This is a genomic window from Nonomuraea sp. NPDC048892 (assembly GCF_040649735.1).
Lineage (GTDB): Bacteria > Actinomycetota > Actinomycetes > Streptosporangiales > Streptosporangiaceae > Nonomuraea > Nonomuraea maheshkhaliensis.
Map to the genome: position 1 here is coordinate 1 of NZ_JBEZFZ010000028.1, position 56,203 is coordinate 56,203.

The following is a 56,203-nucleotide window of genomic DNA, read 5'->3' on the forward strand; positions in this document are numbered from 1 at the left end:
CGCCGTGCAGGAGGCCGTCATCGACGGCTACGGCAGCGTGATGAAGCACGACGGGTTCGCCGCCGCGCTGGTCCTGCGCAGTCTGTGCCTGGTGGCCGCCGGCCCGCGCGCCGGGCGCGTCGGCTAGCAGGCCGAGTGCCCTGCGCTCCAGCCGTACGACCGCCGCGGCCGCCCCCGCCGCCCTCGGATGAGCGAGGGACGAGACGAGCTCCCACGGGAACCCGGCGCTGCGGACGACCACGGCCGGCAGCAGGGTCCAGTCGTGTTCGATGTCCATATGAGACAACTCCCTTTCGTGGCCCGAATTCCCGCACCCCGCCGTAACTCAGATATTTACAAGATCGTTATTCCCTGTCAATGAGTTTCCCGATGAGAAGAAAATGAGAGCCCACCAGCCCGGGAGAAAATTCACCTTCAATCCCCACAAGACTCGCCATAAAGGACAGCGCCGCTCACCTTCTGTAGCCAAGAGCCGGATCCTTGCAGTACGGAGAGCTATCATCCGTCTAGATCAACACGAGGAGGACACCGGGATAACCACGGAATGAATTCAGCGCCGGCGAATATGCGTAATTCCCGTGACGGCCGCAGGGTATTTATTCGCACCCCCATGCGAAATGGCATCGGCGCGTTCTCATTCACGCCGGGGCAAGGTGGGGTCAAACGCGCGTGCCAGGGCGTAGGAACGGCGAAACAGGCTGATAGAAGGTGACACGAGCGCGAGAGGCGGCACGAGAGACGGGGAGGTGAAGGGGACCGGTGACGGAAGACGCGCTGCGCACGGAGCGGCGGGGCGGGGAGGGGCGGCGCCTGCGCGCACCGGTGTTCTACATCGGGCTGATCCTCGTCACCGTGGTGATCGTCGCGCTCGACCTGACCTCGGGCACGGCGGTCCGGCTGTTCCCGCTGCTGATCTTCCTGCCGGCGATCGTCTCGGGTCTCGGCGCGGTGTGGCAGACGGTCGTCGCCTCGGTCTGGGTGGTCGTCGTGGAGGTCGCCGCCGGCGCCTACCTGCGCGGCGCGTGGGACGACATCGCGCTCGCGGCCGGGTTCACCGCGCTGTTCGGCGTGGTGAGCGTGATCGGGTGCGGCTTTCGCGTACGGCGCGAGGAGGAGGTGCACCGGCTGCGCTCCGCCGCCGCCGCGCTGCAGCGGCAGATCGTCCGCCCGCTGCCGCTGCGCACCGCGGACGTCCTGGTGGACGGCCTCTACCAGCCGGTGGAGGAGGACACGATGGTGGGCGGCGACATGTACGAGGTCGCCCCCTCGAGGAACGGCACCCGGGTGCTGATCGCGGACGTCCAGGGCAAGGGCCTGCCCGCGATCGGCACGGCGCTGGCGGTGCTCGGCTCGTTCAGGGAGGCGGCCTACCGCGAGGAGACCCTCACCGGCGTCGTGGCCGCCATGGAGAACTCCGTGATCAGGCAGAACTTCTTCGCCTCCCACACCGGCGAGCCCGAGCGGCTGGTCACCGCGCTGGTGATCGACATCCCGCACGAGGCCGGCGATCCGGCGGTCGAGGCGGTCAACTGCGGCCACATCGCCCCGTACGTCATCCAGCACGGCGACGTCTGGCAGGCCGACCTGGGCGAGCCCGACGTGCCGCTCGGCGTGGCGGCGCTGACGGACGAGCCGCGCAGCATCACCCGGTTCGCCTTCCCCAGGGGCGCGACGATGCTGCTGTGCACCGACGGCGTCACCGAGGCCCGTGACCCGCGCGGCGCCTTCTACCCGCTGGAGGAGCGGCTGCGCGAGTGGGCCCCGTCCCCGCCCGCCGCGCTCGCGGCCGTGCTCGGAGCCGATCTGCGGCATTTCACCAGGACCGCGCCGCGCGACGACATCGCCATCCTCACGCTCCGCAGGCCGGAGCCGCCTCCCGGGTAGCGCCGGAGGGCCCCCTGAACCGACCCGTGCACCCGCGCGTACCTACACACATCGGACACGTGGTCCATGGAGGTGTCGTGGAGCTCAGTCTCTTGCGGGCACAAGCGCACAGCCCGTCGTACTTCTCACTTATGCGCAGCTCGACGGGAGAGCGCGCCCCGGTGGACTTCTGCATCCCTTGCAACCCGTATTTCCCCACACCGGAGATCTTCGAGCACCTCGGGAGAAATCTGGAGACGATCCTCAAGTTCTATCCCAGCGACGCGGGCACGATCACCGAGGAGCTCTGCTCCACGCTCGGGCTCCATCCCAAGACCGTCGCGATGGGCAACGGCTCGACGGAGCTGATCACCTGGATCGACCACCTGCTGGTGCGCGAGAGCCTGGCGGTGCCGATCCCCACGTTCGGCCGCTGGACCGACCAGCCGCTGGAGACGGGCAAGCGGGTGGACATGTATCCGCTGATGGAGAGCCGCAACTTCGCGCTCGACGTGGATGACTTCGTGTCGTTCGTCCGCATGCGCGGCTCGCGCGTGGCGGTGATCTGCAACCCGAACAACCCCGACGGAGGCTACCTGCCCAAGCACGAGGTCCTGTACCTGCTCGACCAGCTGATCGACCTCGACCTGGTGATCGTGGACGAGTCGTTCGGCGACTTCGTGGACGCCGAGCCCTATCCGGGTGTGGCCGCGGAGGCGGCGGTGCGGCCGAATGTGATCGTGCTGCGCAGCCTCGGCAAGAACTTCGGCCTGCACGGCATCCGCTTCGGCTACATGGTGGCCAACCCCGCGCTGGCCGGCCGCGTACGCGACGCGCTGCCGAAGTGGAACCTCAACTCCTTCGCCGAGGTCGTCGTGTTCATGATGCGCCAGTTCATGGGCGAGTACGACGAGAGCCTCAAGCGGCTCAACGCCGACAGGCGGGCGATGTTCCAGCAGCTCAGCACCATGCCGGGGCTGTCGGTCTACGCCTCGCAGGGCAACTTCCTGCTGGTCAAGCTGCCGCCGGGGCACGACGGGGTGCCGCTGCGCGACCACCTGCTGACCGAGCACGGCGTGTACGTCCGCGAGTGCGGCAACAAGCTGGGCACCACCAGCCAGTTCCTGCGCCTGGTCGTACGCCCCCAGGACGACGTACGGCGGCTGCTGATCGGCATGACGCAGTTCCTGTACTCGGGCAGCCTGCACGAGATCCCCGTGATCGGGGTGCACCACCGGGCGGTCAATCCGCTCTCGGCGTGAACCACGGGCGGGGGAAGGCTGGACCCCCCGCCCGCACCACACCCCACTTTGTCGCCCGATGTCGGTGTAGGCTGTCCCGGCTATTTCCTTACGCCATAAACAGTCACGCCACAAAAGTCGGCCGACGATGGAAGGGTTCCGTGCTCTCCAGCCAGCAGGCAAGCACCGTCCAGCCCCGCGATCACACCGCCGCGGACAGCCATGACCACATCCAGGTCCGCGGCGCCCGGGAGAACAATCTCAAGGGCGTCTCCCTCGACATCCCGAAGCGACGGCTCACCGTCTTCACCGGAGTGTCCGGCTCCGGCAAGTCCTCACTCGTCTTCGACACGATCGCCGCCGAGTCCAGACGGCTGATCGACGAGACGTACACCGCGTTCGTCCAGGGCTTCATGCCGAGCCTGTCGCGCCCCGACGTCGACGCGCTGCACAACCTGAGCGCGGCGATCATCGTGGACCAGGAGCGCATGGGCGCCAACGCCCGCTCCACGGTGGGCACCGCGACCGACGCGCACACCATGCTGCGCATCATCTTCAGCCGCGCCGCCGAGCCGTACGTCGGCACCGCCTCCGCCTTCAGCTTCAACACGGCCGAGGGCATGTGCCCCGCCTGCGAGGGGCTGGGCAAGACGTCCGAGGTGGACGTGGACGCGGTCGTCGACAGGGAACTGTCGCTCAACGAGGGCGCGATCACGCTCCCCGGGTTCGCCGTCGACACCTGGCAATGGCAGGTCGTAGCCGGCTCGGGCCTGTTCGACCCGGCCGTCAAGCTGAAGGACTTCACCGCCCAGCAGTGGGACGACCTGCTGTACAAGCCCGCCACCAAGCTCAAGTACGGCAACAGCAACTTCACCTACGAGGGCCTGATCCCCCGCGTCAAGCGCTCCTACCTGGGCAAGGACAGGGAGTCGATGCAGTCGGCGGCGCGGGCGTTCGCCGAGCGGGCCATCACGCAGGCCACCTGCTCCTCCTGCGGCGGCGCGCGGCTCAACGAGGCCGCCCTGTCGGCCAGGATCCAGGGCCACACCATCGCCGACTGCTCGGCCATGCAGATCAACGACCTGGCCGACTTCGTCCGCGGCATCGACCACCCGAGCGTCGGCCCCGTGCTGGAGGGGCTGCGCTCGACGCTCGACTCGCTGGTCGAGATCGGGCTGGGCTACCTCAGCCTCAACCGGGAGTCCGCCACGCTGTCGGGCGGCGAGGCGCAACGGGTGAAGATGGTGCGCCATCTCAACTCCAGCCTCACCGACGTCACGTACGTCTTCGACGAGCCCACGGCCGGCCTGCACCCGCACGACATCCAGCGGATGAACCGCCTGCTGCTGGCGCTGTGCGACACGGGCAACACCGTGCTCGTGGTCGAGCACAAGCCGGAGACCATCGCCATCGCCGACCACGTGGTGGACCTCGGCCCCGGCGCGGGCACGGCCGGCGGCGAGATCTGCTACTCCGGCAACCTGCACGGCCTGCGCCGCTCGGAGACGCTGACCGGCCGCTACCTCGACCACCGCGTACGGCTGCGCGAGCGGGTCCGCACCCCGTCCGGCCGGCTGCCGATCAGGAACGCGAGTCTGCACAACCTGCGTGACGTGAGCGTGGACCTGCCGCTCGGCGTGCTGACCGTGGTCACCGGGGTGGCGGGGTCGGGCAAGAGCTCGCTGATCCACGGGCACGTCGCCGGGCGGGACGGCGTGGTGGTGGCCGACCAGTCGCCGATCCGCGGCTCGCGCAGGAGCAACCCGGCCACCTACACCGGCGTGCTCGACCCGATCCGGGCGGCCTTCGCCAAAGCCAACGGGGTCAAGCCGGGCCTGTTCAGCGCCAACTCGGAAGGGGCCTGCCCGGGGTGCAAGGGCATCGGGCTCATCTACACCGACCTGGTGATGATGGCCGGGGTGTCCTCGGTGTGCGAGCAGTGCGAGGGCAAGCGGTTCACGCCTGAGGTGCTGACGTACGAGCTGCGGGGCAAGAACATCAGCGAGATCCTGGAGATGCCGATCTCCGAGGCGCGCGACTTCTTCCGCACCGGCCAGGCCGGGGTCATCCTCGACCGGCTCGTCGCGGTCGGCCTCGGTTACCTGGGGCTCGGGCAGCCGCTCACCACGCTGTCGGGCGGCGAGCGGCAGCGGCTCAAGCTGGCCGTCAACATGGCCAGGAACGGCACCACGTACGTGCTGGACGAGCCCACCACGGGCCTGCACCTGGCGGACGTCGACCAGCTCCTGTCCCTGCTCGACCGCCTGGTCGAGGACGGCAACTCGGTCATCGTGATCGAGCACCACCAGGCCGTCATGGCCCACGCCGACTGGATCGTGGACCTCGGGCCCGGCGCGGGTCACGACGGCGGCCAGGTCGTCTTCACCGGAACCCCGGCCGAGCTGATCGCCGACGGCACCTCGCTGACGGCCATCCACCTGCGCGACTACGTCAACAGGAGCTGATCCACGCTCAGACGGCCAGGCGGGCCAGCACCCGAGCGAAGTCGGGCGGGGGCGCCACGACCAGCCGGGTCTGGCCGCCCTGGGCGACGATGTCGGCCCTGATGAGCGTCAGCCGCTCCCCGTGCCACCAGTACACCTGCGGGCTGAGCCCGTCCGTGCGCGCGGCGTGCACCCGCAGCCGCTCGATGGCGCGCACGACCCCGATCCCGTCCACGGGGTGCAGCAGCAGCGTGTACGGGTCGGGCAGCACCACCAGCGTCCCGTCGGCCGGCACCGGCAGGTAGTCGCCCAGCCAGCGCAGATGCGTGGCGGCCGACGGGCTCGGCGCGGTCAGCCGGGTCACCGGTGTGCCCGTCAGCCCGATGTTCTCGCTGGTCAGCCGCTCCCGCTCGCGGACGTTGGCCACGGCCAGCTCGATCGCCCGGCCGGTCGGCACGGGCCAGCAGCCGGCCTCCTCGGGCCGTACGGCCCGCGTGCCCACGGTGAGCAGCTCGACCACGTCGGCGTTGAGGTGGCGGCCGACGACGCGCGTCAGGTCGGGCACCTCGTCCACGGCCTCCACGCGGATGCGCAGCAGGGGCCCGGCCTGCTTCAGGTCGCACACGTCGAGCCGGTCGCCGGCGGTGGCCACGGCGTGGCCGAGGTGCTCGGAGACCAGCATGGGCCAGTCTTCCCTGGCCCTGCGCCCGGCCTCGCGCCGCAGCCCGGTCAGCCGGACGACCATCTCGCCGCCGCCCGCCCCTCCGCCTGCCCCGTCGAGTGTCCCGCCGTTTGTCCCGCCGTTTGTCCCGCCGTGTGTCCCGTCGCGCGCGCCCGTCAAGGTCACGGAGGAGCCGTCCTGGGCGAACGCGAAGGAATATCCGAGGGACTCCGCGACCAGTGCGAGCAACGAGTCGAGATCGACGTCTTCGACGGGCCGTCGCGAGGGCTCACGCCTGAACAAGTTCACGCGCCATGTCCCCTTCTGTCTGATTCGTCCCTCCTACCTTGCCTGCTCCCCATTCCGGATCGAACCGGTCAGCGAGCACGATTCGGTATCGATAACACCAAGTGCATTCAGCCACACGCTCATCTGTGGCGACCCGTGCCCCACCGGCAACCCGGCCACCACCGGCACCCCCAGCGGGGCCAGCCGGTCTTCCAGCACCGGGTAAGGGTCGCCGCAGCCGACCCACGACCCGAGCGCGATCCCGCGCACGCCGTCGAAGACCCCGGCCTGCAGCAGCTGGGTGAGCATGCGATCGATCCGGTACGGCTCCTCCCCCACGTCTTCGAGGAAAGCGATCCCGCCGGCGAACGACGGCTGCCACCGCGTGCCGCACATCGAGGCGAGCAGCGACAGGTTACCGCCGCGGAGCACTCCCTCGGCGCGTCCCGGAGCAAGTACCCGGTCACCCCGCACGAGCGGCGCGGCCTCGAAGAGCGCCTGCCGCATGCTCTCCCAGGTGAGCGGCTCTGGCCCCTCCTCGTCGCCGGCGATGACGTCGCAGGCGGCCATCGGCCCGTGCAGCGTCGCCACGCCCAGCTCGATCGCGAACGCGTTGTGCAGCGCCGTGATGTCGCTCGACCCGAGCAGCACCTTGGGCCCGGCCGCGCGCATGGCGTCCCAGTCGAGCAGGTCGAGCAGCCGCGCCGCGCCGTAGCCGCCCCGGCAGCAGAAGACCCCGGTCACGGCCGGGTCGCACCAGGCGGACTGCAGGTCGGCGGCCCGGTGGGCGTCGTCGCCCGCGAGGTAGTCGAGGCCCTGACGGTCGAGGACGTGCGCGCCCACGACCACCTTCAGGCCCAGCTCCTCCAGACGCCGGACGCCCCGCCTGAGCAGGACGGCGTTGGGCGGCCCCGAGGGGGCGACGATGGCTACGGTGTCACCTTGCCGCATCGATCAACTCCTTGACGAGCGTGGGTAGTGCCTGGCCGATCGGCTCGTTGATCACCCGGTCGGCGAAGGGGTCGTAGGGGGTGGGCTGGGCGTTGACGATCACCAGGGTGGCGCCGGCGTCCAGCGCCTCGCCGCACAGCCCGGCGGCGGGATGCACGGTCAGCGAGGTGCCCACGGCCAGGAACACGTGGCACGTGCGGGCGGCGCGCTGCGCGGCCCGCATCACCTCGGGCCTGAGCGACTGCCCGAACGAGATCGTGTTGGCCTTCTGGATGCCGCCGCAGCTCAGGCAGGGCGGATCGTCCTCGCCGGCCCGCACCCGGGCGAGCACGTCCTCCATGGGCGTGATCAGCTCGCAGGACAGGCACTCGGCGCGGCGCATGGTGCCGTGGATCTCGATGACCTTCTCCAGCGAGGACCCGGCGCGCTGGTGCAGCTCGTCGATGTTCTGGGTGACGAGGGCCCGCAGCAGCCCCGCGCGCTCCAGCTCGACCAGCGCCAGGTGGGCGGCGTTCGGCCTGGCGTCCCAGGCGGCGTGATCGAGTCTGGCCTGCCACGAGGCGCGCCTGACCTCCGGGTCGGCGAGGTAGCGGTCGATGCTCGCGTCGGCCTCGGCCTGCGGGTTCTTGGTCCACACGCCTTGAGGGCCGCGGAAGTCGGGGATCCCTGAGTCGGTGGAGACGCCCGCCCCGGTGAGGACCGACACCGTCCTTGGCTCGTTCACCTGGCAAACGGTGTCACACTTACCTGTCGTATGCGACTTCCGCCCCACATCCTCGTGGTCAACGGCATCAAGGTCCGCCGCCCGGTCTTTCTGATCGGAGCGCCGCACTCCGGCGCGGACCTGCTGGCCCGTGCCCTGAAACGCTCTCCGGGTTTCCACGTGACGATGGGCCGCGCGAGCGTGGCGCACGTGCTGTACGCCTTCGCCCGCAAGCCGTCCATCGCCCGGACGTCCGGCGCCGTGCGCGTCATGCGCGACGCGCTGTCCGAGTCGTGGCAGGTGCTGCCCCGCTCGTGCGGCGAGTGCGCCGAGTCGTGCCGGGACGCGGGCGGCGTCACGGGCACGGGCCCGTGCGTGGCCACGAGCGAGGTCACCCGCTTCGCCGACGGCAGCCCCGACCTGCTCTACAGCGTGCCCGTGCTGCTCCAGGCCTTCCCCGACGCCCGGTTCATCCAGCTCATCCGCGACGGCAGGGACGTGGTGGCCGACATGCTGGCCGATCCGGCGTGCCTGGCCTGGTTCAAGCCGGCCATGTTGTCGGAGCAGACCGAGTTCCCCAACGCGTTCCTCGGCGTCAACAAGGACGAGCACCTGCAGCGCTGGAAGACGATGCCGGCGGCGGGCAAGAGCGCGCTGCGCTGGCGCAGCGCCGTGCGGATGAGCGCCGAGCTGCGCCGCACGCTGCCCGGGCCGCAACTGCTGACCGTGCGCTACGAGGACCTGGTCGGCACGCCGCCGCGCACGGTGGCGACGCTGGCGGAGTTCCTGGAGACGCGGGTGTCGAAGGTCGTCATGTACGACACCGCCGTGCCCAAGGTCGGCGCCTGGCGCACCCGGCTGCGCCGCGAGGACCTGGAGCTGGTGGAGAAGGTGGCCAGGGAGGAGCTCACGCGGCTGGGCTATCGGAAGAACTGAACTGGGTGCGGTAGAGCTCGGCGTAGAGCCCGCCGCGCGCCAGCAGTTCCTCGTGCCGGCCGCGCTCGGCGATCCGGCCGTCGTGGACGACGAGGATCTCGTCGGCCTCCCTGATCGTCGAGAGCCGGTGCGCGATGACCAGCGACGTGCGGCCCTCCAGCGCCGTCTTCAGCGCCACCTGCACCGCGGCCTCGGACTCCGAGTCGAGGTGGGCGGTGGCCTCGTCGAGCACGACCACCCTGGGCGCCTTCAGCAGCAGCCTGGCCAGTGCCAGCCGCTGCTTCTCGCCGCCGGACAGCCGGTAGCCGCGGTCGCCCACCACGGTCTCGAGACCGTCGGGCAGGCCGGCGATGAGCGGGCCGATCTGCGCCGCGTCGAGCGCCTGCCAGATCTCCTCGTCGCTCGCCTCCGGCCTGGCGTAGCGCAGGTTGGCGGCGATCGTGTCGTGGTAGAGGTGGGCGTCCTGCATGACCACGCCGACGGTGTCGCGCAGCGAGCCGAGCGTGGCGTCGCGCACGTCGAGCCCGTTGATCCTGACCGCGCCCTCGTTGACGTCGTAGAGCCGCGACACCAGCGAGGTGATCGTGGTCTTGCCCGCGCCGCTGTGGCCGACCAGCGCGATGAGCTGCCCCGGCCGCGCCGTGAAGGACACGCCCTCCAGCACCGGATGGGACGGCCCCGTGTCCTGTCTGGCCACCGACTCCAGCGAGGCCAGCGAGACCTCCTCGGCCGCCGGGTAGCGGAAGCGCACGTCGTCGAAGTCGATCGTGACCGGCCCCTCGGGCACCTGCACCGCGCCGGGCCGCTCGGCGACCATGGGCTTGAGGTCGAGGATCTCGAAGACGCGGTCGAAGCTCACGAGCGCGGTCATCACGTCCACGTGCACGTTGGACAGCGAGGTGAGCGGGCCGTAGAGGCGCATGAGCAGGGCGGCCAGCGCCACCAGGGTGCCGAGCTCGAAGGCGCCGGAGACGGACAGGACACCACCGATGCCGTAGACGAGGGCGGTGGCCAGCGCCGCGATCAGGCCGAGCGCGACGCGGAAGACGGTGCCGTACATGCCGACGGTCACGCCCACGTCGCGCACCCGGGCGGCGCGGGCACCGAAGACCGCGGCGTCGTCCTCGGGCCTGCCGTAGAGCTTGGCGACGGTCGCGCCCGCCACGTTGAAGCGCTCGGTGGTGACCGAGCTCATCTCGGCGTCGAGCTGCATCTGCTCGCGGGTCAGCGCCGACATGCGGCGGCCGACGTATTTCGCGGGCACGATGAAGATCGGCAGCAGCACCAGCGCGACCAGCGTGACCTGCCACGACAGCGCCAGCATCGCGCCGAGCACCAGGACCAGGCTGACCACGTTGGCGACGACCGAGGACAGCGTGCTGGTCAGGGCGCGCTGGGCGCCGATGACGTCGGTGTTGAGCCGGCTGACCAGCGCGCCGGTCTGGGCGCGCATGAAGAAGGCCACCGGCATGCGCTGCACGTGGTCGAAGACCTCGGTGCGCAGGTCGTAGATGAGGCCCTCGCCGATGCGGGCGGAGAACCAGCGCTGCGCCAGCGTCAGCCCGGCGTCGACCAGCGCGAGCGCGGCGATGGCCACGGCCAGCCAGACGATCACGGTGGGCCGCTTGGGCAGGATGCCGTCGTCGATGATCGCCTTCATCAGCAGCGGGTTGGCGACCACGATCATCGCGCCGGCCACGACGAGCGCGAGGAACGCGGCTATCTGCTTCGTGTACGGGCGCGCGTAGCCCGCGATGCGCCGGACCGTGCCCGGCCGCAGCCGCTGTTTGGTGACCGAGCCGTCGCGTCGCAGGGATGCCATCGCGCTCGGGCCGAAGCCCCCACCCATCATCGCCATGCGGGAGATCCCCCCTTTCCTCCGCACGGACAGCGCCGCCGGGACGCCCGGGATTCCCGGCTCAGCTCACCGCGAAACCCGCAGCGAAACCCAGGCGGAACCCAGGGCGGAACCCACGCCGAAACCACCGGGAAACCGGCCGCCGGAAAGCCTCCCTTCTCCGCGCGGCGCTCTGCGGCACGCTGAGCCGTTTTCCGGCCCCGCCGTCAGTCGTACCCGCCGACGAGCCCGCCCGGCGGCCCAGGGGCGTCACAGCCCCGCACGACCGGCCGGCAGCGCCGGCGCCTGAGTGACGAATCAGCCCGACCGGCCCAGAAGCACCGAACCAGCCTCAAAGCCGCGAATCAGCCCCGACCCGGCCCAAGAGCGCTGAGCCGCGGATCAGCGCGATCGGTAGTGTCAGTCTTGTCAGTCTTGTCAGCCGGATCGGCCGAAGAGTGCCTTGATGCGGGCCGCCTGTTCGATCCCCTCGGCCACACTCTGCTCCTCCAGGGTGCGTGCCTGCGCCCCCTGGAGGAGCCGCTTGGTCGCCACAGCCGCGTCCCGGTTCGTCGACAGCAGCTGCGCGGCCTTGTCCTTCACCGCTTGATCCAGGTCGCCCCCGGCGACCACTCTCTCCGCGAGGCCGATGCGCATGGCCTCTTCGGCGTGCACGGTCCTGGCGGTCAGGCAGATGTCGATCGCCTTGGCCAGGCCCACCAGCTCGACCAGGGGCTTGGTCCCCGTCAGGTCGGGCACCAGGCCCAGTGCGGGCTCTTTCATGCAGAACGAGACGTCTTCGGCCACGATCCGCAGGTCACAGGCGAGCGCGAGCTGGAATCCCGCACCGATCGCGTGCCCCTGCACTGCGGCGATGGAAACGATCTCCGGGCGGCGCAGCCACAGGAACCCCGCTTGGGCCTGTCTGATGCGCTGCTCGAAGCCGGTGTCTCCGTCTGCGGCCACCGAACTGAACGAGCCCTGTCCGGGCACCCCCTCAGAAGTGAACGTTCGCAGGTCTATGCCTGCCGAGAAGGACGGTCCCTCACCTTTCACGACGACGACGCGTACCTGCTCGGGCAGGTTCTCGCCGATGCGAGCCAGTTCCGACCATGTCGCGAACGTCTGTGCGTTGCGCTTTTCCGGCCGATCCAGCGTGATCGTCGCTATCTCACCGTCCACCTCATAGCGGACCCCGTTCTGCGCCGAGGCAGAGCCGTCGTCCGCGTTCTTCCCCCCGCGCTGTCGCGCCTGCGCTTCCGCCATCGCCCGCTCCCTTGTCCGGAGTGCTGACCGTCGCGCCCGAGCTTACAGAATATGATTCTGGCCCGGGCGCGACGGCGGCTGACTAGGGACGGGCGGCTGCGGTCGCACGTTCCGAGGCGGCCGTCAGCGCTTGGACTTGCCTCGGGTCGCCCCGCCGCGTCCGCGCAGAGTCACACCGGACTCGCTGAGGATGCGGTGGATGAACCCGTAAGACCGACCGGTCGAAGCGGCCAGGGCGCGGATGCTTTCGCCCGCGGCGTAGCGCTTCTTGAGATCGCCGGCCAGTTTTTCCCGGTCGGCCCCGGTGACCCGGGTGCCCTTCTTCAGTGTCTCGGCCACGAGTACCTCCTGTAGTGCCGGACTTCCGCAGCGTTACTCCGCCATGATCAGTCATTTCAGCGGGATCGGCTACCTACTCCACGGGAAAAGATCCGTACCCACTCAAATTAAGATCAGGCAAGTGCCACAAGATCGGAAAATTCGGCGCTCCATGCGTCTTCAGTTCCGTCAGGTAGCAAGATCACCCTATCCGGTGACAGGGCGTCAACGGCACCCTCGTCGTGGGTGACTAGGACGATTGCTCCTGAATACGACCTCAGAGCGTTGAGTACCTGCTCCCTGCTGACCGGGTCGAGGTTGTTCGTGGGCTCGTCGAGCAGCAGCACATTGGCGCTGGAGAGCACCAGCATGGCCAGCGCCAGCCGGGTCTTCTCGCCGCCGGACAGCACCCCCGCGGGCTTGTCGACGTCGTCGCCGGTGAACAGGAACGAGCCGAGCACCTTGCGCAGTTCGGTGTCGGTGAACCCGCCGCCTGCCGAGCGCATGTTCTCCAGCAGGGTGCGGCCCGGGTCGAGGGTCTCGTGCTCCTGGGCGTAGTAGCCGATCTTGAGGCCGTGGCCGGGGCGCAGCTCTCCCGTGTCGGGCTGCTCGATCCCGCCCAGCAGGCGCAGCAGCGTGGTCTTGCCGGCGCCGTTGAGCCCGAGGATGACGACCCTGTGACCTCGGTCGATGGCCACGTCGACGTCGGTGAAGACCTCCAGCGACCCGTAGGTCTTGGACAGCCCTTCGGCCATGAGCGGGGTGCGCCCGCAGGGCTGGGGGTCGGGGAAGCGCAGCCGCGCCACCTTGTCGGCCTTGCGCTCCTCCTCGGTGCCGGACAGCAGCCGGTGCGCGCGCCGCATCATGTCCTGGGCGGCCTTGGCCTTGGTCGCCTTGGCCCGCATCTTGTCGGCCTGCGCCAGCAGCGCCCCCGCCTGCTTCTCGGCGTTGGCGCGCTCGCGCTTCCTGCGCTTCTCGTCGGTCTCGCGCTGGGCGAGGTAGGCGTTCCAGCCGACGTTGTAGTGATCGATCACCGACCGGTTGGCGTCCAGGTGGAGCACCTTGTTGACCGTGGCTTCAAGAAGGTCGACGTCGTGGCTGATGATCACCAAGCCACCCTGATGACTGCGCAAAAAATCGCGAAGCCACCCGATTGAGTCCGCATCTAGGTGGTTTGTCGGCTCGTCGAGAAGGAGAGTTTCCGCTCCGCTGAAAAGAATTCGCGCCAATTCCACGCGCCTGCGCTGACCGCCGGAAAGCGTTTGCAAGGGCTGCCCGAGGACCCGGTCGGGCAGGCCGAGACTGGAGGCGATGGAGGCCGCCTCCGACTCGGCCGCGTAGCCGCCGAGCACGTGCATCTGATCTTCGAGCCGGCCGTAGCGCCGCACGGCCTTCTCCCTGGTGCGGTCGTCGGCGGACGACATGCCCAGCTCCGCCTCGCGCAGCTTGCGGATGACCTCGTCGAGCCCGCGCGCGGACAGGATGCGGTCGCGGGCCAGCACCTGGAGGTCGCCGGTGCGCGGGTCCTGGGGCAGGTAGCCGACGCTGCCGGTGGTGGTGACGCTGCCCGCGGCGGGCAGGCCCTCGCCCGCCAGCACCTTGGTGAGCGTCGTCTTGCCCGCGCCGTTGCGGCCGACGAGCCCGATCTTGTCACCGGGGTTGACCCGGAAGGTGGCCTTCTCGATGAGCAGGCGCGCGCCCGCGCGCAGTTCGATATCATTCGCAATGATCATGGTGACCGGTACACTCCCGAGGTAGGAAACGAGGATTGGGCGTGCGACGCCGGTCAATCGGGAGCATGCATACCGATCAGTGTAGGGCCCCCGGAAGGGGCCCCACCTCTCCTTAACGTGCCGTGAGGTGCTTGCCGATCAGCACCAGGTTGTGAATGGCGGCCAGCCCGTACTGCGCGGCGCTGTTGGTGCTGACGAACGCCGCCTCGTGCACCGGGTGCGGCACCCGCGGGCCGTCCACCAGGGTCAGCTCCCAGTTCTCCTGATGTTGCAACGGGTTGCGGTTGAGCTGGTCTCCCTCCCCCAGGCGGAACTTGCGCCACGCCCAGGCGGCCAGCTCGGCGTCCTCGGTACGCGCCGCCGCGTACGCCGTCAGCCTGCTGTGCGCCTGGATCAGCGAGATCCCGCTGAGCCGCCGCCCCGTCTCCGCCTCCTGCTGCTCCGGCGGGGCCAGGTAGAGGCGGCAGTACTCCAGCCAGGCCCGTTCGAAGCCGGGCACGTCCAGGTCGAGCGCGATCAGCTCCGCGCACATCTCCGGCAGCCCGAACAGCGACGACAGATGCGAGATCGAGATCTGGTCACGGCTCGTGTCGAACCGGCCGGTGTCCAGATCCATCCGCCCCTCGCCGGTGAGGAAGCGGCGCGGCATCGCGCCGATGTCGGCCATCGTGCCGAGCAGCCGGTCCCTGGCGCGCTCGTCCCCGTGCCGCTCCCAGCGGGTCAGCCAGGCCGCCGCCAGCGAGCCCCAGTCGGTGCCGAGCCCGACCGACAGCGCCGAGCGGTCCGGGGTGTAGACGTCCTCGCGCACCTTGCGCTGCGGGTCGATCACCAGGAACGTCTCCTCGGGGACGCTGAGCTCGTCCATGAGGTCGCCGGTGCGCTCGTCGGCCGTCAGGTAGTAGTAGAAGCGCCGGTAGGCGGCGTTGGAGATGCGCAGCTGCTTGCAGCTGCAGCCCCAGTGCTGCACGTTGTGCCGGCTGCCCAGGCCCTTCCACCTGCCGAGGTGATAGACGTCCACCTCGCCGGTGTGACGGCACATGGCCTCGGCGAAGCGGAAGACGTCGGCCCGTCCCGTGCGCAGATACTGCAGCCACAGCCACAGATCGGGTGACAGCTCCGAGTTGTCCCAGGCGTAGCCGCCGATGTCGTAGCGCCAGGTGTGCCGGTCGGGGTCGTAGGTGTGCATGACGTCGCCGTAGTCCCAGAACCCGTACCAGCGGCGCTGCTCGCGTTCGCGTTCGTACAGGTCGAACAGGAAGTCCAGCCGGTCCTCGATCTCGGCGTGCGCGGGCGTGGAGCGGTCGGGCAGGCCCCACACGCCGAACACGTCCGCCTCACGCACCCGCTCGGGGCTCGCGGCGAGCAGCGCGGGGGCGTTCATCGCGGCGGCGTGCGCGGCGAGCTCGTCGGCCGCGGGCGTGGCGTCGTGGGCGCGCAGGCTCAGCTCGTGCGTACGCGCGATGCCCTTCGGATCGCCGAACCCCGGCTCGTAGTCCTCGTACGTGATCTCCAGCCCTTCGAGCTGCTCCTCGAAGGTGTCCTGGCCCATGCCGTCGTGGTAGAAGCGCAGGTCCATGGCCGGGGCGGACGGCGACCAGAGCCAGATCGTCGCGGTGGCCACGTCGGCGGCGGCGTTCCTGACGTCCAGGCGGGTGGGGTGCAGCCGCCAGAAGTCGCGCAGCCCGAAGCCGAGACCGCCGCTGACGCCGCCGACGTAGCCGTAACCGGCCGAGCGGGTGCCGGCCGGGATCGTCACCCAGCCGTGGCCCTCCTTGGTGCGCTTGCGCAGCGTGTAGCCGTCGGCGGAGCTCTGGTCGAGGGTGTAGTCGCCCCACGTGGGGATGAGGTGCAGCCGCCGGGCCACCTCGGGGTCCAGCTCTCCGGCCGGGCGGCCCTCCACCTGGGCGCGGCGCGCGGCCTCGCCCGGGTCGCGGCGCAGGCCGGTCAGCCCGCGTACGGCCTCGGTCAGGAAGCCGTCGCTCCCGGCCAGGCGCACGTGCCGATCGTGCGGTTCGTCGCGCATGACGACGTCCGCGCTCAGGCCGAGCCCGGCCAGGAAGTCGCGTTCGGGGTCGCCGTCCCAGACGAAGGTGTGCAGGATCCGCACCTGCTCGGCGCCGGCGTAGAAGTAGAGCCGCACGGTGAAGGGCAGCCAGTCGCCGTGCCGGCCCTCCAGCCGGACCACGGCGCGCAGGGGGCCGTCCTGCTCGACGGTGACGCTCTCGACGACGCCCGCGGCCCGCTGTCTGGCGGCGTGGCCGTCCTCCTCGGGGGTGGGCTCGCTCTGGCGCAGGCTGACCAGGCGGACGTTCCTGGCGATCTCGCGGCTCCCGCGCGAGATCGAGCGGGCGACCGTGCCGCCGCCGATCGTCCAGGTGACGACGCCGGTGCCGACGATCAGGTCGTCGCCCTGCCTGGTCACGGTGACGGCGCCGGCTTCCGGGGCGGCTGCCCCAGAAACGGGCGCTGCTGCGGGCTCCAGCCGGTAGTGCTCGGAGCGCGTTCCCGCGCCGGCGGCGTGGGCGGACCACTTGACCGAGCCGTCGGGCCAGGTGGCGGTGACCCAGCTCTGCACGGGCACCCGACGCCCGTCGGCGTCCGACAGCGCGAACGGCGTGCCCCGCTCGACCGCGCCGCGCGGCCACGGGACGCCCCAGGTCACTCCTTGGTCTCCGGGACGGTCCAGCCAGCGCAGCTCGGTCATGCGATCTCCTTCAATCCTTCGGCGACGATCGCGGCCACCTCGTCGGCGCCGCGGAAGCAGAAATGGGTGTCGTCGGCCACGCCCTCGGGGTAGAGCGGGTGTGCCCCGGGCGGGAAGTGGGTGAACAGGGCCTTCGAGCCCTCGGGGCCGAGCCGTTCGTACAGCTCGGTGGTGGCGGCGGTCAGGTCGATCAGCGGCACGTTCTCGGCGACGGCCAGCTCGCGCACCTGATCGGGGTAGCCGCCGTGCGTCGGGACCAGCCGCGCGCCGTCGAACCTGCGCCGCTGCACCGGCGTGCACAGGACGGGGAGCGCGCCCGCCGCGCGCGCCTCCGCGACGAAGGCGCGCAGGTTGTCGCGGTAGGGCAGCTCCGGCTCCTTCTGGTCGTTGTGCCCGAACTGGAGCACGACGACGTCGCCGGGGACGATCTCGCGTACGAGCGCCGCCCAGAGCCCCTCCGCCCGGTGGCCGGCCGTGGTGGCGCCGCCCTTGGCGAAGTTGCGCACGGGAACGCCGGCGTACGCTCCCAGCTGCGCGCCCCACCCGGACATCGGCGCCTCGTGCGCCGGGCAGGACGCGACCGTCGAGTCCCCGGCCAGCAGCACGGTCACTCCTTGACGCCTCCGATCAGCACGCCCTTGGCGAAGTGCTTCTGCAGGAACGGGTAGAAGAACAGGATCGGCAGCGTCGCGATGACGACGACCGCGAACTTCAGGCCCTGCTCGGGCGGCACCCAGGTCCGGTCCATCTGGGACAGCGCCGCCGCGGCGTCGGTGTTGGTGAGCTGGCGGACGAGGATCTGCAGCGTCCACTTGTTCGGGTCGCTGATGTAGAGCAGCGGTGACATGTAGTCGTTCCAGATCGCCACCGCGTAGAACAGCGAGAACGTCGCGATGATCGGCTTCGACAGCGGCAGCACGATCTTGAAGAAGACGCCCATCTCGTTGCAGCCGTCGATCCGCGCCGCCTCCTCCAGCGCCTGCGGCAGCTCCTGGAAGAAGCTCTTGACGATGATCAGGTAGAACGGGTTGATCGCCAGCGGCAGGATCAGCGCCCAGTAGCTGTCGAGCAGCCCGAGGTCGCGCACCACCAGGTAGGTGGGGATCATGCCGCCGGTGAAGACCATCGTGAAGATGACGAGGTTGAGCACCAGCGTGCGGCCCGGCAGGTACCGCTTGGCCAGGGGGTAGGCCATGGTGAAGGTCAGCAGCACCTGCACCACCATGCCGACCGCCGTCACGACCACGGTCGTGAGCAGGGCGCGGACGAAGGTGGGGGTGGCGAAGATGTACTCGTACGCCTCCGTGACGATCTTGTGCGGCCACAGGAAGAACGGCCTGGTGGAGATCTCGGCCTCGTTGGCGAGCGAGCCGGCCAGCACGTACAGCAGGGGCAGCACCGTGATCAGCGCCAGCCCGACGAGCACGATGACGTTGAGCGCGTCGAACACGCGGCTGCCGAGCGAGCTGTTGTTGTCGACCTTGAGCTTGGCCGGCTTCTTGGTCTCGGTCATGGTGGACATGTCCGGCCTCCTCAGAACAGTCCCCGCTGGCCGAGACGCTTGGCCAGCCAGTTGGAGCCGAAGATCAGGATGACGCCGGCGACGCCCTTGAACAGGCCGACGGCGGTGGAGTAGCTGATCGCGCCGTTCTGGATGCCGGCGTAGTAGACGTAGGTGTCGAACACGTCGGCCACCGAGCGGTTCAGCGACGTGGTCATCAGCCAGATCTGCTCGAAGCCGGTGTCCAGCAGGTTGCCCGAGGCCAGGATCGCCATGACCACGACCGTCGGGCGGATCGCGGGCAGCGTCACGTGCCAGAGCTGGCGGAAGCGGCCCGCGCCGTCCATGCGGGCGGCCTCGTACAGGTTGGGGTCGACCCCGGCCAGCGCGGCCAGGTAGATGATCGTGCCCCAGCCGGTCATCTTCCACAGCTGCTGCAGGATGATCAGGGGCCGGAACCACTCCTCCTGCGCCATGTAGTCGATCTTCGCGGTGTCGCCCAGGATGTCGCGTATCCAGCCGGACAGCACGCCGAAGTCGGCCGCGAACAGCACGTACGTCAGCGACGCGACGATCGTCCAGGACAGGAAGTGCGGGATGTAGATGAGCGACTGGATCGAGCGCTTGAGGATGTTGAGACGCAGCTCGTTCAGCAGCAGCGCAACGATGATCGGCGCGGGGAAGACGATGAGGATGTGCAGCAGCGCCAGGAAGAGCGTGTTGAACATCAGCCGCCCGAAGTCGGGACCGGAGAACAGCTCTTCGAAGTGCTTCAGGCCGACCCAGGGGCTGCCCGAGTAGCCGAGGAACGGCAGGAAGTCCTGGAAGGCGATGGTCACGCCGTACATCGGCAGGTACTTGAAGACGACGAAGTACGCCAGGCCCGGCACGAGCATCAGGTAGAGCCAGCGGTAGCGCAGCACCGCCGTGCGCAGCGGGACCTTGTCGGCCCGGCGCTTCTTCGCCTTGGGCGCCGCCTTCGAGGGAGGCGTCGCCAGGTCGGTGGCCACAGCGGCCTCCTTTCGTATGAGGGGCCCGGCGGGTGCCCGGGCCCCTCAGGCGAGCGGTCGGTGACTACTTGGGCAGTTTGCTGAGCAGGTCGTTGATCTCGGCCACGATCTGGGTGCCGCCGCCGTCGTACCAGCGCTTGATCTCGCCCTTGAGCTGCTCCTCCGTGATGGCGCCCGACAGGAACTTCACCCGGGCGTCGGAGACGATCGTGTCGATCTGCGGGCCCCGCTGGACCTGCGTGGGGGCGACCACGGGCAGCGCCACGTTGTGCACGGCCGTCTTGAGGTCCTCCGCCATCAGCTTCTGCTGCAGCGCGACCATGTTCCGGTACGGCTCCTCCGGCGGAACCCGCTGGTAAGCGATGCCGCCTGTGTCGACCGAGCCCTTGGTGCCGAGCTGGATGAAGGCGTCGTCCACGTTGTCCTGGACAGTCTTCACCGCGGGGTCGTCCACGTTGATCAGCGTGGCGGTGTCGCCGTTGTCGACCTTGAAGTTGCGGCCCTCGATGCCGTTCTGCAGCAGGACCTGGCCCTCCTTGGTGGCCAGCTTGTCCAGCGTCTTCAGCACGTTGTCCAGCTCGGCCTCGGTCCGCACGCTCTGCTTGGAGATCGCCAGCGAGTCGGCGTAGCCGGTGAACGGGTAGGAGAACTTCTGGCCGTCGGCCTTGGCCAGGTTGCCGACCATGGCGACCTTGTCGCCGTAGTTCTTGTCACCCTCCTCCCTGAACAGGTCGAGGACCTGGCGGGAGCGGATGTTGACGTCGATGATCATGCCGCCCTTGCCCTGGTGGAACGGCTCGTTCCACTTGGCCGAGTCGAGGGTGGCGAAGTCGGGGTTGACCAGGCCCTCGTCGACCATCTTCTTCAGCCACTTGTTGGCCTCGATGAACTCCGGCGTGTCGAACCCGGGCACGACCTTGCCGTCACGCTCGCCGTAGCCGTTGGGGGCGCCGAACCAGGTCTCGATCACGTCGTACGGGCTGGCGCTGGCGTAATTGCCCGGCCACTTCGGGATGATGAGGCCGTAGGTGTCCTTCTTGCCGTTGCCGTCGGGGTCCTTCTCCGTGAACGCCTTGGCGATCTGGTAGAAGTCGTCGATCGTCTTCGGCTCCTCGAGGCCGACCTTCTTCAGCCAGTCCTTGCGGATGACGATCGCCGAGCGCAGCAGGGGTCGCATCCGGTAGAGGCCGTAGATCTTGCCGTTGATGGAGGAGTTGAGCGCCGTGCGCGCGTCGGCCGGCTTCAGGTTCGGGTACTTGTCCAGCTTGTCGGTCAGGTCCCAGAACGCGCCTGCCTGCGCCGACTTGACGAACGCCGGCAGGTGCGGGTCGACCACCACGACCTGCGGGATGTTGTCCGAGGCCAGGGTGACGTTGAGCTTCTCGGTGTACTCGGCGTTGGGGACCCAGGTGACCTTGATCTTCTTGCCGATGAACTTCTCGATGGCCTGCTGCAGCTCGCCGGTCGGTTCGGGGGCCGTGCCGAACAGCTTCGACATGAACGTGATCGTGTTCGGATCGGATTGAGGCGCGTCGCCACCGCCCGAGCAGGCCGAGGCGGTGAGAGCGGCCGTTAGCGTTAACACACCGGCAAGAAGCCGACGGCGACGGGATGCGCTCATGAGTTCCCTTTCGAATGCAGGCGCGCCTCGTTCTCCTCGAAGAAGCGCAGGCAGAGCCACGTGTTGAGATAGATCCACGCGCCGAAGCTGATCATCGGCGCCAGGATCGGCGCCACCGAGGTCGCGAAGGCGATGGCTGAGAGCGCTAGCAGCAACAGCACGGACGAAGCCGGACGCATCAGCGCTAGCTGCGCCGCCTTGGGCCAGTAGGCCCGCAGCGGCAGGTCGTAGTGCGCGTAGAGCGGCCCCACGTACGCCCCCACGCCGGCCAGCGCGATGAGGGCCACGAAGGTCGCGATCCTCGGCACCCCCATGCTGGGCCCGAGGGCGGAGAAGTAGAGGTAGTTGCCGATCAGCACGACGGCGGCCAGCGCCCCCGGCAGGACCAGCAACGAGGCCCGGGCGAACTCCCGCCGGTAGACGGTCCAGAATTCGCGCCAAACCTGAAACGTTTCATTACGAGCATGCCGCCGGGCCAGCGTGTAGCCGGCCACAGTGGCGGGCCCGACCCCCAGAACCACGCCTCCCGCGAGCGTGAAGGCAAGCCAGGCGAGGTTCAGCCGGACCGCCCAGATGAGCTCTGAGCAGGCAGCTTGAAACCTGATCGACATGGCGGGATGGTTCATCCGGCACCACCTTCTCGTGGCATGTGCACGGATACGGGGGTGGAGTATTGCACCGTGGTTCCTGCCCAGTTACAAGCGAGTGAACGGCGGTTGGTGCGAAATTAGTGTTGAATCGACTCAAAGTCAATGACGGGACACGCGGAGATTTGCGTACTCTCCGATCAGCGGCGCCATCTGCCGGAACCCGATCTTGCCTCCTGCCAGGGCGGAACCGCCGATCGAGCCGTCGTCCCGCCACCGGAACGAGACCAAATCGTTGATTGCGAAGCTCACCACTCCCCCCTTGACCTCCAGCCGCACGGCGTAAGGCCCGTCGGCGTCCAGCACCCCCGGCAGCGGATCCGGCCCCTGGGCGACCAGGTGGAACCCGTGGCTCTTGCGCAGGTTGCAGGTGTGCAGGGCGCGCTCGGAGGCCCACATGCGGCGGAAATAGGACACGTGGTAGGCATCGATGTCGCCGTGGTGGTACTGCTCGTACGGGCCGTCACGGGTGCTCAGGGCCGGGTCGAACAGGTCCTCGCCGTTCCTGCCCCTGGCGTGGAAGAACATGATCGCCAGCCCCGGCTCCCTGACCGGCCAGAACTCCCACTCGATCCGGACGCCGTCGGGAAACTCCTCAGGACACCACAACACCAGATTCGCCGCCTGCCCTTCGACGGGGGCCCGCCGGCTCTCCAGCCGCATCCGGCCCTGCGGGAACGACATCGCACCGTCCCCCTCCATCCGGAACCCGGCCAGGTCGTCGGGGGTGGCCAGGGGGTTACGGTAAATCTCGCCCAAGTCAACTCCTCCTGTTCAACTTTGCCGCCGAACGTAGTACACCCGCCCTCGCTGTGCTCTCACGGAAGGCGTGCTGGGGCAGCGGATGGAGGGCTGGCCATCCTTCGCGTCCGACTGGCCTAGGGTGGCCTGTTTTCCCAGGTGAACGGGCATGCTGGTCTCGCCGCACGCGTTGCGCCGGGCCCCTCCGCACACCTCCTCACCGACGCGGCGCGCCAAGGTGCGCTGAGGGGGTGCCGGGAGTGCGCGCGCCGGACAGGCCGACGTGCCAGAGACACGGAAAGGGTGGACGTGCCGAGAACGGGCAACACACCCAGCTTCACGCCTCCCGGCACCCCCTCAGCAGGCCCACCCTCCTGCACGCCCCTGGCGCGCCGCGACGGCGAGAAAGCCTACGAAGGGGCCCGGCGCAACGCGCACGGCGGTCGGCACGCCCGTTCGCCTGGGTGAACGTGCAACCCAGCGCGACCCGGCTGGATGCAGGTCAGTCCACGCCCCAGCCCGTACGGCGACCGGGCTCAGCGGCGAAAGGCGCTGGATTCTCGGATCACCAGGTCGGGCTGGAAGATGACCTGCCGGTGCCGGTGCTGTTCAGGCTCGGCCACCTCCTCCAGCAGCAGGTCGATGGCCGTACGCCCGAGCAGTTCCCTGGGCTGGCGCACCGACGACAGCGGCACGGCGGCCGCGGCGGCGAAGTCGATGTCGTCGTACCCGATGATGGCCAGATCCTCGGGCACGCGCAGCCCGTGGGAGGCCATCGCCTGTAAGAAGCCGAGCGCCATCATGTCGTTGGCGCAGAAGGCGGCGGTCGGCCGTTCGTCGGCGGGCAGGGCGGCGACGCGTTCGCCGATCGCGCGGCCCTCGGCCACGGTGAGGGCCGGCGCCGTGGAGGTGAGCAGTTCGACGGCGCCGTCGGCGGCGGCGACGGCGCTGATCACGCCCGCGTGCCGGTCGGCCACCTGTTTGATGGACGGCGGCCCGCCCACGAACATGATGCGCCGGTGCCCGCGTTCAATGAGGTGCGCGCCGGCGATCTGCCCGCCGAGCCGGTCGTCCACGGCCACCGAGCACTGGAGCCCGGTCGCGGGGCTGTCGACCAGCACCACAGGGGTGCCGCGGGCGATCAGCTCCTCCAGCCAGGGGGTCTCCATCTCGACCGGGGTGATCAGTATGCCCATCACCCGCTGCTGTTCGAGCTGGTCGAGGTGGCGTCGTTCGCGGCCGGGGTCGCCGGCGCTGTTGCAGAGCACCACCATGGTGTCGTGGTCGTCGGCCACCGCTTCGGCGCCCTGGGCCACGTCCACGAAGAACGGGTTGGACACGTCGAGCACGACGAGCCCGACGGTCCTGCTGCGGCCCACCCGCAGGTGGCGTGCCACCTCGTTGCGGACGAACCCGAGTTTCTTGATCGCTTCGAAGACGCGTTCCCGCGTGGCCGGGGACACGATCTCCGGGCGGTTGAGCACATTGCTCACCGTGCCCACTGAGACGCGCGCCAGCTGCGCGACCTCCTTGATGTTCCTGGTCGCCATCGATCCTCACGAGGCCGTGCTGCTGAAAGTGCGGGATCCGCCGCCCGGGACGCCGGGAGGAGCGCCGGAAGGGGGCGAGACACGCTGGATGCGGCGTACCGCAGAAGGCGGTCCGCCAAGACTCCGGCTCATCATAGCGGCATTCAAGATTTTTTTGAATCGTCTCAACGACTCGGAGCGGGGGTGGCCGCTCCCGCCTTCATCCCGTCGAGCATCAGCCGCAGGTAGCGGCCCGGGTCGGCGGCCACCGGCGCGGGCAGGTCCTCGGGGTGGCAGGTGAAGACGTTCAGCAGGTGGATGAGGTCCTGTACGCCGACGTCCCCGCGCATCGTCCCCTCGGCCTGCGCCCGGCGTACGAGCTGATCGAACCGCTCCTCCCACCGCGCCCGCGCCCGGATGAACTCGGTACGGTGCGCGATCACCTCGTCCGGCAGGTCGGCCAGCGCGGTGGACAGCGCGGCGCGGCCTGGCTCGGCGACCCAGGAGACGAAGTCCCAGATCGCGCTCCAGGCGTCGGCCGAGCCGCGGTCGGCGGCGTCGAGGGCGTCCGCCATCGTGTGGATGTAGTGGTCGCCGACCGCCGCGATCAGGGCGTCGCGGTCGGGGAAGCGGCGGTAGAGCGTGCCGACGCCGACACCGGCGCGCTTGGCGATGGCCTCCATGGGCGCGCCGACGCCGCGTTCGGCCACGACTTCGGCCGCCGCCTCGACGATCTTGCCCAGGTTCCGCCTGGCGTCCGCGCGCACGTACGACCTCCAAGTGGACGATCAAATTCCGCTTAGTGTAGCGTCCAGCTAACCGGAATCTGAGATTCCACTTATGCGGGAGGTTTCCTGATGATCGTGGTCACCGGCGCGACCGGCTCCATCGGCCGCGCGCTCGTCACGCGGCTGAGCGGCCACGAGGTGCTGGCGGCCGTCCGCCGTCCGGTCGATGACCTCGGCAGCCCGTACGCGCTCGCCGACCTCGCCGAGCCCGCGACGATCGGCGCGCTGCTCTCGCCCGGCGACCGGCTCTTCCTCAACAGCTCACTCTGGCCCGGCGTCGTGGACGCCCACCGCGCCGTCATCGACCTGGCCGCCAAGGCGGGCGTCGCGCAGATCGTCACGGTGTCGGTACGCGACGCCGCCCCCGGTGGCAGGCTCGGCCTGGGCATGCACGGCCTGATCGACGCTAACCTCAGGGAGTCCGGCGTGCCGTGGGCCGCCCTCCGGCCGAGCGGCTTCATGCAGAACCTGCCGGGCGACTTCGAGGGCGGCACCATGTACGGCTCGTACGGTCCCGGCCGGATCAGCTACATCGACGCCCGCGACATCGCCGACGTGGCCGCCACCCTGATGACCTCCCCCGTCGGCCCTGGCCGCGCATACGTGCTGACCGGCCCCGAGGCCCTGTCGCACGAGGAGATCGCCGCCGAGATCGGCCGGGTTCTGGGCCGTTCTGCACGGTACGTGGACCTGCCCGTCCCTGAGCTGGCCGCCCGTCTGGAGCGTAATGGCCTTCCGCAACAGCTCGCACTGGACCTGGCCGAGCTCCAGGCGCAGACGGGTGACGGGAGCTGGGCGCCGGTCACGACGGAGGTCCGGGACGTGACCGGGCGACCCCCTCGCACCCTGGCCGATTTCCTCGCCGACCACGCCGCCGCCTTCTCCTGACCTCGCGCACGAGGCCGACTGGGTCACGCGGGGTCGACGACGTGGATGCGTACCGCGCGGAACAGGGCGGGCGTGTCGCGCAGGACCGCCAGCCGCGGATCGGGCACCACCAGGAACGGCTCCCGCTCCAGCGCCAGCAGCGGCGCCAGCCGCCGATCCGGCCTCAGCGCGTCCACCGCCCTGCGGTCGCCGCCGAGCATCACCCCGTCCAGCAGCCCCAGGTGCGGGGTCAGCACCCGTACCGCCGTCTCCACCGCGTCGTCGTACGCCTGAGCGGCCTGGTTGCGCCGCCTCCTGGCGAAGCGCTGCTGCGACCATCCGCCCGCCGCCGTGCGCCCCTGCACCAGCCGCGAGCCCACTTTGGAGGCCACCAGCGCGCCGCCCTGGAAGACCCCCGCCGCGTAGCCGCCGAGCCGTACCAGGAACACCCCGACCCGCCGCTCGGCGCGGGCGTGCGCGACGAGGCGGGTGACGTGCGGCGGGCCGGGCGGCGTCATGGGCGGGAACGGCACGTGCAGCTCGGCCACCGCGCCGTCGGCGGCCACCAGCCGCACCGCCCGCTCGTCACCGGTGGCGGAGAAGGGCCCGTGACGCCCGGCGAACCCGTCGATCCACGGATGCAACCGCTCCGGCGGCACCGTGACCCACCGGCCGCCACCCCTCGCCGGACGCGCGCTCATCCCCGAAGATTAGCCAACGCCTTCGGAAGACGCCCGGGGCGCCGGTGCGGAGCGGGGAACCCTAACCGAAATGTCGGTAAATTCTGTCTCGTGGGGCTTCTGGGGCGCCGGTGACGGGAGCACCATCTGTACGTGTCCTCCCTGCTCACCAGTCCCATGGTGGACCTCGATACCGGTGCCGTCATCGCGCACCCCGCCACCGTGGACGCCACCGGCTCACTCAGGGCGGCGCCCCTCCCGATGATCATCGAGCTGCCGGTACGGACGGTGCTGCCGGGCGCGGGCACGCTGGCGCCCCTGCACGAGGCGCTGCGGAGGGCGGGCCGGCATCCGCGCGAGGCCATCCTCCTGCTCACCGGAACGTGCCAGGACCAGGACAGGCCGCTGCTCAAGGTGGGGCTCGACGGGCTGCGCACGATCGGCTACCTGCTCGGCTTCGCCGGCGTGGGCTCGGGCGGCCCGGCGCTCGACCTGGTCGCGGAGGCGGCGCCGTACGTGCTGGCCCTCGATCCCGACGTGGTGGCGCGCGTCCCGGCGGATCACCGGGCGACGGCGGTGGTGCGGGCGGTGACGTCGCTGGCGCGCGACGTCGGCGCGCACGTGATGGCGGGCGGCGTGCACCGCGAGGCGCAGGTGGCGGTGCTCCGCGGCCTCGGCGTACGGCTCGCGCACGGCCCCCTGCTCGCGCCCGGCCCCGACGGCAAGGTACGGGTGCCGCTGCCGGTCGCGGACGAGTCGCCCGCGGCGATCATGCTCGGCCCCCGGGTGCAGGAGATGCTGCTGCCGGCCGTGACCCTGCCGGCGGAGGCGAAGGCGGAGGAGGCGGTGGCGGCCTTCGGGCACGAGCCGACGATCACCAGCGTGATCCTGGTGGACGAGTTCCAGCGGCCCAAGGGCAGCCTGGACCGCAGCCGGTTCCTGCTGTCGTTCGCGGCCCGGTACGGTCACGCCCTGCACGGCTCGAAGCCCGCTCAGCGCCTGGCCGACCCACCGCGTACGGTGCCGCGCACCACCCCGGCGATCGCGGCCATGCAGGCGGCCGGCCGGGACGCGGCCCGCGTCTACGACGACCTGGTGGTCACCGACGAGCTGAACCGCTGCCTCGGCATCGTCCGCGTCTCGGACCTGATCAGACAGGTGAGCGCGATCCGCACCTGACAGGTCCGGGCGACCGAGCGCGATCCGCGGCTGACAAGCGCGGGGCGGCCGGGATAGGAAGTAATCATGCTGAACAGACGGACCCTGCTCGGCGCCGGGGTGTTGTCCGGGGTCGCGGCGTGCACGGCGGACTCCCCCAAGCCGAAACCGGCCGCCACGGCCTTCGACCCGGCCGACTGGGCTTCCGTCAGAGCCCAGTTCGCCCTCGACCCGGCCGCCGCGCACTTCGCCGCGTTCGTGCTCGCCCCCGCCCCGGCCCCGGTCAGGCGGGCGATCGCGACGCACCGCGACGCCCTGGACGCCGACCCCGAGTACACCCCGCCCGGCGGCGAATTCCCCGACACGACCGTGCGCGAGGCCGCCGCCCGCTACCTGGGCGCCGAGCCGGGCGGGATCGCGCTGACCGACAGCACCACGATGGGCCTCGGCCTGCTCTACACCGGTCTCGGCCTGCGCCAGGGCCAGGACGTGCTGACCACCGAGCACGACTTCCTGGCCACCCACGAGGGCCTGCGGCTGATGGCCGCGCGCACGGGCGCGAAGATCCGCAAGGTCAAGCTGTACGACGACCCCGCCCGCGCCTCGGCCGACCGCATGGTGTCGGCGATCAAGGAAGGGCTGGGCCCCCGCACCCGCGTGGTGGCGATCACCTGGGTGCATTCGAGCACGGGCGTACGCGTGCCGGTACGGGCCGTCGCCGACATGCTGGCCGAGGCGAACCGGGGCCGCGACGAGCACGACAGGGTGCTGCTGTGCGTGGACGGGGTGCACGGCTTCGGCGCCATGGCCGACGGCGTGGCGGACCTGGGCTGCGACTTCCTGGCCAGCGGCACGCACAAGTGGCTGTTCGGGCCGCGCGGCACGGGCATCGTGTGGGGCCGCGACTGGGAGCCGGTGGCCCCCATCGTGCCCAGTTTCAGCGCGGCGGCGTTCAACGCCTGGCAGATGGGCGGCGAGCCGACGGGCAGCACGGCGGATCTGGTCACGCCCGGCGGCTACAAGGCGTTCGAACACCGGTGGGCAATGCCGCAGGCGTTCGCGTTCATGACCTCGATCGGCAAGGACCGCGTCCAGCAGCGCACGCAGGAGCTGGCCACCAGGTTGAAGGCGGGGCTGGCCGGCATCTCCCACGTCACCCTGGCCACGCCGCAGGCGCCGGAGCTGTCGGCGGGGCTGGTCTGCTGCGCGATCACCGGCATGCCGCCGCTCCAGGCGGTGGAACGGCTGCGCGCGAAGAAGGTGCTCACCAGCGTGACCCCGTACAGCCACTCGCTGCTGCGCTTCGGCACGAGCATCGTGACGACGCCCGAGCAGGTCGATCTGGCGATCAAGGCGGTCGAGGAGCTGGTGTGAACGAGGCCGAGCCGTACGGGCCGCTGATCGGCACCCGCGTACGCGTGCTGACCTGGAACGTGTGGGGCGAGTCCGGCCCGTACGCGCGGCGGGCGAAGGTGATCGAGAAGGTGGTGCGCGAGCACGACCCCGACGTGGTCGCGCTGCAGGAGTGGGCGGGCCAGTCACTGGGCTACGAGCACGTCGCGTCGTACGGCGGGGGCGGCAGGAACGGCGGAAGCAGCGGAAGCGGGCAGGGCAGCGGGAGCGGCGGGAACGGCGAGGGCGCTGGGTCCGCTGACGGGGCCGCGTGCGCGGTGCTGTCCCGCTGGCCGGTCGCGCGGCGAGAGGAGCGCCCCCTGCCGGGCGGTGCGAACCCCGGCAGTGCCCTGTTCTGCGAGCTGGCCGGGCCGCGCGGCCCGTTACAGGTGTTCAGCGTCATCATCGGCGCGTTCCGGCTGGACGAGTCGGGGGCGCGGCAGGAGCAGGTACGGGCGCTGACCGCGTTCGTCGGCGAGGTGGCCTCGCGGCGGCGTCCCGCGCTGGTGTGCGGTGACTTCAACGCCGGGCCGGACAGCGACGAGATCAGGATGCTGACCGGACGCACCGTGCCGGCGACGCCCGGCGTGGTGTTCTACGACGCGTGGGAGGTGGCCGGCGACGGCGGCCCAGGACACACGTGGTGCGACGCCAACCCGTTTGCGCGGCCCGGCCTGTATCCACCGCGCCGCTTCGACTACGTCCTCAGCGCCTGGCCGCGAGCCGGCGGCGCGGGGCATCCGGTGCGCTGCGAGGTCGTGGGCGCCGGCCCGGACCCAGGCTCCGACCACTACGCCATCCTCGCCGAACTCCGCTACTGACCACAGCCACCACCAACCGCGCCGGCACCGTGCGAGCAGCGAGGGGGCAATCGTGCGGGTCAGAGCCAGCCCTGGGTTCTGGCGCGTTGAACGGCTTCGATGCGGTTGCGGGCACGGGTCTTCTGGATCGCCGACGACAGGTAGTTGCGGACCGTGCCTTCCGACAGGTGCAGCCGCCCCGCGATGTCGACGATCGTCGAGCCGTCGGCCGCCGCGGCCAGCACGTCGCGTTCGCGGCCCGACAGCGGGTTGGGTCCGGCGCTGAGCGCGGCCGCGGCCAGCCCGGGATCGATCACCCGCTCCCCCGCGTGCACCCGCCGGATGGCCGCCGCCAGCTCCCTGGCCGGGCTGTCCTTGACCAGGAACGCCACCGCCCCGGCCTCCATGGCGGTGCGCAGGTAGCCGGGCCGCCCGAAGGTGGTCAGGATCATCACCCGGCACTCCGGCACCCGTTCGGTGATCTTCGCGCAGGCGGTGAGCCCGTCGGTGCCGGGCATCTCGATGTCGAGCAGCGCGACGTCGGGCCGCACCTCGACCGCGACGGCCAGCGCCTCGTCACCGTCCGCGGCCTCGCCGACGACCTCGATGTCGGGCTCCAGGCCCAGGAGCGAGGCCAGCGCGCCGCGAATCATGCCCTGGTCCTCGGCCAGCAGCACCCGGATCATGCGCCCGCCTTCGCGTCGGCCGGGCTCTGTGCTCGGATCATGTACTCGCCCTCGTCCCAGCCTGGCTCTGTACCCGGATCACGCGCCCGCCCCGGCCGGGATCCGCACGCGCAGCGCATGACCGCCGGCCGGTTCGGGGCCGGCTGTGACCGTGCCGCCCGCGCTCGTCACCCGTTCGGACAACCCGCTCAGGCCGCTGCCCGGCGTGTAGGGGCCGCTGCCGTCCTTGCCGTCGTCCACGATCTCCAGCGTCGCGTGCGCCCCACCGTACGTGAGCTTGATCTCGCACCGGGTGGCCCGCGCGTGCCGGACGACGTTGGTGGTGCCCTCGCGGACGATCCAGCCGAGCAGCCCGTCGAGCGGTTCGGGGGACGCGCCCATCCCCCGGCCCGTGGTGCGGACCTCCGCGCGTACGCCGGCCGCCGCCAGCACCGTCCTGGCGTTGTCGAGCTCTTCTGCCAGGCTGCGCTGCCGGTAGCCGGTGACGGCCTCGCGTACCTCCACCAGCGCCTTCCTGGCCACCGACTCGATGTCCCCGATCTCCTGACGCACCCGCGGCGAACGTTCGGCCAGCCGCCCGGCCAGCTCGCTCTTGAGCACGATCAGCGACAGGCTGTGGCCGAGCAGGTCGTGCAGGTCGCGGGCGATGCGCAGCCGCTCCTCGGCGGCGGCCAGCCGGGCCACCTCGTCCTGGGCCCGGTGCAGCTCGACGGTCAGCGTCCTGGTGTTGCGGACGCTGATGAACAGCACGCCGAGGGTCACCACCTGCATGCCGAGGACGATGAGGGTCTCGGCGGTGCCGCCGTTGAGCAGGCCCCCGACCAGGATGGTCACCAGGCTCAGCGCCATGCCCCCGAGCGCCCACAGGGCCGGCAGCGAGAACCCGTACAGCACGACGGCGTAGACCGGCAGGCTCAGCCAGGAGCCGGCGAAGACGAGCGCGCCGGTCATCCCGAGCACGGTGGTGAGCGCGAGCAGCGGGTAGGTCCAGCGGCTGCGTTCCAGGAAGCTCTTGGAGCTGAGCACCGTGGCCAGGAACGAGGCGACGAACGCGGCGAGCAGCAGGCCCGCCCAGACGGCCCGGGCTCCGGTGAGCCCGCCGGTGACGATCTCCGCGATGGGGAAGACCAGGTAGACCATCCCGGCGGACGTGCCCAGCAGCCGCCTCCCGCGCGAGGCGCCCCCGTCGGCCCGCCCGAAGGTGATCCTGTCGGCGAAGCTCATCCTCGTACGGTAGCGCGCCGGTAGAGGTAGGCCGCCGCCCCGCCCAGGACGACCGCCCACCCGGCCACGACCAGCACGTCCACCGCGTTCACCCCGTGCCCGCCGGCCAGGCTCCACCCGAGGCTCGCGTAGTGGAAGGAGGGCGTGAGCTCCGCGACGGTCTTCATCGTGGCGCCGAAGATCTCCGGCGGGAACCACAGGCCCCCGGCGATGGCCAGGGCGAACATGCACACCATCGAGGCCGGCTGGGCCACGTCGGCGGACAGCACCGAGCCGAGCGCGAGCCCCAGCGCGATGAACGGAACCGTGCCCAGCCACATGGCGAGCAGCAGCGCCGCCCACCGGCCGGGCGGCAGCGACACGCCCTGCTGCACCACCGCCGCCACGCTCACCAGCAGCAGCGAGGGCAGGACGAGCGCCAGCGCGGTGCCGAGCTTGGTCACGATGACGGCCCAGGACGGCAGCGGGGTGATCTGGAGCTGGCGCAGCCAGCCGGACTGCCGCTCGGTGGCCAGCGGCACGGCCGAGCTCATCATGGACGAGGCCAGCGCGCCGTAGGCGGCCATCGACACCATGAGGATCACGTTGTAGCCGAGCCCGGAGCCGTCGGTCTGATCGCCGTAGATGTTGGCGTTGATCAGGTACAGCGCGACGGGGAAGGCGATCACGAAGATGAGGTAGCGCCGGTTGCGCAGCAGGCGCACGATGTCGGCCCTGGCGAAGTGGATCATCGGGACTCCCGGGTGAGCTGGAGGAAGGCGGCTTCGAGGTCGGCGCCGGTGAGGGTGAGGCCGCGTACGTCGAGCGCGGTGCCCCGGTAGAGCCCGTCGAGGGTGGCGTCGGTGTCGGAGGTGTGCAGCGTGGCCGTGCCGGCGACGATCTCCACGGCGGTGACGCCGGGCAGCCGGTCCAGCCCGGCGGCGGGCTGCTCGCCGAGGGCGAAGCTGACGGCGTGGCCGCCCGCGTCGGCTTTGATCTGGGCGGCGGTGCCGTCGGCGGCCAGCCGCCCCTTGGCGATGACGATCACCCGGTCGGAGTGCTCGTCGGCCTCCTCCATCTGGTGGGTGGCGAACAGCACGGTCCTGCCGCCGGCCGCGTAGTCGTGCATGCTCGCCCAGAACCGCAGCCTGGACTCCACGTCCATGGCCGCGGTGGGCTCGTCGAGCAGCAGGATCCTGGGCGCGCCCGCGACGGCCAGGGCGAACCTGACCCGCTGGGCCTGCCCGCCGGACAGCTTGCCGGCCCGCCGCCCGGCCAGCTCGGTCAGGTCGGCGAGGCCGAGCAGCTCGTCGAGGGCGAGCGGGTGCGGGTAGAGCCGGCGGACGAGGTCGATGAGCTCCCTGACGGTCAGCTCGGGGATGAGCGCGCCGTTCTGGAGCATGGCCCCCATCTGACCGGCCCTGACCGCCTCGGCCGGGGTACGGCCGTGTACGCGGACCGCGCCCGACGAGGGCAGCAGCAGGCCGAGCAGCAGGTTGATGGAGGTCGACTTGCCGGCGCCGTTGGGCCCCAGCAGGGCCACCGTCGTGCCGGGCTCGATGGTGAGCGAGAGGTCGTCGACGGCGAGCACGGCCCCGTAGTACTTGCTGACGTGGTCGAACTCGACCGCGTTGGAGGAGGATCGCATACCTCGAACGCTAGGGCGGGGCGGGCGCCCGGCATCAGTGTGATCCCTCCGCCGTTGACGGTGACATTTGTCAGATCACCCGCCCCCGGCGGCCCGGTCGTCGGGTCCGGATCACGCCCGCCCCGCCGCAGCGGCGTCAGAGGCGGCAGGCGTAGATGTCGGTGACCAGGATGGCGCGCGCGCCGATGTCCCAGAGCTTGTCCATCACCTGCTGGTGGCCCTTGCGCCGGACCATGGCGCGCACGGCGACCCAGCCCTCGCGGTGCAGCGGGGAGACGGTGGGCCCCTCCATGCCGGGAGTGAGCGCGATGGCCTCCTCGATGCGCTCGGCCCGGATGTCGTAGTCCATCATCACGTAGTCGCGGGCGTGCACGACGCCCTGGAAACGGCGGACGAGCTGCTCGACGCCCTGGGTGTCGGGCACGGCCTGCCGCTTGATCAGCACCGCCTCCGAGCGCATGATCGGCTCGCCGAAGACCTCCAGGCCGACGTTGCGCAGCGTGGTGCCGGTCTCGACCACGTCGGCCACGGCGTCAGCCACGCCGAGCCGGATCGCGGTCTCGACGGCTCCGTCAAGCTTGATGACGCGGGCGTCGACGCCCTGGTCGGAGAGGTATTTCTCGAGCAGTCCCGCGTAGGAGGTGGCGATGCGCCGGCCGTTGAGGTCGGCCGCCGAGGCCATCGCGCCGGCCGTGGTGGCCAGCCGGAACGTGGAGTCGCCGAAACCGAGCGGCATGATCTCCTCGACCGGGGCGCCGGAGTCGATCAGCATGTCGCGGCCGGTGATGCCCACGTCGAGGGTGCCCTCGCCGACGTAGACGGCGATGTCGCGCGGGCGCAGGAAGAACAGCTCGCAGCCGTTGGCCTCGTCGACCACGACGAGCTCCTTGCTGTCACGACGCGAGCGGTAGCCCGCCTCTTTCAGCATGCTCTGGGCGGCCTCGCTGAGCGAGCCCTTGTTGGGTACTGCCAGACGCAGCATGTCAGGTCCTTACGTGTGTCTCGCTTCCGTCATCTCCGGGTGCCGGGCGCCTGGGCGCCCTAGAGATGCTTGTAGACCTGGTCGAGGCCGATGCCCTTGGCGATCATGAGCACCTGAACGTGGTAGAGGAGTTGCGAGATCTCCTCGGCGGCCCTGTCGTCTGACTCGTGCTCGGCCGCCATCCAGCTCTCGGCGGCCTCCTCGACGACCTTCTTGCCGATGGCATGGACGCCGGCGTCGAGCGCGGCCACGGTGCCCGAGCCCACGGGCCGGGTCCGGGCCTTCTCTGACAGCTCGGCGAACAGCTCTTCGAAGGTCTTCATGATCTCTCTCGTCGGTCGGCTGCGTGCCTGATAAGCCTAGTCTGCGTCATGGGGTGGCGCCGCCCCGCGTCCGCCACGCGAGACGACGCAAGACAGCGCGACCCGACGTGAGCCGACGGTGAGCCGACGTGAGCCGACGTGCAACGACGTGAAACGACGCGGCCGGACGTTCGCGGGCCGACGGGGGCCGACGCGTACGCACACCCGCCCGGAAACGGCGCTGCCCGCCGCGCCTCGGAAGGCACGGCGGGCAGCGTCGTGATATGTCGCCGTATGTCGCGGCGTCAGACGTGGTCAGCGCTCGAAGCGGCGCCCCGAGTTGCGGCGGAAACCACCGTTACCGCCGCGGTCGTCCGGACGCCCGCCGCCACCGCCGGAGCGGTAGCCGTCACGCGGCGCACGCTCGTCGGAGCGCACCCCGCGCTCGCGGTCGGCCGAGAACGGCCGGCCACGGTCAGCGGCGAAACGGCCGCCCCGGTCGTCGGAACGGTAGCCGCCGGCGCGCTGCCCGCGGTCGTCCTGCCGGAGCGGGCGGTCGTCGGAGCGGTAGCCGCCCCGAGCGGGCCGGCTGTCACGGCGGCGGTCGTCGCCGACCGGGCGCTGCTCCTGCGTACGCCCGAACGGCCGATCACCCGTGTCGTGCCGGCGCGGACGCCGGTCGTCGCCGGAGGTGAAGGGACGCTCACCGTCGTCGTGCCGGCGCGGACGCCGGTCGTCACCCGAGGTGAAAGGACGGTCGCCGTCCTCGTGCCGCCGCGGGCGGCGGTCGTCGCCGGGGCCGAACGAGCGCTCGCCGTCGTCGTGCCGGCGCGGGCGGCGCTCACCGTCGAAATCCCGGCGGCCCCGCCCCCGGCCCCTGCGCTCGGACGAGCCGCCCTCGCGGCGCGGGCGCAGCGGCTTGCGGACGTCGGGCTCCCACACGGGAACGGCCTCGCCGCTCGGCGTGCGGGCCCCGGTCACCTCGGCGAGCCGGGGGTGACCAGGCGTGGCCTTGAGCCGGAACGGGTGGATCCCGGCGCGGCGGGTGAGGGCGTCGGTCGAGCGGCGCTCGTTGGGCAGCACCAGCGTGACGACCGTGCCCTTCTCGCCGGCGCGGGCCGTGCGGCCACCCCGGTGCAGGTAGCTCTTGTGGTCCTGCGGCGGGTCCACGTGCAGCACCAGGCTGATGTTGTCCACGTGGATGCCGCGCGCCGCGACGTCGGTGCAGACGAGCACGTTGACGGAGCCCTCACGGAACTCGGCGAGGATGCGGGTGCGCTGGTTCTGGCGCTTGCCGCCGTGCAGGCCGCCCGCCTTGACGCCGACCCTGGCCAGCTGCTTGCACAGCCGGTCCACGCCGTGCTGGGTGCGGACGAAGATGATCGTACGGCCCTCGCGGTTGGCGATCTCGGCCGTGACGTCGAACTTGTCGTCGCGCGACACCTGCATCACGTGGTGCTCCATGGTGTCGACCGGCGAGGTCGCCGGAGCCACGGAGTGGGTGATCGGGTCCTTGAGGAAGCGATGCACCAGCTTGTCGACGTCGCCGTCGAGCGTGGCCGAGAACAGCAGCCGCTGGCCGTCGGCCGGGGTCTGCGCGAGCAGTTCGGTGACGACGGGGAAGAAGCCGAGGTCGCACATGTGGTCGGCCTCGTCGAGGACACTGACCTCGACGTCGCCCAGCGAGCACTCACCCTGGCGGATGAGGTCACCCAGGCGGCCGGGGGTGGCGATCACGATGTCGACGCCGCGGCGCAGCGCCTCGATCTGCTTGCCCATGGACATGCCGCCGACGATGACCTTCATGCGCAGGCCGAGGCCGCGCCCGAGGGGTTCGAGGGCGTCGTGCACCTGGAGGGCGAGCTCGCGGGTGGGCACGAGGATCATCGCGTGCGGCCGCCCGGGGGCGGGTCGCACACCGGCGATGCGCGCCATGGTGGGCAGGCCGAAGGCGAGGGTCTTGCCCGAGCCGGTCTGGCCGCGCCCGAGGACGTCGTGGCCGGCGAGCACGTCGGGGATCGTCGCGCTCTGGATGGGGAACGGGCTGTCGAAGCCCAGCTTGGCCAGTCCGTTGACGAGCGGCTTGGGCAGGCCAAGCAGCTCGAACTCGGACGGGCCCGGCTGCCCAGCGTTGGTCTCGGCGTTCGTCTCAGGGGAGGTTTCGCCGAGCGTGGGCATGACAGCGTCAAGCATGGTCACGAAATTCGTGCCTTTCCGTCGAAGTGGCGCGTCACTTCTGCGAAAGGACGAGCCGGGACGTGCGGCCTGTGGCCGCACACGTTCAAGGGCGCCCGCCATGAGGGCGGGATGAAAATGAGGGGGGACACCGGAGCACCGGCCGCAGGCGATGCGTGACGCGCGATGAGACGTCAGGTGTACCTGTTTTCCAACGCCGGGGATATTATCGGATATTCCCCGGCCGGGGGCACGGACTTTCCGGAACCCGCTATGGCACGCTGAAACGGCTGACGATTTACGCCAGCCGTGACAGCGGAAAAGATCAGACGTTGAAGCCTAGCATACGCAGTTGCTCGCGCCCCTCGTCGGTGATCTTGTCAGGGCCCCACGGCGGCAGCCAGACCCAGTTGATCTTCACGTCGGAGACCATGCCGTCGAGCGCCGAATGGGCCTGGTCCTCGATGACGTCGGTCAGCGGGCAGGCCGCGCTGGTCAGCGTCATGTCGATGGTGGCCACGGGCTGCCCGCCGTCGGACGGGTCGAGGTTGAGCCCGTAGATCAGGCCCAGGTCGACGACGTTGATGCCGAGCTCGGGGTCGACGACGTCCTTGAGCGCCTCCATGACCTCTTCGGCGGTCGCGTCACCGTCGTAGCCGGTCGGAGTCTCCACAGGCTTACTCATTCGGCAGCACTCCTCACAACGGCGTCTTTGTACGCCATCCATGAAAGCAACGCACATTTAACGCGCGCCGGGAACTTGGCCACGCCCGCGAACGCGACGGCGTCACCGAGGACTTCCTCGTCGGCCTCGACTTTTCCCCTGCCCTGCATGAGCCGGGTGAACTCGTCGACCACGGAGAGCGTCTCGTCGACCGTGGATCCGGCGGTCAGCTCGTGCAGCACGGAGGCGGCGGCCTGGCTGATCGAGCAGCCCTGACCTTCGTAGGAGACGTCCAGAATCTTGCCCGCGTCGCCCACCTTGACCCTGAGCGTGATCTCGTCGCCGCACGTCGGGTTCACGTGGTGAACCTCGGCGTCGTACGGCTCACGAAGCCCGCGCCCCTGCGGGTGCTTGTAGTGCTCCAGGATCAGCTCCTGGTACATCGACTCGCCGATCATGGCTATGCGAACACCTTCTGAACGTGATGGAGGCCGCGCACCAGGGCGTCGATCTCGCCCGTGGTGTTGTACAGGTAGAACGACGCCCGCGTGGTCGCGGGTATTCCGAAACGCAGGTGCAGCGGGCGCGCGCAGTGGTGCCCGACGCGTACGGCGACCCCGAACTGGTCGTCCAGGATCTGCCCGACGTCGTGCGGGTGGATGCCCTCCAGCGTGAACGACACCGTGCCCCCACGCCCTTCGAGCGTCTCGGGGCCGATGACGCGCAGGGTGGGCACCTCGCGCAGGGCGTCGAGCGCGTAGGCCGTCAGCGTGCGCTCGTGCGCTTCGACGGCCTCCATGCCGACCTCGGTGAGGTAGTCGACCGCCGCGCCGAGCCCGATGGCCTCGACGATCGGCGGCGTGCCCGCCTCGAACTTGTGCGGGATCGGCGCGTACGTCGAGCGGTCCATCCAGACCGCCTCGATCATCTCGCCTCCGCCCAGGAACGGCGGCATGGCCTCCAGCAGCTCGGTGCGCCCCCACAGCACGCCGATGCCGGAGGGGCCGACCATCTTGTGGCCGGTGAAGGCCACGAAGTCGGCGCCCAGCGCGGTCACGTCGACCGGGTGGTGCGGCACGGACTGGGAGGCGTCGAGCGCGACCAGCGCGCCTACCTCGCGGGCCCGCGCGGCCACCTCGGTCACCGGGTTGACGGTGCCCAGCACGTTGGACTGGTGGGCGATCGAGACGATCTTCGTCCGCTCGGTGATGAGCTCGGGCGTGTAGTCGAGCCGCCCGTCGTCGGTGACGCCGAACCACTTCAGCGTCGCGCCGGTGCGCTGCGCGAGCAGCTGCCACGGCACGATGTTGGAGTGGTGCTCCATCTCGGAGATGACGATCTCGTCACCGGGGCCGAGGGTGAAGCGCGGGTCGGTGTTGACGGGGTTGCCGAAGGAGTAGGCGAGCAGGTTGAGCGCCTCTGAGGCGTTCTTGGTGAAGATCACCTCGTCGCGCGACGGCGCCCCGACGAAGCCCGCGACCTTGTCGCGGGCGTTCTCGAAGGCGTCGGTCGACTCGGCGCCGAGCACGTGCATGGCGCGCCCGACGTTGCTGTAGTGCAGCGCCAGGTGCTCCCGCATGGTCTCGATGACCTGGTTGGGCTTCTGTGAGGAGTTGCCCGAGTCGAGATAGACGAGCGGACGCCCGTCGGGCAGCTCGCGGGAGAAGATCGGGAAGTCTTCCCTGATCTTCTCCACATCGAAGCTGTGTGAAGTCATGCAGACGCCTTCGTGTACTGCTCGTAGCCTTCGGCCTCGAGCTTGTCGGCAAGTTCGGGCCCGCCCTGCTCGACGATCCGGCCGGCCGCGAAGACGTGGACGAAGTCGGGCTTCACGTAGCGCAGGATGCGGGTGTAGTGGGTGATCAGCAGCACGCCGGTGTCACCGGAGGCGCGGAAGCGGTTGATGCCCTCGGAGACCACGCGCAGCGCGTCGACGTCGAGGCCGGAGTCGGTCTCGTCGAGCACCGCGATCTTCGGCTTGAGCAGCTCCATCTGGAGGATCTCGTGGCGCTTCTTCTCGCCGCCGGAGAAGCCCTCGTTGAGGTTGCGCTGGGCGAAGGCGGGGTCGATGGACAGGGCGTCCATGCCGCCCTTGAGGTCCTTGGCGAACTCGCGCAGCTTGGGCGCCTCGCCGCGGACGGCGGTGACGGCCGAGCGCAGGAAGTTCGACACGGACACGCCGGGGACCTCGACGGGGTACTGCATGGCCAGGAACAGGCCGGCGCGGGCCCGCTCGTCGACGGACAGCTCCAGCAGGTCGACGCCGTCGAGCAGCACCTGGCCGCCGGTGACGGTGTACTTCGGATGGCCGGCGATGGCGTAGGCGAGCGTCGACTTGCCCGAGCCGTTGGGGCCCATGATGGCGTGGGTCTGCCCGGCCTGAACGGTCAGGTTGACGCCGCGCAGGATTTCCTTGTCCTCGACGGCGACCTGCAGGTCACGAATCTCTAGGGTGGACATGTGCTTAGGACTCCTTCGAGAGCGAGACGAGCACGTCATCGCCGTCGATCTTGACTGTGTAGACGGTCACGGGCTGGGTCGCGGGCGGCCCTGTGGGCTTGCCGGTGTGGATGTCGAAGCACGAGCCGTGCAGCCAGCACTCCAGGGTGCCGTCGTAGACCTCTCCCTCGCTGAGCTTGACCTCGGCGTGGGAGCAGACGTCGTGCAGGGCGAAGACCTCTTCGCCCTTGCGGACCAGCGCCACCGGCGTCTCGTCCGCGCCGACCTCGACGCCGAGGACGCCCCCTTCGGGGATGTCCTCGACCTTGCACACCTTCTCGAAGCTCATCGAACGGGCTCCGCGGCGGACTCGGCCGCGTTGTTCGATACAGCGGCGGACTCGGCCGCGTTGTTCGATACAGCGGCGGACTCGGCCGCGTTGTTCGATACAGCGGCGGACTCGGCCGCATGGGATACGGCGGCGGACTCGGAGGTGCTGAGCTCGGCCTCCAGGGCGTTCAGGACGCGCTCGCGGATCTCGGCGATCTCGATCTTCTCGATGAGCTGGCCGAGGAAGCCCCGCACGACCAGGCGGCGGGCCTCGTCATAGGGGATGCCGCGGGCCTGGAGGTAGAAGATGTGCTCGTCGTCGAGCCGGCCGGAGGCGGAGGCGTGCCCCGCTCCTGCGACCTCGCCGGTGAGGATCTCCAGGTTGGGCACCGAGTCGGCGCGGGCGCCGTCGGTGAGGATGAGGTTGCGGTTGAGCTCGTAGGTGTCGGTGCCCTCGGCCTCGACCCTGATGATCACGTCGCCGATCCAGACGGCGTGCGCCCGGTCGCCCTGGAGGGCGCCGCGGTAGTCGACGTTGCTCTTGCAGTTGGGCTGCGAGTGGTCGACCAGGAGGCGGTGCTCCAGGTGCTGGCCCGCGTCGACGAAGTAGACGCCGGACATGTCGGCGTCGCCGCCGGGGGCGCTGTAGGTGACGCTGGGCGACAGGCGGACGAGGTCGCCGCCGAAGGTCACCACGAAGCTGCGGAACGTCGCGTCCTTGGCCAGCTGGGCGTGGTGGGAGGAGACGTGGACGGCGTCGTCGTCCCAGTCCTGCAGGCTGACGACCTTGAGGCTGGCGCCGTCGCCGACGACGAACTCGATGTTGTCGGCGTAGACGGCGCTGCCCTTGTGGTCGAGCACGAGCACGGCCTCGGCCATCGGCTCGACCCTGACCACGATGTGGCCGTAGGCGGCGCCGTCGCCGGAGCCGGTCAGCGTGAGCACGGTGGGCTTGGACGTGACGGCCTCGCGCGGCACCGTGATCACGGTGGCCTTCTCGAAGCTGTTCCAGGCCTGGGCGCTCACCCGGTCGCCCGGCATGAACGACTTGCCCACGCGGGCGTCGTCGCGGCCGACCGTCTCCACGGTGACCTCGGGCGCGGCCTCGACGTCGACCCTGACGTGACCGGCGGCCTCGGCCTTGCCGTTGTGCAGGCCCTTCAGGCGGGCGAGCGGCGTGAAGCGCCACGCCTCCTCGCGCCCGGTCGGGACGTCGAAGTCGGCCAGGTCGTAGGACGCCTTCTCGTGCAGGGTCGACAGGGGCTTCTCGTTCAGGCCCATCAGCCGACGGCTCCTTCCATCTGCAGCTCGATCAGCCGGTTGAGCTCAAGCGCGTATTCCATGGGCAGCTCGCGCGCGATCGGCTCGACGAAGCCGCGCACGATCATCGCCATCGCCTCGTCCTCGCCGAGACCGCGGCTCATGAGGTAGAAGAGCTGGTCCTCGCTGACCTTGGAGACCGTGGCCTCGTGGCCCATCGAGACGTCGTCCTCGCGGACGTCGACGTAGGGGTAGGTGTCGGAGCGGCTGATCTGGTCGACCAGCAGCGCGTCGCACTTGACGGTGCTGGCGCTGCCGTGGGCGCCCTCCTCGATCTGCACGAGACCGCGGTAGGAGGTGCGGCCGCCGCCGCGCGCCACCGACTTGGAGATGACGGTGGAGCTGGTGTTGGGCGCCAGGTGCACCATCTTGGAGCCGGCGTCCTGGTGCTGGCCCTCGCCGGCGAACGCGACGCTCAGCGTCTCGCCCTTGGCGTGCTCGCCCATGAGGTAGACGGCCGGGTACTTCATCGTGACCTTGGAGCCGATGTTGCCGTCGATCCACTCCATGGTCGCGCCCTCGTAGGCGACGGCGCGCTTGGTGACCAGGTTGTAGACGTTGTTGGACCAGTTCTGGATGGTCGTGTAACGGCAGCGGGCGTTCTTCTTCACGATGATCTCGACGACCGCGCTGTGCAGCGAGTCGGAGGAGTAGATCGGCGCGGTGCAGCCCTCGACGTAATGGACGTAGCTGTTCTCGTCGACGATGATCAGAGTCCGCTCGAACTGGCCCATGTTCTCGGTGTTGATCCGGAAGTAGGCCTGCAGCGGGATCTCGACCTCGACGTTCGGCGGCACGTAGATGAACGAGCCACCGGACCACACGGAGGTGTTGAGCGCGGCGAACTTGTTGTCGCCCACCGGGATCACCGAGCCGAAGTACTCCTTGAAGAGCTCCTCGTGCTCCTTCAGGCCCGTGTCGGTGTCGACGAAGATGACGCCCTTCTCCTCAAGGTCCTCACGGATCTTGTGGTAGACGACCTCGGACTCGTACTGGGCGGCGACGCCGGCGATGAGGCGCTGCTTCTCCGCCTCGGGGATGCCGAGCTTGTCGTAGGTGTTCTTGATGTCGGCGGGCAGCTCGTCCCAGGAAGCGGCCTGCTTCTCAGTGGAGCGCACGAAGTACTTGATGTTGTCGAAGTCGATGCCGGTGAGGTCGGAGCCCCAGGTCGGCAGCGGCTTCCTGTCGAACAGGCGGAGCCCCTTCAGGCGAAGGTCGAGCATCCATTCCGGCTCGTTCTTGAGTCCGGAGATGTTGCGGACGACCTCCTCGGACAGGCCTCGCTTGGCCGCCGCGCCCGCGGCATCCGGGTCGGCCCAGCCGAACTTGTAATTCCCGAGGCCTTCCAGCTCCGGGCGGTCGGTGACAGTCACCTTCCGGTCTCCTTGCTCTTGTCTCTATGTGCGGAATCGCTCAACGACTGCGGCGACACGTGCGTCGTGCACACCCCGTCGCCGTGGGCGATCGTGGCCAGGCGCTGCACCGGCGTGCCGAGCAGCTGCGCGAACGCCTCCGTCTCGGCCTCACACAGCTGCGGGAACTCCGCGGCCGCGTGCGCCACCGGGCAGTGGTGCTGGCAGAGCTGGTCGCCACCCGACTTGGCCTTGCTGGCCGAGGCGGCATACCCCTCCGCCGACAGCGCCTGCGCCAGCACCTGCACGCGCTGATCCGCCGGCACCGCCCGCATGACCGGCTCCAGCCGCTCCAGCAGGCTCGACACCTGCTCGCGGGCGAAGTCGGCCACGGCTTGCTCTCCCATGCGCTCGGCCAGGAAACGCAGCGCGCTCCCGGCCAGGTCGTCATAGGCGTGCTCGAAAGCACTCCGCCCCGCGTCGGTGATCGCGAACAGCTTGGCGGGCCGTCCGCGCCCGCGTTGCCCGCGGGGGCGTACCGTACGAGGCTCGATCATCCCGTCGGCCAGCAGCGCGTCGAGGTGACGCCGGACGGCGGCGGGCGTGAGCCCGAGCCGCTCGCCGAGAGCCGCGGCCGCGACGGGACCATGCTCAAGAATCAGCCTGGCGACACGGGCACGGGTACCGCGCTCGTTGCCTGGCTCCATCGTGGGCATGTTTTTCACAACATCAGTGTGCCGTAATTCCTTCCCGCTTTCCAAACGGATCCGAGCAGGGGCGGGAATGGAATTTGTCACGCAGGGTAGCCTTACCTAACCTTCGCCTGGCTCAGGAACGTGAACGAGAGCACCGAGCACAGGATGAGTCCGAGCATGACACACGCCATGGGCACGGCGGTGCCGGATCCGGCGAGTCCGACCAGCGGGGCCGCGGCGGCGCCCAGCGCGAACTGCAGCACCCCCGTCAGGGCCGAGGCGCTGCCCGCGACGTGCGCCGGCTGCGAGCCCAGTGCCAGCGCGCCGGTGCCGGGCAGGGTCAGGCCCTGGCCGAGCATGATGACGAACAGCCCGGCCACGATGCCCCACAGGCCGAGGCCCGCCAGCGCGGCGGCCATCAGCAGGGCCGCGCCGGTCAGGCCGATGCCGAGCCCGACGCGGACCAGCAGGACGGGCGGCACCCGTCCGGACAGGCGGCCGCCGAGCTGGGCGGTGCCGGTCAGGGCCAGGGCGTTGAGGCCGAAGATGAGCGAGTACTGCTGGGGCGTGGCGCCGTACACCTCCTGGAGCACGAACGGCGAGCCCGAGATGTAGCCGAACATGGCCCCGAACGCCAGCCCGCCGGTGAGGGCGTAGCCCATGAACGTGCGGTCGCGCAGCAGTTGCCAGAACGTGCGCGCGGTGTGCTTGAGCCCGCCGCTCTCCCGCGCGGCCGGGGGCAGCGTCTCGCGTACGCCCGACAGCACGGCCAGCAGCAGCACGATCCCCGCGACGCTGAGCGCGACGAAGACGCCCCGCCACGAGGTGAACGCCAGCAGCTGCGCCCCGGCGATCGGGGCCAGAATCGGCGCCAGGCCGCTGACGAGCATCAGCGTGGCGAAGATGCGGGCGATGGCGGCCCCGTCGTACAGGTCGCGCACGACGGCCCGCACGATGACCAGCGCGGCGCCGCCCAGCATGCCCTGCAGCAGGCGGAAGGCGATGAGCATCGGCACCGAGGGCGCGAACGCGCACAGCAGCGAGGCGACCATGAACCCGGCCACGCCCACCATGAGCGGCACCCGCCGCCCGCGCACGTCGCTGAGCGGGCCGGCGATGATCTGCCCCACGGAGACGCCGATGAGGCACGCGGTGAGCGTCAGCTGCACCTGCGCCGGCGCGCTGAGCATCTCGGAGGTGATGGCCGGCAGGGCGGGGAGGTACATGTCGATGGAGAGCGGCCCGATCGCCGACAGCGCTCCGAGGATCAGCAGCAGAAGGCCGCGGCGGCGCTTGTGCTCCTGCTGGACGACGGCGGACATGACTGCGGGCGTGGCTTCTGCCACGGACATGCGTGAACCCCTTTTCCCTCGCGGACCTGTGGCCCCCGAGGGCCGAGGGATCCAACCACGTTCCGGTCCTCCTAATTCCCGGTTATCAGATATTTCCGGAGAAGCCGCGCCCGGCGGGAGAGCCCCGCCCATGCGGTCATGCTCACCTGAGGCCGGGACCGTCCGGTGGAGTCCCTAAACTCGTGACATGGACTCCCCAGCCGTCGAGATCGTCGACCTGGTCAAACGCTACGGCGGCAACACCGCCGTCGACGGCCTCACGCTGCGGGCCGAGCGCGGAGCGGTCACCGCGGTGCTCGGCCCCAACGGCGCGGGCAAGACGTCCACGGTGGAGATCTGCGAGGGCTTCCGCGCGGCCGACGCGGGCACGGTCAAGGTGCTCGGCCTGTCCCCTGCCCGGCCCGAGCTGCGCGCGCGGGTGGGCGTCATGCTGCAGGCGGGCGGCGTGCCCCCGGCGATGCGCTGCGGCGAGTGGCTGCGGCTGGTCTCCCGCTTCTACGCCGGCCCGCTCGACCCCGGCGCGCTGCTGGCCCGGCTGGGCCTCACCGACCACGCCCGCACCCCCTACCGGCGGCTGTCCGGCGGGCAGCAGCAGCGGCTCTCGCTGGCCGCGGCCGTCGTCGGCCGGCCCGAGCTGGTCTTCCTCGACGAGCCGACGGCGGGCCTCGACCCGCAGGCCAGGCACGCCTGCTGGGAGCTGGTGGCCGAGCTGCGCCAGGCGGGCGTGTCGGTGGTGCTGACCACGCACCACATGGACGAGGCCGAGCGCCTGGCCGACCACGTGGTGATCATCGACAAGGGCCGCGTGGTGGCCGAGGGCAGCCCCGCCTCGCTGACCGGGGCCGAGCGCCAGCTCCGGTTCAGGGCCAGGCCGGGGCTGGGCCTGGAAGAGCTGCTCAACGCGCTCCCCGCGGGCAGCGCGGCCAAGGAGTCGCCCTCCGGTCACTACATCATCGAGGGCCAGGTGGGGCCCGAGCTGCTGGCCACGGTGACGGCCTGGTGCGCGGCCGAGGGCGTCACCGCCGACGACCTGCGCATCGAGCGGCGCACCCTCGAAGACGTCTTCCTCGAACTGACCGGCAGGGAGCTGCGATGACCACGCTCGATCTCACCCCCGCGCCCGGCGCGGCGCCGTTCGGGCGCATGGTGCTGGCGCAGGCGGGCGCGGAGATCCGCGCGATGCTGCGCAACGGCGAGCAGCTCCTGCTGACCCTGGTCATCCCCGTGCTGCTGCTGACCGGCTTCTCGCTGGCGCCGCTGATCGACGTCGGCGGCGGGCGGCGGGTCGACTTCCTGGTCCCCGGCGTGCTGGCGCTGGCGGTCATGTCCACCGCCTTCACCGGGCAGGCCATCGCGACCGGGTTCGAGCGCCGCTACGGCGTGCTCAAGCGGCTGGGCGCCACTCCGCTGTCCAGGAGCGGGCTCATGCTGGCCAAGACGGCGGCGGTCGCCGGCGTGGAGGTGGTTCAGGCGGTGGTCATCGTGGCCGTCGGGCTGGCGCTGGGCTGGCGGCCGCAGGGCTCGTTCCTGGGTGCGGCGCTGCTCGTCGTGCTCGGCACCGCGGCCTTCAGCGGGCTGGGGCTGCTCATGGCGGGCACCCTGCGTGCCGAGGCCACGCTGGCCGGCGCCAACCTGGTCTACCTGGTGCTGCTGGGGGCGGGCGGGGTGATGTTCCCGCTGACGAAGTTCCCCGAAGGCCTGCGGCCGTTCCTGGAGGCGCTGCCCATCTCCGCGCTGACCGGCGGGCTGCGTGCCGTGCTCTCCCAGGGCGCGGCGCTGCCGCCGGCCTCGGTGGCCGTGCTGGCCGGGTGGGCGGTGCTGTCCCTGGCGCTGGTCTCCCGTACCTTCCGCTGGGAGTAGCGCGTGGGAGTGGCGCAGGCGGCGGTTACTCCGGCTGGGGATCCGGGCGGGCGGCGCGCAGGGCGCCGTAGCGGCGGCGGCTGAGCGCGGCCACGGCGGTCAGCGGCACCGCCGCGACCGCGGCCAGGCCGAACAGCAGCCCGTAGCGCCCGTCCTCGGCCAGCGGCCCGGCCGCCCACGAGGCGACCGCGCTGCCCACGAAGAGCGAACAGGCGAAGAACGCGATGGTCGTCCCCCTGGCCTCGGGCACGACCGAGGTGGCCCAGGTCTGCAGCGAGGAGTGCAGGAACGACCAGCCGCCGCCGAGCAGCAGCGCGGTGACGGCCACGGACGGCACGCTGACGTTCACCGTGACGATCGCGAACCCGACGCAGAGCTGCGCGCCGCCCACGAGCATCAGCAGCGGTACGGGCCAGCGCCCCGACAGGTGCTTGACCAGCTTGGCGAAGACCCACAGGCCCAGCCCGTACGCGGTGATGGCCAGGCCTGCCACGGCGGCGGCCAGCCCGGTGTGCTGCAGCGCGGGGGCCAGGAAGGGCATGGCGCCGAGCATGATCGCCCCTTCGGTGAAGGCGAGCGCGAACACCAGCAGCGCCCACCGCTGCCGCAGCACCGCCCCCAGGTAACCGCCGACGCCCCTGCCGTCGCCCTCGTGGCGGGGCGGCTCGGGCAGCACGCGCAGCGCGACCGCGCAGATCAGCGCGAAGACGGCGGGCACGGTGAAGGCCACCCGCCAGTCCACCAGACCCGCGACGACCCCGCCGAGCCCCGTGGCCAGGGCGGTGCCGAGCGCGGCCGCGGCCATGAGGTCGGTGAGCGCGCGCTGGCGCACCTCGGCACGCACGGTGTCGCCCACGTACGTCAGGCTCGTCGGGATCACCGCGCCGAAGCAGGCGCCGGTCACGACCCTGGCCAGCACGAGCGTCCCCAGGACGGGCATCAGCGCCGAGACCGCGCCCGCCACCGCGGCGCCGAACAGCGCCCAGCGCATGACCCGCACCCGCCCGAGCCGGTCCGACAGCAGCCCCCACAGCGGCTGGGTCAGCCCGTACGCGAGGTAGTAGCCGCTGGCGGCGGCCACCGCGGCCGACAGGGAGACGCCGAGATCGTCGGCGATGAGCACGAGCATGGGGCTCACCGCGAAGCGGTCGAAGCTGCTGATGAACGAGGCCACCGACAAGGGCAGCGGCGGGCGGACGAGACTGACGGGAGGAGCGGGGGTCGTCATGTGCTCCGCGGTTCGTTGGCCTGGAAGAATGACCCGATCAACAGTAGTACAGCCACAAAACGGGAATGTCGCCGGGCCCGAGTAAGCTCTGACGGTTGTCCCCCTCGCATCCGCCAGAGGAGTCCTGTGACCGCCTTCGCCCTCGACGACCCGTACGACCGCGGCTCCGGCCTGCCCAGGCCGGGCAGCCTGCTGCGCAGCGCGGCCGACTCCATCCCGCCCTCGGGGCTGGTGGTGCTGGCGATCTTCTCCGTGCAGCTGGGCGCCGGGTTCGCCAAGGAGCTGTTCGCGGCGCTGCCGCCGAGCGCGGTGGTGTTCCTGCGCATCACGGCGGGGGCGCTCATCATGGGGGCGTTCGCGAGGCCGAGGCTGAAGGGGCTGTCGTGGCGTGACTGGGCGGTGGGGCTCGGCTTCGGCCTGACCCTCGCTCTGATGAACCTGTCCTTCTACGAGGCCCTGTCGCGGCTGCCCATGGGGATCGCGGTGGCCATCGAGTTCCTCGGGCCGCTGGGCGTGGCGGTCGCGGCGTCGCGGCGGCGGGTCGACCTGGTGTGGGTCAGCCTGGCGGCGGCCGGGGTCGCGCTGCTGGCGCCGTGGGGCGAGTCGGCCACGGTGCAGTGGGCCGGCATCGGGTTCGCCATGCTGGCCGCCCTGGGCTGGGCCGCCTACATCCTGCTGTCGGCCGCCGCCGGGCGGCGCTTCCCCGGCACGAGCGGGCTCTCGTTCGCGATGATCGTCTCGGCCGTGGTGATCGCCCCGGTCGGGGCCACGACCGGCGGGGCCGAGCTGCTGCGGCCCGAGCTGCTGCTGATCGGGCTCGGCGTGGGGCTGCTGTCGTCGGTGATCCCCTACTCGCTGGAGCTGCAGGCGCTGCGGCGGATGCCCAAGCACGTGTTCGGCATCCTGATGAGCCTCGAACCGGCCGTGGCGGCGCTGATCGGGGTGCTGCTGCTGAGCGAGCTGCTGCACGCGCAGCAGTGGGCGGCGATCATCTGCATCGTGGCCGCCAGCCTCGGCTCGACGCGGGCGGCCCGGCGCGCGAAGTAGCCGTCGGCGCGGGAAGCGGCCGGTACGGGCAGCGGCCGGCGCGGGAAGGGAAGCGACCGGAAGCGGCCGGTGTGGGATGTCGCCGCCGGAGGCGGCCGGCCGCCGCGCGCCCGTTGGATGGGGTCCCGGGCGCGCGGCGGAGGGCTCGGCCTCGGTGGGCGGGGTGTGCCGAGCCCGCGAAGGTCAGCGGAGTGCGGGTGTCCGCTTGACCAGGCAGGTGCCACCGTCGGAGCGGCACGGTGGCCGGTCCGGCGGGGACGAGATGGCGAGACCGACGGCGATCGCACTGAGGCGTTTGCCCGGTCGGCCCGCAAATGAGATTACCGCCAACGGGGAGCGTCTGATCCCCGAATGTCGGAACTCACCGGGTTAGCACTCGGCCCGGTTGCCGAACGCGGGCGCTCAGTGCTCGGCTCACCTGCCGGACCCGGGCCGTCAGCGCCCGGCCCGGCTGCCGGGCTCACCAGGTCAGCACTCGGGCTCGGTGGTCAGTGTTCGGCCCAGATGCCCCTGACATGGCCGATGTGCTCGGCCATGAGGGTGCCGACGGCCTCGCTGTCGCCGCGGCTGAGCGCGTCGAGCAGTTCGAGGTGCTCTCTGGCCGAGCCGCCCAGCGTGCCGCGTTCCGACAGCTGTGACAGGCCGTAGAGCCTGGCCCTGTTGCGCAGGTCGCGTACCACCGACACCAGGTGCGCGTTGCCGCACAGCGACAGCAGCTCGACGTGGAAGCGCAGGTCGGCGTCCACGTACGCGAGCAGGTCACCGCGCTCGCTGGCCGAGACGATCTCCTCGGCGATGGGCCGCAGCCGCTCGAACTCCTCCGCCCGCGAGCTGTCGGCCAGCCTGGCCACCGTGGGCACCTCGATGAGCTGGCGGATCTCGGTGAGCTCGTCGAGGTCGCGGTCGGACAGCTCGGTGACCCGGAAGCCCTTGTTGCGCACCGCCTCGACCAGGCCCTCCTTGGCCAGGTCGAGCATGGCCTCACGGACGGGCGTCGCCGAGACGCCGAACTGGGCGGCCAGCACCGGCGCCGAGTAGACGACCCCCGGCCGCATCTCCCCCGTGATCAGCGCCGCCCGCAGCGCGTGCGCGACCTGCTCACGCAGGCTCTGCCGCTCCCCCACCATCGGCAGGTCGAGCCGGTCCTCGGCAGCCATCCGCCCATCCTCTCTCTGTTCACGCTTCGAAAGCGTCTACGTCCACGCCTCGTAAGCGGCAGCCGCGACCACGAGGTCCTCCCACGCCATGCCCGTGCTCTTGAACACGCGCGGCCCCGGGCCGGTGATCACCTGCCCGGCGATCAGCTCGGCGAGGTTTCCGGCAAGATGGCGGGAGGAGATCGTACCCCGGCGCATCGGGATGATGACGTCTCCGGCCTCCTCCAGGGCGGCCGCCCTGGCCTCGACGACCACGGTGGCCCGCGCGACGAGGTCGCCGTCGAGCTCGCGGGCGTCGGGCTCGTGCGAGCCGACCGCGACGACGGTGGCGCCGTCGCGGGTGAGCTTACCGGGGAACAGCGGTTCCCTGGCGGTGGTGCAGCAGGCGACGAGATCCGCCTCCGCCAGCGCCCGCGCCACCTGCCCGTCCGGCCCGTCGCCTTCGTCGGTGAGGGCGCGGGCGGTCAGGCCCAGGGCGCGGCAGCGGGTGGCCAGCGTCTCCGCGCGTCCCGCGTCGCGCCCGACCACGGTGACGTCCTCGACCGGCCGCACCTCCCGCAGCGCCAGCACGTGCCCGTACGCCTGCGGCCCGCTGCCGAACACCACCAGCCGCCGCGCCCCCGGCTCCGCCAGGTGCCGGACGGCCAGGGCGGAGACGGCGGGCGTGCGCAGCGAGGTGAGCGCGATCCCGTCCATGGCCGCCAGGGGCGCCAGGGTCTCACCGTCGAACAGCAGGTACGTCCCCTGGATCCGGGGCAGCCCGCGCTCCGGGTTCGCGGGGGCGATGCTGACCGCCTTGACGCCGGCGTACCGGCGGGTGGCGGCGGGCATGAGCAGCAGTTGCCCGGCCGGCACGTCAACGACCGGCCGCTGCGGCGTGGCCTCGGGGTCGAGGCCGGCGCGCAGCGCCTCCTCCAGGACCGTGACGGCCCGCCCCATCGGCACCAGCCGCTCCAGGGTGGCCGCGTCCAGGTACGGGAGCCCGCTCATCGCAGCGTGAACCCGGTGGGGAACGGGTCGGCGGGGTCGAGCTCGAAGGTGTGCCGCCCGGTCCGGTACGCCATGCCGTCGATCTCCACGACCACTCCCCGATCGGTCTCCTCCGCCACGCGCGCGGTGAAGACGCTGCCCACGACGCTCAGATGGAGGAGTTCGCCTGTTCTGCCCTCGTCGTGCAGCAGCGCCATCCTGGCCGCGGTCCCCGAGCCGCAGGGCGACCGGTCCACCTCGCCGTCGGCGAACACGGTGACGTTCCGCTGCCGTATGACCCCGCCGCCACCGGGGCCGCCACCGCCACCGTTGCTGGGAGGCTCGCCGGAGAGGTCGCCGGGCGGCTCGTCAGGCAGCGTGTCGGGCAACTCGTCGTGGAAGATCACCCCGTACACGCCGGACAGCCGCTCGTCCGGATGCCTGGCGGCCGGATGATCGGAGAGCTCCGCCTTGATCCGGCGGGCGTGGCCGATGAGGGCGTCCACGTGGCGGGGCTCGACCGACAGCCCGACGGCCGAGGCGGGCAGCGAGGCGTAGATGGCGCCGCCGTACGCGACGTCCACGGTCGTCCCGGCCACGGGCACGTCGCGGGCGATGACGTACGAGGGCACGTTGACGAAGGTCACGGACGTGACCCGGCCGCCCGACGTACGCACCCGGGCCTTGACCCGGCCCGACGGCACGTCGACGACCACCTCGGTCACGCCGTCGGGGTCGGCCTCGACCAGGCCCTCCTGCACGGCGTACGCGCCGAGCGCGATCGTCCCGTGCCCGCAGGCGGTGGAGAAGCCGTCCTTGTGCCAGAACAACGCGCCGAACCTGGCTCCCGGATCGTCAGGCGGGACCAGGAAGCAGCCGTACATGTCGGCGTGCCCGCGCGGCTCGTGACACAGCAGCCGCCGCACGTCGTCGAGCTCGGCCATCGCCGTGCTCCGGCGCGCGAGCACGTCGGAGCCGGCGATCTCGGGCACCCCGCCGGTCACGATCCTGAACGGCTCACCGGCCGTGTGGTAGTCGACCGTAGTGATCAAGACCGGCCCCTCACAGCTCGAACCCGGCGGGGAACGGGTCGCGCGGGTCGAGGAAGTACTGGGCGGTGCCGGTGATCCAGGCCCGCCCGGTGATCGACGGCAGGACGGCGGGCTGCCCGCCCACCTCGGTCTCCTCCAGCAGCCGGCCGATGAACCGGGTGCCGATGAACGACTCGTTGACGAAGTCGCGGCCGAGCGGCAGTTCGCCGCGGGCGTGCAACTGCGCCATGCGGGCGCTGGTGCCGGTGCCGCAGGGCGAGCGGTCGAACCAGCCGGGGTGGATGGCCATGGCGTGCCGCGAGTGATGCGCGTCGGAGCCGGGGGCGGTGAAGTAGACGTGGTGGCAGCCGCGGATGCGGTCGTCCTCGCGGTGGACGGGCTCGTCGGCGGCGTTGATCGCCTCCATGGTGGCCAGGCCGGCCGCGATGATCTCGTTCTTGGCCTTGCGGTCGAACGGCAGGCCGTAGCGGTCCAGGTCGACGACGGCGTAGAAGTTGCCGCCGTACGCGAGGTCGTACGGGATCTCCCCGAACCCCGGCACGCTCACCGAGGCGTCCAGCCGGTCGCAGTAGGAGGGCACGTTGCGCAGCGTCACGGACATGGCCATGCCGTCCTCGACCTCAACGTCCACCTCGACGAGCCCGGCGGGCACCTCCAGGCGCACGGTCGTGACCGGCTCGACGACCTCCACCATGCCGGTCTCCACCAGCACGGTCGCCACGCCGATGGTGCCGTGGCCGCACATCGGCAGCAGCCCCGACACCTCGATGAACAGCACGCCGTAGTCCACGTCCGGCCTGGTCGGCGGCTGCAGGATGGCGCCGCTCATGGCCGAGTGGCCGCGCGGCTCGGTCATCAGCAGGGTGCGGATGTGATCGAGGTGGTCGCCGAAGTACACGCGCCGCTCGGCCATGCTCCCGCCGGGGATCACGCCGATGCCGCCGGTGATGACGCGGGTCGGCATGCCCTCGGTGTGGGAGTCGACGGCGTGGAAAACGCGCTTGGTCCTCATCGCAGCCCTTCTGCCAGTGCCTTCTCGGTCGCCGCCCGCACGATAGCCTCCTGCTCGCCGGTCAGCGGCTGCCGGGGCTGCCTGCAGGGGCCGCCGTGCCGGCCGGCGACGTCCATCGACAGCTTGATGGCCTGGACGAACTCGGTCTTGGAGTCCCAGCGCAGCAGCGGGTGCAGGGCCCGGTAGAGCGGCAGCGCCGTCTCCAGGTCGCCGGCGACGGCGGCGCGGTAGAGGGCGTCGCTGGAGGCGGGCAGCGCGTTGGGGTAGCCGGCGATCCAGCCCACCGCCCCGGCCAGGGCCAGTTCGAGCAGCACGTCGTCGGAGCCGATCAGCAGGTCGAGCCCGGGGGCCAGCTCGGCGATCTCGTACGCGCGGCGTACGTCCCCGGTGAACTCCTTGACCGCCACGATCAGCCCCTCCTCGTGCAGCCTGGCCAGCAGCGCCGGGGTGAGGTCCACCTTGGTGTCATGGGGGTTGTTGTAGGCCACGACCGGCACACCCGCCTTGGCGACCTCCCGGTAGTGCTCGACGACCGAGCGCTCGTCGGCGCGGTAGGCGTTCGGGGGCAGCAGCAGCACCGAGCCGCACCCGGCCTCGCCCGCCTGCTCGGCCCAGCGGCGCGACTCGGCGGCGCCGTACGCGCCCGCCCCGGCCATCACGGCGGGCCCGCCGACGGCTTCGACGGCGGTCTCGATCACCTTGGCGCGCTCCTGCGGGGTGAGCGTCTGGTACTCGCCGAGCGACCCGTTCGGCACGACACCGTCACAGCCGTTGGCGACCAGCCAGCGGCAGTGCTCGGCGTAGGCGTCGTAGTCGACCGACAGGTCCTCACGCAGGGGCAGCGCGGTGGCCACCATGACGCCGTGCCAGGGCTTGCTGCGGTTGTCCATCGGGAAGTCCTCCATGTCGCGGGGGGTTCAGTGAGCGGGATGATCTTCGGCGCCGTTGTCGTCGGGGCCGGGGGCTTCGATGGTGGCGAGCGCGCCGAGGGTGACGGGCTGGGCTATGGGGCGGCGGGGCGGCTGTTGGGACCGCTCTCCGGCCAGGCAGGAGACGGCGTAGCCGCAGACGCGGCCCTGGCACCAGCCCATGCCGGGGCGGGCCAGGAGCTTGATCGCACGCGCGTCGGTGGCGCCGAGCCGCTGCGCCTCGCGTACGCGCGCCAGCGGCACCTCCTCGCACCGGCACACGATCGTGTCGTCCTTCAGCCACCCCTGCCAGCCGGGCCGCACGGGATAGGCCCGCTGCAACGCCTCCCCGAAGGCCCGCCACCGCTCCCTACGCCGGGCAAGCCGGGCCGGCACGCCTTCGGGGCCGCCGCGGGCCGGCGGCGCGTCCTGCGCGCTGACACCAGCCCCTGGGCTCGCGTCGTCGGCGATGGCGCGGCCCGCGAGGCGGCCTTCCAGTTCGGCCAGCCGCCATCCGCCCACACCCACGGGTTCGCCGGCCGCCCACACGCCGGGGACGCTCGTACGCAGGGTCGCGTCCACGGCCAGCACGGGGCTGCCGTCCACGTCGTGCCTGGTCGCGCAGCCGAGTTGCGTCCCCAGTTCGATCTGCGGGACGAACCCGTAACCGACGGCCAGGGCGTCGCAGCGGACGACGCGGGTGGCGAGAACGTTCCAGCCGGCGTCGAGGCGGGCCACGGTCACGGCCTCCAGCTCGGTGTCCCCGTGGGCGGCGACCACCGCCTGACGGGTGCGGTACGGCACCCGGTGCCGGGTCAGCGCGGCCGCGTACCCCGCCGCCTCACCGGCCTTGCCCAGGGCGAGCAGCGGATGCCTGGCCAGCCCGAGCCCGCCGTTGGCCTCGTACACGCCGAGCACCCGCGCTCCCGCCCCGGCCAGCCCGGTGGCCACCGGCAGCAGGAACGGCCCGGTGCCGGAGACGACGACCCGGCGGCCCGCGAGGACGCCGCCACCCTTGAGCAGCGCCTGCGCGCCGCCGGCGGTGAGCACCCCGGGCAGGTCCCAGCCGGGGAACGGCAACGGCCGATCATGCGCACCGGTGGCGATCAGCAACCGCCGCGCCCGCACCACCACAGCCCGCTCACCAGCGGCACTCACGCCGCCGAGGCTCGCACCGGCGGCACCCGCGCCGGTAGCGCTCGCCGGGCGGGGTGGCGTGGGCGGCGTGCTGGTCAGACAGTGCACGGTCAGGGTGCCGTCCGGGTCGTGGGAGACGTTCCAGACCTGGTGCCGCGACAGCACGTCGGCGCGGGCGGCGAGGGCGTCGGCCTGCCGCAGGAACCGGGCCAGCCCGGCCCCCGGCTCGGGCCCTTCCTCCCGCACGGGCGCGTGCCGGAAGTACTGACCGCCGAGCCGCGGCCCGGAGTCCACCAGCGCCACGCTCAGCCCGGCCAGCGCCGCCGTCAGCGCGCCCGCCACACCGGCGGGCCCACCGCCGACCACCACGAGGTCGTACGTCACGCCGTCGTCACCTCGTCCCCAGGTGCGGCCTCCAGCAGGCACGCCCGCTCGGGCGCCCGCCCGTTGACCGAGATCAGGCAGTCGAAGCAGACCCCGATCCCGCAGAACAGCCCGCGCGGCCGTCCGCCGAACCGGGTGGTGCGCCACGACTTCACCCCGGCCGCGTGCAGCGCCGCCCCGATCGTCTGTCCGGGCACGACGGGAACGCTGCGCCCGTCGACGGTGATGTGGAAGGTCACACGCCCTCCCTTGCAACGACATGGCGGGCCGCAGGCGCCTCGCCGGCAACGTGGCGGGTCACGAGTCCTCCTCGGTGAAGCGGTCCGGGCGGAAGGGGGTCAGGTCCAGGTCGGGCGGTTCGCCGGTGAGGAGCTGGGCGAGCAGGTGCCCGGTGGCGGGGGCGAGCCCGATGCCGGCCCCTTCGTGGCCGCACGCGTGATACAGCCCGGGCACGCGCGGGTCGGCGCCGATGACGGGCAGGTGGTCGGGGCAGTACGGACGGAAGCCGCAGTACGACCTGATCGCCCGGACCTCCCGCAGCGCGGGGAAGAGCGCGACCGCCTGGGCGGCCAGCATCGACAGGACGGGCACCGACGTCGTCCGGTCGAACCCCACCCGCTCC

Annotated in this window: 53 protein-coding genes (1 of these 53 cut by a window edge); 11 read left to right on the forward strand and 42 right to left on the reverse strand. The window is 71.0% G+C overall.

Going from position 1 to position 56,203, the window contains the following annotated elements:
- Positions 1 to 759: 759 nt before the first annotated feature.
- The 3 genes from AB0C28_RS46710 to AB0C28_RS46720 all read left to right on the forward strand — a co-directional run bounded on the left by AB0C28_RS46710 (position 760) and on the right by AB0C28_RS46720 (position 5,569).
- Positions 760 to 1,884, forward strand: coding sequence for a PP2C family protein-serine/threonine phosphatase (locus AB0C28_RS46710; RefSeq protein WP_357854228.1), 1,125 nt, complete (start codon positions 760 to 762; stop codon positions 1,882 to 1,884).
- A gap of 77 nt (positions 1,885 to 1,961) precedes the next feature.
- Positions 1,962 to 3,125, forward strand: a complete 1,164-nt coding sequence (locus AB0C28_RS46715; RefSeq protein WP_357854231.1) for a histidinol-phosphate transaminase — start codon at positions 1,962 to 1,964, stop codon at positions 3,123 to 3,125.
- 140 nt (positions 3,126 to 3,265) lie between these two features.
- Positions 3,266 to 5,569 (forward strand): excinuclease ABC subunit UvrA, encoded by a 2,304-nt coding sequence (locus AB0C28_RS46720; protein ID WP_357854234.1) that lies wholly within the window; start codon positions 3,266 to 3,268, stop codon positions 5,567 to 5,569.
- Positions 5,570 to 5,576: 7 nt separating this feature from the next.
- On the opposite strand, the gene AB0C28_RS46725 is transcribed toward AB0C28_RS46720, so the two are convergent.
- Genes AB0C28_RS46725 through AB0C28_RS46735 form a run of 3 tightly spaced genes read right to left on the reverse strand, consistent with a single transcriptional unit; the run spans position 5,577 to position 8,172 of the window.
- The gene (locus AB0C28_RS46725; RefSeq protein WP_358082567.1) at positions 5,577 to 6,518 is read right to left on the reverse strand and encodes a hypothetical protein; all 942 of its coding nucleotides are present in this window, start codon (positions 6,516 to 6,518) and stop codon (positions 5,577 to 5,579) included.
- Positions 6,519 to 6,551: 33 nt separating this feature from the next.
- On the reverse strand, positions 6,552 to 7,448 hold the full coding sequence (locus AB0C28_RS46730; RefSeq protein ID WP_358082570.1) for an LD-carboxypeptidase: 897 nt from the start codon (positions 7,446 to 7,448) through the stop codon (positions 6,552 to 6,554).
- Positions 7,435 to 8,172 carry a Sir2 family NAD-dependent protein deacetylase gene (locus tag AB0C28_RS46735; protein WP_358082573.1) on the reverse strand — a complete coding sequence of 246 codons (738 nt, stop codon included), beginning with the start codon at positions 8,170 to 8,172 and terminating at the stop codon, positions 7,435 to 7,437. Before AB0C28_RS46735 ends, AB0C28_RS46730 begins: the two co-directional genes overlap by 14 nt.
- A 30-nt stretch (positions 8,173 to 8,202) precedes the next feature.
- Here AB0C28_RS46735 and AB0C28_RS46740 point away from each other — a divergent pair, with 30 nt between their 5' ends.
- Entirely contained in the window at positions 8,203 to 9,087 is an 885-nt protein-coding gene (locus AB0C28_RS46740; protein ID WP_357854245.1) for a sulfotransferase, read from the forward strand.
- Here AB0C28_RS46740 and AB0C28_RS46745 read toward each other — a convergent pair.
- The 13 genes from AB0C28_RS46745 to AB0C28_RS46805 form a co-directional block, all read right to left on the reverse strand.
- Positions 9,059 to 10,945: an ABC transporter ATP-binding protein gene (locus AB0C28_RS46745; protein ID WP_358082576.1), complete on the reverse strand. Its 1,887-nt coding sequence runs from the start codon at positions 10,943 to 10,945 to the stop codon at positions 9,059 to 9,061. The two genes, AB0C28_RS46740 and AB0C28_RS46745, sit on opposite strands and share 29 nt — an antisense overlap.
- Before the next feature lie 417 nt (positions 10,946 to 11,362).
- Positions 11,363 to 12,190 carry an enoyl-CoA hydratase/isomerase family protein gene (locus AB0C28_RS46750; RefSeq protein ID WP_357854251.1) on the reverse strand — a complete coding sequence of 276 codons (828 nt, stop codon included), beginning with the start codon at positions 12,188 to 12,190 and terminating at the stop codon, positions 11,363 to 11,365.
- Positions 12,191 to 12,313: 123 nt separating this feature from the next.
- Entirely contained in the window at positions 12,314 to 12,529 is a 216-nt protein-coding gene (locus AB0C28_RS46755; protein WP_020547488.1) for a helix-turn-helix domain-containing protein, read from the reverse strand.
- Positions 12,530 to 12,642: 113 nt separating this feature from the next.
- Positions 12,643 to 14,241, reverse strand: a complete 1,599-nt coding sequence (locus tag AB0C28_RS46760) for an ABC-F family ATP-binding cassette domain-containing protein (RefSeq protein ID WP_357854254.1) — start codon at positions 14,239 to 14,241, stop codon at positions 12,643 to 12,645.
- Positions 14,242 to 14,353: 112 nt separating this feature from the next.
- Entirely contained in the window at positions 14,354 to 16,945 is a 2,592-nt protein-coding gene (locus AB0C28_RS46765; RefSeq protein ID WP_358082579.1) for a Tat pathway signal sequence domain protein, read from the reverse strand.
- Complete coding sequence (locus AB0C28_RS46770; protein WP_357854259.1) at positions 16,942 to 17,550, reverse strand: rhamnogalacturonan acetylesterase; 609 nt, start codon at positions 17,548 to 17,550, stop codon at positions 16,942 to 16,944. The genes AB0C28_RS46765 and AB0C28_RS46770 overlap by 4 nt, the downstream gene beginning before the upstream one ends.
- A 2-nt stretch (positions 17,551 to 17,552) precedes the next feature.
- Positions 17,553 to 18,467, reverse strand: a complete 915-nt coding sequence (locus AB0C28_RS46775; RefSeq protein WP_357854262.1) for a carbohydrate ABC transporter permease — start codon at positions 18,465 to 18,467, stop codon at positions 17,553 to 17,555.
- 11 nt (positions 18,468 to 18,478) lie between these two features.
- A complete protein-coding gene (locus AB0C28_RS46780) occupies positions 18,479 to 19,456 on the reverse strand; it encodes an ABC transporter permease subunit (RefSeq protein ID WP_358082582.1) in 978 nt (325 codons plus the stop codon).
- Between the two features lie 64 nt (positions 19,457 to 19,520).
- The gene (locus AB0C28_RS46785) at positions 19,521 to 20,954 is read right to left on the reverse strand and encodes an extracellular solute-binding protein (RefSeq protein WP_357854267.1); all 1,434 of its coding nucleotides are present in this window, start codon (positions 20,952 to 20,954) and stop codon (positions 19,521 to 19,523) included.
- A gap of 119 nt (positions 20,955 to 21,073) precedes the next feature.
- Entirely contained in the window at positions 21,074 to 21,703 is a 630-nt protein-coding gene (locus AB0C28_RS46790; protein WP_346111553.1) for a DUF624 domain-containing protein, read from the reverse strand.
- A 123-nt stretch (positions 21,704 to 21,826) separates the two neighbouring features.
- The gene (locus AB0C28_RS46795) at positions 21,827 to 22,483 is read right to left on the reverse strand and encodes a DUF1961 family protein (protein ID WP_358082585.1); all 657 of its coding nucleotides are present in this window, start codon (positions 22,481 to 22,483) and stop codon (positions 21,827 to 21,829) included.
- 518 nt (positions 22,484 to 23,001) lie between these two features.
- The gene (locus AB0C28_RS46800) at positions 23,002 to 24,015 is read right to left on the reverse strand and encodes a LacI family DNA-binding transcriptional regulator (protein ID WP_357854274.1); all 1,014 of its coding nucleotides are present in this window, start codon (positions 24,013 to 24,015) and stop codon (positions 23,002 to 23,004) included.
- A 164-nt stretch (positions 24,016 to 24,179) separates the two neighbouring features.
- Positions 24,180 to 24,761, reverse strand: coding sequence for a TetR/AcrR family transcriptional regulator (locus AB0C28_RS46805; RefSeq protein ID WP_358082587.1), 582 nt, complete (start codon positions 24,759 to 24,761; stop codon positions 24,180 to 24,182).
- A gap of 90 nt (positions 24,762 to 24,851) precedes the next feature.
- Here AB0C28_RS46805 and AB0C28_RS46810 point away from each other — a divergent pair, with 90 nt between their 5' ends.
- Complete coding sequence (locus AB0C28_RS46810; protein WP_358082590.1) at positions 24,852 to 25,670, forward strand: NAD(P)H-binding protein; 819 nt, start codon at positions 24,852 to 24,854, stop codon at positions 25,668 to 25,670.
- A 23-nt stretch (positions 25,671 to 25,693) separates the two neighbouring features.
- Here the strand turns inward: AB0C28_RS46810 and AB0C28_RS46815 are convergent, their stop codons facing one another.
- Positions 25,694 to 26,350 (reverse strand): acVLRF1 family peptidyl-tRNA hydrolase, encoded by a 657-nt coding sequence (locus tag AB0C28_RS46815; RefSeq protein WP_358082593.1) that lies wholly within the window; start codon positions 26,348 to 26,350, stop codon positions 25,694 to 25,696.
- Positions 26,351 to 26,482: 132 nt separating this feature from the next.
- On the opposite strand from AB0C28_RS46815, the gene AB0C28_RS46820 reads away from it, so the two are divergent.
- From AB0C28_RS46820 to AB0C28_RS46830, 3 genes are all read left to right on the forward strand, one after another.
- A complete protein-coding gene (locus tag AB0C28_RS46820) occupies positions 26,483 to 27,508 on the forward strand; it encodes an EAL domain-containing protein (RefSeq protein WP_358082596.1) in 1,026 nt (341 codons plus the stop codon).
- Between the two features lie 66 nt (positions 27,509 to 27,574).
- A complete protein-coding gene (locus AB0C28_RS46825) occupies positions 27,575 to 28,861 on the forward strand; it encodes an aminotransferase class V-fold PLP-dependent enzyme (protein WP_358082599.1) in 1,287 nt (428 codons plus the stop codon).
- Complete coding sequence (locus AB0C28_RS46830; RefSeq protein ID WP_358082603.1) at positions 28,858 to 29,700, forward strand: endonuclease/exonuclease/phosphatase family protein; 843 nt, start codon at positions 28,858 to 28,860, stop codon at positions 29,698 to 29,700. Before AB0C28_RS46825 ends, AB0C28_RS46830 begins: the two co-directional genes overlap by 4 nt.
- 59 nt (positions 29,701 to 29,759) lie before the next feature.
- On the opposite strand, the gene AB0C28_RS46835 is transcribed toward AB0C28_RS46830, so the two are convergent.
- From AB0C28_RS46835 to AB0C28_RS46910, 16 genes are all read right to left on the reverse strand, one after another.
- A complete protein-coding gene (locus AB0C28_RS46835; RefSeq protein WP_357854294.1) occupies positions 29,760 to 30,365 on the reverse strand; it encodes a response regulator transcription factor in 606 nt (201 codons plus the stop codon).
- A gap of 78 nt (positions 30,366 to 30,443) precedes the next feature.
- Positions 30,444 to 31,589 (reverse strand): sensor histidine kinase, encoded by a 1,146-nt coding sequence (locus tag AB0C28_RS46840; RefSeq protein ID WP_357854297.1) that lies wholly within the window; start codon positions 31,587 to 31,589, stop codon positions 30,444 to 30,446.
- Positions 31,586 to 32,320 (reverse strand): ABC transporter permease, encoded by a 735-nt coding sequence (locus tag AB0C28_RS46845; protein WP_358082606.1) that lies wholly within the window; start codon positions 32,318 to 32,320, stop codon positions 31,586 to 31,588. The genes AB0C28_RS46840 and AB0C28_RS46845 overlap by 4 nt, the downstream gene beginning before the upstream one ends.
- On the reverse strand, positions 32,317 to 33,216 hold the full coding sequence (locus AB0C28_RS46850; RefSeq protein WP_358082609.1) for an ABC transporter ATP-binding protein: 900 nt from the start codon (positions 33,214 to 33,216) through the stop codon (positions 32,317 to 32,319). Before AB0C28_RS46850 ends, AB0C28_RS46845 begins: the two co-directional genes overlap by 4 nt.
- Positions 33,217 to 33,352: 136 nt before the next feature.
- A complete protein-coding gene (gene hisG / locus AB0C28_RS46855) occupies positions 33,353 to 34,198 on the reverse strand; it encodes an ATP phosphoribosyltransferase (protein ID WP_357854305.1) in 846 nt (281 codons plus the stop codon).
- A gap of 59 nt (positions 34,199 to 34,257) precedes the next feature.
- Positions 34,258 to 34,521, reverse strand: coding sequence for a phosphoribosyl-ATP diphosphatase (locus AB0C28_RS46860; RefSeq protein ID WP_357854308.1), 264 nt, complete (start codon positions 34,519 to 34,521; stop codon positions 34,258 to 34,260).
- A 294-nt stretch (positions 34,522 to 34,815) separates the two neighbouring features.
- The gene (locus AB0C28_RS46865) at positions 34,816 to 36,693 is read right to left on the reverse strand and encodes a DEAD/DEAH box helicase (RefSeq protein ID WP_357854311.1); all 1,878 of its coding nucleotides are present in this window, start codon (positions 36,691 to 36,693) and stop codon (positions 34,816 to 34,818) included.
- A 307-nt stretch (positions 36,694 to 37,000) separates the two neighbouring features.
- Entirely contained in the window at positions 37,001 to 37,360 is a 360-nt protein-coding gene (locus tag AB0C28_RS46870) for a metal-sulfur cluster assembly factor (protein WP_106251458.1), read from the reverse strand.
- A complete protein-coding gene (gene sufU / locus AB0C28_RS46875) occupies positions 37,357 to 37,797 on the reverse strand; it encodes a Fe-S cluster assembly sulfur transfer protein SufU (protein ID WP_358082611.1) in 441 nt (146 codons plus the stop codon). Before sufU ends, AB0C28_RS46870 begins: the two co-directional genes overlap by 4 nt.
- Before the next feature lie 2 nt (positions 37,798 to 37,799).
- Complete coding sequence (locus AB0C28_RS46880) at positions 37,800 to 39,056, reverse strand: cysteine desulfurase (protein ID WP_357854317.1); 1,257 nt, start codon at positions 39,054 to 39,056, stop codon at positions 37,800 to 37,802.
- On the reverse strand, positions 39,053 to 39,799 hold the full coding sequence (gene sufC / locus AB0C28_RS46885; RefSeq protein ID WP_106251463.1) for a Fe-S cluster assembly ATPase SufC: 747 nt from the start codon (positions 39,797 to 39,799) through the stop codon (positions 39,053 to 39,055). Before sufC ends, AB0C28_RS46880 begins: the two co-directional genes overlap by 4 nt.
- A 4-nt stretch (positions 39,800 to 39,803) precedes the next feature.
- On the reverse strand, positions 39,804 to 40,127 hold the full coding sequence (locus AB0C28_RS46890) for a non-heme iron oxygenase ferredoxin subunit (protein WP_357854321.1): 324 nt from the start codon (positions 40,125 to 40,127) through the stop codon (positions 39,804 to 39,806).
- Positions 40,124 to 41,389: a Fe-S cluster assembly protein SufD gene (gene sufD, locus AB0C28_RS46895; protein ID WP_358082614.1), complete on the reverse strand. Its 1,266-nt coding sequence runs from the start codon at positions 41,387 to 41,389 to the stop codon at positions 40,124 to 40,126. The genes AB0C28_RS46890 and sufD overlap by 4 nt, the downstream gene beginning before the upstream one ends.
- Positions 41,389 to 42,801: a Fe-S cluster assembly protein SufB gene (sufB, locus tag AB0C28_RS46900; RefSeq protein WP_357854327.1), complete on the reverse strand. Its 1,413-nt coding sequence runs from the start codon at positions 42,799 to 42,801 to the stop codon at positions 41,389 to 41,391. The genes sufD and sufB overlap by 1 nt, the downstream gene beginning before the upstream one ends.
- Complete coding sequence (locus AB0C28_RS46905) at positions 42,798 to 43,496, reverse strand: metalloregulator ArsR/SmtB family transcription factor (RefSeq protein ID WP_346111573.1); 699 nt, start codon at positions 43,494 to 43,496, stop codon at positions 42,798 to 42,800. The genes sufB and AB0C28_RS46905 overlap by 4 nt, the downstream gene beginning before the upstream one ends.
- 92 nt (positions 43,497 to 43,588) lie before the next feature.
- Complete coding sequence (locus tag AB0C28_RS46910) at positions 43,589 to 44,827, reverse strand: multidrug effflux MFS transporter (RefSeq protein ID WP_357854330.1); 1,239 nt, start codon at positions 44,825 to 44,827, stop codon at positions 43,589 to 43,591.
- A gap of 187 nt (positions 44,828 to 45,014) precedes the next feature.
- Here AB0C28_RS46910 and AB0C28_RS46915 point away from each other — a divergent pair, with 187 nt between their 5' ends.
- Together AB0C28_RS46915 and AB0C28_RS46920 are read left to right on the forward strand one after the other, a co-directional pair.
- Positions 45,015 to 45,923 carry an ABC transporter ATP-binding protein gene (locus tag AB0C28_RS46915; RefSeq protein WP_357854333.1) on the forward strand — a complete coding sequence of 303 codons (909 nt, stop codon included), beginning with the start codon at positions 45,015 to 45,017 and terminating at the stop codon, positions 45,921 to 45,923.
- Positions 45,920 to 46,687, forward strand: coding sequence for an ABC transporter permease (locus tag AB0C28_RS46920; RefSeq protein ID WP_357854336.1), 768 nt, complete (start codon positions 45,920 to 45,922; stop codon positions 46,685 to 46,687). Before AB0C28_RS46915 ends, AB0C28_RS46920 begins: the two co-directional genes overlap by 4 nt.
- Before the next feature lie 25 nt (positions 46,688 to 46,712).
- Here AB0C28_RS46920 and AB0C28_RS46925 read toward each other — a convergent pair whose 3' ends face one another.
- Entirely contained in the window at positions 46,713 to 47,915 is a 1,203-nt protein-coding gene (locus AB0C28_RS46925) for an MFS transporter (RefSeq protein WP_358082617.1), read from the reverse strand.
- A gap of 126 nt (positions 47,916 to 48,041) precedes the next feature.
- On the opposite strand from AB0C28_RS46925, the gene AB0C28_RS46930 reads away from it, so the two are divergent.
- Positions 48,042 to 48,962: an EamA family transporter gene (locus tag AB0C28_RS46930; RefSeq protein WP_358082620.1), complete on the forward strand. Its 921-nt coding sequence runs from the start codon at positions 48,042 to 48,044 to the stop codon at positions 48,960 to 48,962.
- Between the two features lie 488 nt (positions 48,963 to 49,450).
- Here the strand turns inward: AB0C28_RS46930 and AB0C28_RS46935 are convergent, their stop codons facing one another.
- The 8 genes in view from AB0C28_RS46935 to AB0C28_RS46970 are tightly spaced (at most 58 nt apart) and all read right to left on the reverse strand, a layout consistent with a single transcriptional unit that may run on beyond the window.
- Positions 49,451 to 50,119: a GntR family transcriptional regulator gene (locus tag AB0C28_RS46935; protein ID WP_346111527.1), complete on the reverse strand. Its 669-nt coding sequence runs from the start codon at positions 50,117 to 50,119 to the stop codon at positions 49,451 to 49,453.
- A gap of 36 nt (positions 50,120 to 50,155) precedes the next feature.
- The gene (locus AB0C28_RS46940; protein WP_358082623.1) at positions 50,156 to 51,109 is read right to left on the reverse strand and encodes an ornithine cyclodeaminase family protein; all 954 of its coding nucleotides are present in this window, start codon (positions 51,107 to 51,109) and stop codon (positions 50,156 to 50,158) included.
- A complete protein-coding gene (locus AB0C28_RS46945) occupies positions 51,106 to 52,140 on the reverse strand; it encodes a proline racemase family protein (protein ID WP_357854348.1) in 1,035 nt (344 codons plus the stop codon). Before AB0C28_RS46945 ends, AB0C28_RS46940 begins: the two co-directional genes overlap by 4 nt.
- 10 nt (positions 52,141 to 52,150) lie before the next feature.
- A complete protein-coding gene (locus tag AB0C28_RS46950) occupies positions 52,151 to 53,152 on the reverse strand; it encodes a proline racemase family protein (protein WP_358082626.1) in 1,002 nt (333 codons plus the stop codon).
- Positions 53,149 to 54,042 (reverse strand): dihydrodipicolinate synthase family protein, encoded by an 894-nt coding sequence (locus tag AB0C28_RS46955; protein ID WP_357854354.1) that lies wholly within the window; start codon positions 54,040 to 54,042, stop codon positions 53,149 to 53,151. The genes AB0C28_RS46950 and AB0C28_RS46955 overlap by 4 nt, the downstream gene beginning before the upstream one ends.
- 27 nt (positions 54,043 to 54,069) lie before the next feature.
- The gene (locus AB0C28_RS46960) at positions 54,070 to 55,581 is read right to left on the reverse strand and encodes an NAD(P)/FAD-dependent oxidoreductase (protein WP_358082629.1); all 1,512 of its coding nucleotides are present in this window, start codon (positions 55,579 to 55,581) and stop codon (positions 54,070 to 54,072) included.
- A complete protein-coding gene (locus AB0C28_RS46965; RefSeq protein ID WP_219912407.1) occupies positions 55,578 to 55,820 on the reverse strand; it encodes a (2Fe-2S)-binding protein in 243 nt (80 codons plus the stop codon). Before AB0C28_RS46965 ends, AB0C28_RS46960 begins: the two co-directional genes overlap by 4 nt.
- Before the next feature lie 58 nt (positions 55,821 to 55,878).
- On the reverse strand, positions 55,879 to 56,203 hold the final stretch of the coding sequence (locus AB0C28_RS46970) for an FAD-dependent oxidoreductase (protein WP_358082632.1). The gene runs 812 nt beyond the window's last position; 325 of the gene's 1,137 nt are visible here — the last part of the coding sequence; its start codon lies off the right edge, out of view; the stop codon is at positions 55,879 to 55,881.

Coding starts and splice junctions, on each gene's coding strand:
- AB0C28_RS46730 (WP_358082570.1), bottom strand. CDS start 7,448: ATGCGGCAAGGTGACACCGTAGCCATCGTCGCCCCCTCGGGGCCGCCC.
- AB0C28_RS46740 (WP_357854245.1), top strand. CDS start 8,203: ATGCGACTTCCGCCCCACATCCTCGTGGTCAACGGCATCAAGGTCCGC.
- AB0C28_RS46745 (WP_358082576.1), bottom strand. CDS start 10,945: ATGGCGATGATGGGTGGGGGCTTCGGCCCGAGCGCGATGGCATCCCTG.
- AB0C28_RS46750 (WP_357854251.1), bottom strand. CDS start 12,190: ATGGCGGAAGCGCAGGCGCGACAGCGCGGGGGGAAGAACGCGGACGAC.
- AB0C28_RS46760 (WP_357854254.1), bottom strand. CDS start 14,241: ATGATCATTGCGAATGATATCGAACTGCGCGCGGGCGCGCGCCTGCTC.
- AB0C28_RS46765 (WP_358082579.1), bottom strand. CDS start 16,945: ATGACCGAGCTGCGCTGGCTGGACCGTCCCGGAGACCAAGGAGTGACC.
- AB0C28_RS46775 (WP_357854262.1), bottom strand. CDS start 18,467: ATGTCCACCATGACCGAGACCAAGAAGCCGGCCAAGCTCAAGGTCGAC.
- AB0C28_RS46785 (WP_357854267.1), bottom strand. CDS start 20,954: ATGTCGAAGCTGTTCGGCACGGCCCCCGAACCGACCGGCGAGCTGCAG.
- AB0C28_RS46790 (WP_346111553.1), bottom strand. CDS start 21,703: ATGAACCATCCCGCCATGTCGATCAGGTTTCAAGCTGCCTGCTCAGAG.
- AB0C28_RS46800 (WP_357854274.1), bottom strand. CDS start 24,015: ATGGCGACCAGGAACATCAAGGAGGTCGCGCAGCTGGCGCGCGTCTCA.
- AB0C28_RS46810 (WP_358082590.1), top strand. CDS start 24,852: ATGATCGTGGTCACCGGCGCGACCGGCTCCATCGGCCGCGCGCTCGTC.
- AB0C28_RS46815 (WP_358082593.1), bottom strand. CDS start 26,350: ATGAGCGCGCGTCCGGCGAGGGGTGGCGGCCGGTGGGTCACGGTGCCG.
- AB0C28_RS46825 (WP_358082599.1), top strand. CDS start 27,575: ATGCTGAACAGACGGACCCTGCTCGGCGCCGGGGTGTTGTCCGGGGTC.
- AB0C28_RS46835 (WP_357854294.1), bottom strand. CDS start 30,365: ATGATCCGGGTGCTGCTGGCCGAGGACCAGGGCATGATTCGCGGCGCG.
- AB0C28_RS46840 (WP_357854297.1), bottom strand. CDS start 31,589: ATGAGCTTCGCCGACAGGATCACCTTCGGGCGGGCCGACGGGGGCGCC.
- AB0C28_RS46845 (WP_358082606.1), bottom strand. CDS start 32,320: ATGATCCACTTCGCCAGGGCCGACATCGTGCGCCTGCTGCGCAACCGG.
- AB0C28_RS46850 (WP_358082609.1), bottom strand. CDS start 33,216: ATGCGATCCTCCTCCAACGCGGTCGAGTTCGACCACGTCAGCAAGTAC.
- hisG (WP_357854305.1), bottom strand. CDS start 34,198: ATGCTGCGTCTGGCAGTACCCAACAAGGGCTCGCTCAGCGAGGCCGCC.
- AB0C28_RS46860 (WP_357854308.1), bottom strand. CDS start 34,521: ATGAAGACCTTCGAAGAGCTGTTCGCCGAGCTGTCAGAGAAGGCCCGG.
- AB0C28_RS46865 (WP_357854311.1), bottom strand. CDS start 36,693: ATGCTTGACGCTGTCATGCCCACGCTCGGCGAAACCTCCCCTGAGACG.
- AB0C28_RS46870 (WP_106251458.1), bottom strand. CDS start 37,360: ATGAGTAAGCCTGTGGAGACTCCGACCGGCTACGACGGTGACGCGACC.
- sufU (WP_358082611.1), bottom strand. CDS start 37,797: ATGATCGGCGAGTCGATGTACCAGGAGCTGATCCTGGAGCACTACAAG.
- AB0C28_RS46880 (WP_357854317.1), bottom strand. CDS start 39,056: ATGACTTCACACAGCTTCGATGTGGAGAAGATCAGGGAAGACTTCCCG.
- sufC (WP_106251463.1), bottom strand. CDS start 39,799: ATGTCCACCCTAGAGATTCGTGACCTGCAGGTCGCCGTCGAGGACAAG.
- AB0C28_RS46890 (WP_357854321.1), bottom strand. CDS start 40,127: ATGAGCTTCGAGAAGGTGTGCAAGGTCGAGGACATCCCCGAAGGGGGC.
- sufD (WP_358082614.1), bottom strand. CDS start 41,389: ATGGGCCTGAACGAGAAGCCCCTGTCGACCCTGCACGAGAAGGCGTCC.
- AB0C28_RS46905 (WP_346111573.1), bottom strand. CDS start 43,496: ATGCCCACGATGGAGCCAGGCAACGAGCGCGGTACCCGTGCCCGTGTC.
- AB0C28_RS46910 (WP_357854330.1), bottom strand. CDS start 44,827: ATGTCCGTGGCAGAAGCCACGCCCGCAGTCATGTCCGCCGTCGTCCAG.
- AB0C28_RS46915 (WP_357854333.1), top strand. CDS start 45,015: ATGGACTCCCCAGCCGTCGAGATCGTCGACCTGGTCAAACGCTACGGC.
- AB0C28_RS46920 (WP_357854336.1), top strand. CDS start 45,920: ATGACCACGCTCGATCTCACCCCCGCGCCCGGCGCGGCGCCGTTCGGG.
- AB0C28_RS46925 (WP_358082617.1), bottom strand. CDS start 47,915: ATGACGACCCCCGCTCCTCCCGTCAGTCTCGTCCGCCCGCCGCTGCCC.
- AB0C28_RS46935 (WP_346111527.1), bottom strand. CDS start 50,119: ATGGCTGCCGAGGACCGGCTCGACCTGCCGATGGTGGGGGAGCGGCAG.
- AB0C28_RS46940 (WP_358082623.1), bottom strand. CDS start 51,109: ATGAGCGGGCTCCCGTACCTGGACGCGGCCACCCTGGAGCGGCTGGTG.
- AB0C28_RS46950 (WP_358082626.1), bottom strand. CDS start 53,152: ATGAGGACCAAGCGCGTTTTCCACGCCGTCGACTCCCACACCGAGGGC.
- AB0C28_RS46955 (WP_357854354.1), bottom strand. CDS start 54,042: ATGGACAACCGCAGCAAGCCCTGGCACGGCGTCATGGTGGCCACCGCG.